Genomic DNA, 48,840 nt, shown 5'->3' with positions numbered 1-48,840 from the left:
GGCCTCGCTTCGCGCCATCCATGGCGCTCAACGCCCCCACCCAACCCCACCGCCCAGCCCTGTGACAGGTCTGCATCCACCACGGGAATAAGAAAAAAGAGCAAAAGCAAAAGCAGGCTTACGGGCTGCCGATGCTTTTGCTTTTGCTTTTGCTTTTTTATTTTTTCATCCGTGGCGGCGCACGGAGATTGTCGGGGGCTGGGCGGGTGGGGGCGGCGGGGGCGTGTCGCGCCAAGGATGGCGCGACGCGAGGCACGCAGGATGCAGATTTTGCCGTCCCCCGCCGCCTCCACCCGCCCAGCCAGACCACGGAAACCCAGAAATCCCGCGCCGCCACGAGGGGCTCAGCCGTTCGCCGTAACCCCACCGACAGCCCCCCCACCTCGTGTGCACGAACACCAACGCTTTTGCTTTTGCTTTTCTATTTTTCATCCGTGGCGGCGCACGGAGCGTGTCGGGGGCTGGGCGGGTGGGGGCGGCGGGGGCGTGTCGCGCCATGGATGGCGCGACGCGAGGCACGCACGGATGCAGCTTTTGCCGTCCCCCGCCGCCTCCACCCGCCCAGCCAAACCACGCACACCCGAAAATCCCGCACCGCCACGAGGGGCCCAGCCGTTCGCCGCCATCAGCCCCGGTGCCGCAACAGCAGCTGGGTCATCAGCGCGCGCAGTGCCGGCGGCCGCACCGGCTTGGACAGGAACCCCCAGCCGCGCTCAACGGCCTTCGCCCTCAGCCCCTCGTCGTGCTCGGCCGTGACCAGCACCACCGGCGGGCGCGCCTGCCAGCGGTCACACAGCGTCTCGTACAGCGCCGGCCCATGGAACTCGCCCATGCGCACATCCAGCAGCACCAGCTCGGGTGCCGCGCCTGGCTGTGCCGACTCAAGCGCGGCCTGCGGCCCGTCCGCCTGCTCCACCACGCAGCCCCATTTCTCCAGCAGCGCCCGCGTCGCCGCGCTCACGTGTACATCGTCATCAACGGCCCACACCCGGCGGCCACGAAGGGGGCTGTCGACCGTGGTCTCCACCACCACCGGCGGCGGCGCCAGCGGTACCACGTCGCTGGCGGTGCCCAGCGGCACGCATACCTCGAACATGCTGCCGCTGCCCAGGATCGAACGCACCGCGATCGGATGGCCCAGCAATCGTCCAATGCGCTCCACGATCGCCAGTCCCAGCCCGGCGCCACGTTCCTGCCCGTCGTGCAGGCGGCGGAATTCCTCGAAAATTTCCCGGTGCAGGCTCTCGGGGATGCCCGGGCCCTGGTCATGGACCTGGATGCGCAGCCAGGCGCCGTCCCGCCGGCAGCCCAGCAGCACCCGCCCGCGCGGGGTGTAACGCAAGGCGTTGGACAGGAAATTCTGCAGGATGCGGCGCAGCAGGGCCTCGTCACTGACCACCACTGCCCGCGTGCGTACCCAGTGCAGCTGCAGGCCACCGGCCTCGGCGGCGATGCCGAACTCGCGGGCCAGCGTTTCCAGCAGCGGCTCCAGCGCGAAGGCGCGCACGCGCGTCTGCAGCGAGCCGGACTCCAGCCGCGAGATGTCCAGGAGGCTGTTGAGGATGGCGTCCTGTGCGGCCAGCGCGGTGTCGATGTGGTCAGCGGTCTGCTGCTGCGCGGGGTCGGGCAGGCGGCTGCGCAGCACTGACATGAACATGCGCGCGGCGTTGAGCGGCTGCAGCAGGTCATGCACGGCCGAGGCGACGAAGCGGGTCTTGTAGCGATTGGCCTGCTCGGCCTCGCGGCGTGCCTGTTCCAGGTCGTGCGTACGCTCGGCGATCCGGTGCTCCAGCGCATCGGCGAGCGAGCGCAGTTCGCGTGCCGCGTTCTTGTAACTGGTGATGTCGGCGTAACTGGTGACGAAGCCACCGTCGGGCAGCGGGTTGCCGCGGATTTCCAGCACGGTGCCGTCGTCCTTCTCGCTTTCGCGCATGTGGGGACGGCCACTGCGCAGGTGGTTCAAGCGGCGCTCGATGGCCTCGTCGATCGGGCCGGGTCCGAGCAGGCCGCGGCGTGCGTTGAAGCGGAACATTTCCTCGATCGGCCGGCCCACCTGGATCAGCCCCGGGGGAAACTTGAACAGTTCGACGTACCGCGAATTCCACGCCACCAGGCGCTGCTCGCGGTCGATGATCACCACACCCTGCGGCAGGTGCTCCAGGCTGCGGCTGAGGCCGTGGTCGGCGGCCTGGGCGGCTTGCATCAGGCCATCCTGCGCGGTGCGCAGCTCCAGGGCATGCTGCTTGAGCAGGGTTTCCAGTTCGCGGCGGCTGCGCTGGCGGTGCGCGGCGAGCCGGCGCCGCTGCTGGACGAACAGCGCAAGGAAACCGAGCGCCAGCCATGCCGCCCCGGCGCCGATGGCGGCACTGCGCGCGATCGCCGCCGGTGCGCTGGCATCGTGCAGCAGATGCAGCTGCCACTGCTCCTGGGGCAGTTCGATGGACTGCCACAGCATCGGCCGTGGCAGCGCGGGGTCGGCCACCCATACGATCCGCCCTCCGTCGCCGAGCGTGCGCTCGGTGCGGGTGCGCAGGGGTTGCAGATCGCGGTCGGCGTACTGCCGCGTCTCGCGCATCTGGCGGCGCTCGGTGGTGCCGAGGGGGCGCAGCAGGCGGTAGCGCCAGGCATCCTGGTTGGCCAGGAACACGACATCGTGGTGGTCGCTGGCGAGCACGATATCGCTGCTGGACAGCCATTCCTGTTCCAGCGCGGACAGTTCGATCTTGATCACCACCACGCCCACGCGACGCCCGTCCGCACCGAGGATGGCCTGGGAAAGAAAGTAACCGGGAACGCCGGTGGTCATGCCGATGCCGTAGAACCGTCCGCGCCCGGTGGCCATCGCCTGCTGGTAGTACGGTCGGTAGCTGTAGTCCTCGCCGACGTTGCTGGACGGCAGGTTCCAGTTGCTGGCCGCCACGGCCACTCCGTCCGCCCCGACCAGGGTCAGCGTGGAGCTGCGGGTGACCTGGTTGGCCCGTTCCAGCTTGAGGTTCAGCTGCTGCCGCGCCATGGCGTCGAGTGGCCGCTGCAGGGCGATGAGCAGGTCAGGATCCAGTGCCATCACCTGCGGCAGGATCCCGAAGCGGTCGATGCGCTGCTGCAGGCCGGTGGCGTACAGCTGGAGCTGGCGTTGTACCTGCACGCTTTCGCCTGCCATGGCCCGGCGTCCCGCCACATGGCTGGCAACGGCCGCACACAGCAGGGTGCCGCCGACCATGACCAGCAGGGTCGACACGAACCTGCGGTAGCGGCGCAGCCAAGGCATGCGAAGAGTTTACCCGTCCTGCAGGCACGTCCCCGAAAGGCATCGGGCCCTTCGGGGACGGGGTGTCAGGCGATCAGAAATGCACCTGCGCGCGGACTTCGAAGATCTCCGGGGTGCTGTGCACGCCGCGGCGGCTGGCGTCGGCCTTCACGTAGTTGGCCTGGAACTTGAAGTGGCTGGTCAGGTACCAGTTCGCACCGAAGGTCCAGTTGTGCTCGCGGCCCCCGAGTACGGCGCCGTCGTCGAGGTCCAGGCGGCTGTAGCGCGCCAGCAGCTCCACCGCGCCGTAGTCGCGCGCCGGCTTGATGTTGGCCACGCCGCCTGCCGCGTACGGTCGCGATTCGCCGGTCAGCACCCAGCTGCCCATGAGGTACTGGCCGTTGCCGGTGTAATCGGGCTGGCCATCGCGGGTGATGGTGGCCTGCAGCGCTTCACCCTGAAGCGAGAACGGGCCGCGGATCCAGATGCCTTCCAGGCCGGCACGGTTGACCTTGTCCGCCGTGACCAGCGCACCGGAGTCCACCAGGCGCAGGTCGGTCAGGCCGGCCTCCGGCCGCGCACGGAAGCGCGCGGTGGCCTCGTGGTGCACATCGCGGCCGTCACGCCAGCCACGCGGATTTTCCTGCGAAAGGGCCAGGCCCAGGTGCAGCACGTTGCCTTCGGCCTTCACCGGGGTCCACACCGCACGCAGTGCCTGCATGGTGCCGGGGTTGTCACCCTGCAGGTCCTTGCCGCCGTAGGCGCCAGCCTGCAGCAGGTAGGCCGGGCGCTCCAGCGCCCACTCGATACCGGTGCGGCGGCCCGCGTAGAACGCCTGCACCGGCATGGCGAATTCCATGAAGCTGCCGGCCCGCGAGCTCGTCACCGCGTCCAGGCCGACCGGCGTCTTGATGTAGCCCACGCGGAAGCGGCCGATGTCCTGGCCGAACAGGGCCTTGCTCTCCACGCGGAAGAACACGTCGAGCCAGGTATCGGACTGGAAGTCGTAGTACACCATCGCGTCATACACGCCTTTCTTCTTCAGCGTGGCGCCGAACTCCTTGCGGCGCACCGCGTCGGCGTTCTCGATATCGCCGGAAAAATTGTTCCAGTCGTAGGCGATGTTGCCGGTGGCGGCCAGTTCGGTGCCATCACTGAAGGCCACCTTGGTCGGCCAGTTGTCGAAATCGGCGGCGGAGGCCAGCAGCGGGGTCGTGGCCAAGGACAGGGCCAGCAGGGCAGGGGTCATTCGCATGAGGTGGACATCTCTCTCGTATTGGGAGGCGTTATCGGCCGTTGCCGCTGGCACTTGAAAGCGGGCGTGCCATGCGGGGCGGGGCCGGACGGCCGGCGAACCACCGGCCCTGCCCGCCGTGGGGGCGTGCGTGCGGGGCAAGTGTAGGCACTCCCGGCGGGCTGAACCGGCGGGATAGTACCAATAGGTTATCTGCTCGGGGCCACCGGCGGCGTACAAATGCGCCGTCCCATGTGGCTGCGCGGTCATCCCGCTGCAGCCGCGCCATCCGCCCCTTCCGGAGTCCATCATGCACGTTCCCGCCCCAGCGCAGGTCCCTGCCAAACCGCTGCCGTTCTACCGGCAGCTGTATTTCCAGGTCGTCGTCGCCATCATCCTCGGGGCCGTGCTCGGCCATTACGAGCCGCTGGTCGGTGAGAAGATGAAGCCGCTGGGCGATGCCTTCATCAATCTGGTGAAGATGATCATCGCGCCGGTGATCTTCCTGACCATCGTCACCGGCATCGCAGGCATGACCCACCTGCGCACGGTCGGGCGCGTGTTCGCCAAGGCCATGGCCTACTTCATGTTCTTCTCCACCCTGGCCCTGGTGGTCGGCATGGTGGTGGCGCACGTGGTGCAGCCGGGCGCGGGGATGAACATCAACCCGGCCGACCTGGACCAGAGCGCGGTCAACAGCTACGTGCAGAAATCGCATGAGCTGACCCTGGTCGGCTTCATGATGGACATTATTCCCAAGACGCTGGTCAGCGCGTTCGTGGACGGCAACATCCTGCAGGTGCTGTTCGTGGCGGTGCTGTTCGGCATCGCCCTGGCCCTCGTCGGGGAGAAGGGCAAGCCGGTGCTGACCTTCCTCGAAGCGCTGGTCGCGCCGGTGTTCAAGCTGGTGCACATCCTGATGCGGGCCGCGCCGATCGGTGCCTTCGGCGCCATCGCCTTCACCATCGGCAAATATGGCGTGGGTTCGCTGATCAACCTGGCCTGGCTGGTGGGCTCGTTCTACATCACCGCGTTCCTGTTCGTGGCCGTGATTCTCGGCATCGTCGCGCGGCTGTGCGGTTTCTCGGTGTTCAAGCTGGCGCGCTACCTCAAGGCCGAGCTGCTGCTCGTGCTCGGCACCTCCTCCTCCGAATCGGCGCTGCCGTCGCTGATGGAGAAAATGGAACGCGCCGGCTGCAGCAAGTCGGTGGTCGGCCTGGTCGTGCCCACCGGTTATTCGTTCAACCTCGACGGCACCAACATCTACATGACCCTGGCCGCGCTGTTCATCGCACAGGCCACCAACACGGAGCTGACGCTCGGGCACCAGATCGCGCTGCTGCTGGTGGCGATGCTGAGCTCCAAGGGCGCGGCGGGCGTGACCGGTGCCGGCTTCATCACGCTGGCGGCCACGCTGGCGGTGGTGCCGGAGGTGCCGGTGGCCGGCATGGCGCTGATCCTCGGCGTGGATCGTTTCATGAGTGAATGCCGTTCGCTGACCAACTTCATCGGCAACGCGGTGGCCACCGTGGTGGTCTCGCGCTGGGAAGGCGCGCTGGACCGTGACAAGCTGGCGCTGGCCTTGAACGGCCGCGAAGGCGAGCTGCCGCCGCCGGTGGACGCCGTGCTGCCGGGCCAGGCCTCCGCCAAGGCCTGACCTGCATCGTGTGCTTCGGTGGGGCTCATCGGCGACGGTGGGCCCTACCTGTTTGAGCGCCGCCGCGCGTGCCGTGGCGGCCTGCGGTCCGGCCCGCCACTGCTGCGCCGCAGCACCCGCGCGACAGCCCGGCGACAGGTCCGCACCATCCATCGGGGGTATCATCCCCTGTCCCTTGCCCATTCATGTGCCCAGTCGAATGTCCAACGAAGATTTCAAGCAGGCCGCTCTCGATTACCACCGCATGTCGCCGCCGGGAAAGATCAAGGTCACGGCGACCAAGCCGATGCTGACCCAGCGTGACCTGTCGTTGGCGTATTCCCCGGGCGTGGCCTACGCCTGCCAGGAGATCCAGGCCGATCCGCAGCTGGCCAGCGCCTACACCGCGCGCGGCAACCTGGTGGCGGTCATTTCCAACGGCACCGCCGTGCTCGGGCTGGGCAACATCGGTCCGCTGGCCGGCAAGCCGGTGATGGAAGGCAAGGGCGTGCTGTTCCAGAAGTTCGCCGGCATCGATGTGTTCGACATCGAAGTTGACGAGATGGATCCGGACAAGCTGGTGGACATCATCGCCTCGCTCGAGCCGACCTTCGGTGGCATCAATCTGGAAGACATCAAGGCACCGGAGTGCTTCATCGTGGAGCGCAAGCTGCGCGAGCGCATGAAGATTCCGGTGTTCCATGACGATCAGCACGGCACGGCGATCATCGTCGGTGCGGCCGTGCTCAACGCCATGGCGATCACCGGCAAGAAGATCGAGGACGTGAAGCTGGCGACCACGGGCATGGGCGCGGCCGGCATTTCCTGCGTGAACATGCTGGTCCAGCTGGGCGTGAAGCCGGAAAACATCCTGGCCTTCGACCGCGAGGGCGTGATCCATACCGGTCGCACCGATCTTGATCCGGAAAAGCAGCGCTATGCGCGCGACACCGACAAGCGCACGCTGGCGGAGATCGTCGACGGCGCCGATATCTTCCTCGGGCTGTCCGCCCCGGGCATCCTCACCCCCGAGATGGTCAGGACGATGGCACCGGATCCGGTGATCTTCGCGTTGGCCAACCCCACGCCGGAAATCATGCCCGAGGACGTGCGCGCGGTGCGTGCCGACGCCATCATCGGCACCGGCCGGTCGGATTATCCGAACCAGATCAACAACGTGCTCTGCTTCCCGTACCTGTTCCGTGGTGCGCTGGACGTGGGCGCAACGGCCATCAACGAGGAGATGAAGATCGCCTGCGTGCGCGCGATCGCCGCGCTGGCACGCCGTGCGGCCACCGACATGGGCTCGGCCTACGGTGGCGAGGCGCCCAGCTTCGGCCGTGATTATCTGATCCCGCGTCCGTTCGACCGTCGCCTGCTGGTGGAACTGTCGGCCGCCGTGGCCCAGGCCGCGATGGATTCCGGCGTGGCCGAGCGTCCGATCACCGACATGTCGGCTTACCGCCAGAAGCTTTCCGAGTTCGTTTACCGCACCAGCCTGATGATGAAGCCGGTCTACGACCGGGCACGCGGTGACAAGCAGCGCGTGGTGTATGCCGAAGGCGAAGAGGAAGTCGTGCTGCAGGCCGTGCAGAACGTGGTGGACGAGGACCTGGCGCACCCGATCCTGATCGGCCGTCCCGATGTCATCGAAGCGCGCATCGAGCGGCTGGGACTGCGGCTGAAGATCGGTGAGAACATCGAAGTCACCAACATCAACGACGATCCGCGCTTCAACGAGTACTGGCAGTACTACCACGCGCTGACCGGTCGCCGTGGCGTGACGGTCGCGGCGGCCAAGAACCTGATGCGCTCGCGCCCAACGCTGATCGCTTCGGTGATGGTGGCGCGCGGGGAGGCCGATGCGCTGCTCACCGGCATCGTCGGCCGCTTCCACAAGAAGCTCGGCTACGTGCGCAGCGTGCTGCCGCTGGAATCGAAGGTGACCTCGACCTCGGCCATGACCGGCGTCATCAACCAGCAGGGCGTGTTCTTCTTCGTGGACACCCACGTGCAGGAAGACCCGACCGCCGAGCAGTTGACGGAAGCCACGCTGCAGGCGGCCTACCGCATGAAGCTGTTCGGCATCGAACCGAACGTGGCCCTGCTTTCTCACTCGAACTTCGGCAGCCATGATTCGAAGGACGCGGTGAAGATGCGCCAGGTCCGCGAGATGCTGCTCAAGCGCAACCCGCGCCTGAACGTGGACGGTGAAATGCAGGGTGATACGGCGTGGGACGAGGCGCTGCGCCAGAAGCTGCTGCCCGGTTCGACCCTGCAGGGCCGCGCCAACCTGTTCGTACTGCCGAACCTGGAAGCGGCCAACATCGCCTACAACCTGGTGCGCGTATTCACCGACGGTGTGGCGATCGGTCCGATCCTGATGGGTGTGAACAAGCCCGCGCACATCCTCACCACCAGCGCCACCTCGCGCCGGATCCTCAACATGACCGCGATCGCTGCGGTGGATGCGCAGATCCGCAAGCAGCTCGAGGCTGAAAAGAAGGCGTAAGCCGTCTTCGCAGCTGCGGGCTGCCCCGCAGCCCGTCCTGATCCCCGCTTCCGGCGCGCCCTTTGGACCACCAAGGGGATTCCCGCGCCGAGGCGGCACGGCCCGCCGTCGCCCAACCGGGGGCAACCACAGCGCGGCTGCCTGCTAGAATGACCTCCCTCGCATTCCGCCCCCTGGTCATCGCCATGAGCCACACCGCCACCGCGCCCGCCAATACCGAAAAGCGTTACACCGTGCACCGCGGCGACCTGCCGCTGAGCTGCCCGACGCCGGAGATGGCGCTGTGGAACTCGCACCCGCGCGTGTACCTGCCCATCGAAGACGAACCCAACGGCGAGGCGCAGTGCGCCTACTGCGGCGCCGTCTTCGTGCTCGCCGACTGAACCGGGCCAACGCCTCCATGCGTCGCCTGACCGTGGTGCAGTTGCTGCCGGCGCTGCACTCCGGCGGGGTGGAGCGGTCCACGCTGGAAATCGCGGCTGCCCTGGTGGCGGCCGGCCACCGTGCACTGGTCGTGTCGGCCGGCGGCCGCCTCGTGCAACCGCTGCTGGACAGCGGCGGCGAACACCTCACGCTGGATATCGGCAGGAAATCGCTGCTGACGCTGCGCCACGTGCCCACCCTGCGCCGGTTGTTCGCCGAAGTCGGCGCCGATATCGTGCATGCACGTTCGCGGCTGCCCGCCTGGCTTGGCCTGCACGCACTGCGTGCAGTGCCGGCCGCCCGCCGCCCGCACTGGGTGACCACCGTACACGGACTCAATTCGCCAGGCCGCTACAGCCGGGTGATGACCACTGGCGAGCGTGTCATCTGCGTGTCCAACACCGTGCGTGGCTTCGTGCGCGCGCACTACCCGGATGTGGAAGATGCCCGCCTGCAGGTGATTGCGCGCGGCGTGGACGTCACCCAGTTCCCGCGCGTGGCGCGCAACGATCTGCGGCCCCGGCTGGCCCTGGCCAGGCAGCATGCGTGGCTGTCCGACCCGCAGGGGCCGGTACTGCTGCTGCCCGGCCGCGGGACGCGTCTGAAGGGGCACACGCACGCGCTGCAACTGGCGGCGCGGCTGCACGCGGAGGGCGTCCCCGCGCACCTGTGGATGCTGGGTACTGACGAGCCGGGCCGTGAGCGCTACCTGGACGAACTGAGGGCCGAGGCGGCCGCGTTGCAGCTTCCGGCGAGCCATCTGCATATCAGTCCGCCCACGGCGCGCATCGCCGAGGCCTACGCCGCCAGTGATCTGGTGCTGCAGCTTTCCGACAAGCCGGAAGCTTTCGGGCGCACGGTGGTGGAGGCGCTGGCCGTCGGACGCCCCGTGCTGGGGTGGGACCACGGCGGGGTGGGCGAACTGCTGGGCCAGCTGCAGCCGTCCGGCGCCGTGCCCCTGCATGACCAGGCGCAGCTCTGTGAACGCGCGCTGGCCTTGCTGGCCTCGCCGCCGTCGCTGCCGGGGAGGATCCCGTTTACGCTGCAGGCCATGCAGCGCGACACGCTTCGTCTCTATGCCGACCTCGCAGGCTGACCTGACATCGCCCGTGCCCGATGACCGCGCCGGCCGCTGGGCCCCGTGGTGGGTGCTGGCGTTCGTTGCGCTGTGGCCATTGCCCGGCATCGCCGAAGGCGTGCTCGGGCTCGGTGCGATCTATGCGGCAGTGCGCATGGTGATGCGTCGCGTGCAGGGGCAGCCGCGCCTGCTGAGCCCGGCCGCCTGGGCCCTGACCTCCATCCTTTTCCTCGGCTACTGGCTGCCACAAGCCTTCTCCGCGCTGGATGCGGTGGACCCGTCCGCGGCCTGGAGCAAGACGGCGGCGGGCCTGCGCTATCTGCCCTTCATGTGGCTGGTGGCCATTGCCGTGGCCACCCCGGCGCGCCGCGCGTTGACGCTCGGCGGGCTCGGCATCATCACCCTGGCATGGACAGTCGATGCACTGGTGCAGGCCGTGGCGGGCACCAGCCCCTGGTTCTGGTCGCTGGACCAGCTCAAGCAGCTGGTGAGCCAACAGCCGCTGTGCAGCGCCGCTGAGGCCGCGTTGGCCGATCGCCTGAGTGGTGCGCTGGGGCCGTGCAACCTCAAGTTCGGCCAGGTGCTGGCCAGTCTTTCGGCCTTCCTGCTGCTGCCGGCGGGGGCACGCTTCGGGCGCCCGGGCTGGCTGCTGGCCTCGCTGGCCGTCGGAGGGGTGTTGCTGCTGGCGGGATCGCGTGCTTCCTGGATCACCTTCGCGCTGGTGGTGGTGTACAGCGGCTGGCGCGTGCTCGGCCCGCGGCGGCTGCTGCTCATGCTGCTGGCGGGTGCGCTGGGGACTGCCGCACTCACCGCTGCGGTACCGCAGCTGCGGGAACGCGTGGCCCGCACCGCGCTGGCCTGGCAGGGCACCGACGATGGCATGGACCAGGCGCTCTCCGGCCGGGGCCGGATCTGGGCGGCGGCCGGCTGCATGATCCAGGCGCACCCGATCAATGGCGTGGGCGCGCGCGGCTTCCGCGATGCCTATCCGGCCTGCGATCCGGAGCACGGCACGCAGGGCGTGTGGGGCGCGGGGCCGGCGCTGCACGCGCATCAGATCGTGCTGGAAATCCTCGCTGAGACCGGCGTGCTGGGCTTGCTGCTCTGGCTGGCAGCGTTCGCGCAGGCCTGGCGTGCCTGGCGGTTCGCCCCACAGAACGCACGCGATCGCGCACGTCCGGCCATGCTGGCGCTGGCGGTCACGGTGTTCCCGCTGAACACCCACCTGGCCTTCCATTCCACGTTCTGGGGCGGGTTGACCGTCCTGCTGGCCGCGCTGTTCGCCGGCAGCCTGCTGGCCCGCGAAGACGCTCCCTAGCGCACGCTGTCCCCGGCGGCCCCAGCCTCCGGATCAGTCGCGGTAGTAATCGCTGCGGCCGCCCGGCTGGCGCTTGAAGCGGCGGTGGATCCACAGGTACTGGTCGGGGGCCTCACGCACCATCTGCTCGATCGCCTGGTTCACCCGCGCGGTATCGGCCTCGACGTCCTGGCTCGGGAAGTCGGCCAACGGCTCGCCGATCTTCAGGTAATAGCTGCCGCCCACCCGGCGGTGGAAATACGGAACCACCGCGCATCCGGTCATGCGCGCGAGCTGGTGCGTGGCGGTGATGGTGGCAGCGGTGTGGCCGAAGAAGGGCACGAACACGGTGTCCTTGCCCCGCATGTCCTGGTCCGGCGCGTACCACAGGAATCCGCCCTTCTTCAGGTGGCGCACCGACGCGCGGATGTCCTCGTTGGCGAACATCGCCTTGGCATAGCGCAGGCGACCGGACTTCACCGCCCACTCGAACACTGGGTTGCGATGCCTGCGGTACATGCCCGAGAGCTCGACGTGGTCACACAGCAGGCGCCCGCACATCTCCAGCGTCATGAAGTGCCCGGACACCAGCAGCACGCCGCGACCCTCCGCCTGCATGCGCTGCAGATGCTCCAGGCCTTCGATGTGCACGTGCGGGCGGATCGCATCGATGCTGCCCCACCAGGCGCGCGCGAACTCGAAGATGCCGATGCCGAGCGCATCGAAGCTGTCGCGCAGCAGGCGCTGCCGCCATGCATCGTCCTTCTCGGGGAAGCACAGCGCCAGGTTTACTTCGGCCGCACGTCTGCGGCTGCCAGCGAAGCGCCAGGCGAGGGAGCCGACGCCACGCCCCAGGACACGCTGCAGCGCCCAGGGCAGCCGCGCGATGGCAAAGGCCACCAGCATGGCAGCGAACGTGGGCCAGTGGCGGGGATTTCGCAGTGAGGGCCGGGGGGCGGTCGTGGCATCGGACATGCCGGCATTCTAGCAACCCGCCCGGCAACCCGCCGGGCGGGACCCGCGTATGCGCCGCCTGCGTGTCTTTACCGGGTACGGCATCGTATCCTTGCGGGCATGCGTAAAGACCCTCTTGAATGGATCCTGCGCGGCCTGTATTCGGTCGCGCTGTACCTCCTGCTGCCGATCACTGTGTACCACCTGGTCTGGCGCGGCTTCAGGGTCCGCGAGTATTTCCGCCGCTGGGACGAACGCTACGCGTCCTATCCCGAGCGCAGTTGCCAGCCGCGGGTGTGGCTGCATGCGGTCTCGGTGGGTGAGGTCAATGCCGCCGCCCCGCTGGTCAATGCGCTGCGGGCACAGCGCCCGGATATCCGCTGGGTCATCACCACCATCACCCCCACCGGTTCGGAGCGCGTGCGTTCGCTGTGGGGCGATGCGGTGGACCACGTGTACCTGCCCTACGACGTGCCGGGCAGCGTCGGCCGTTTCCTCAACCATTTCCAGCCCAGTCTCGCGCTCATCCTGGAAACCGAGCTGTGGCCGAACATGCTGTTCGGCTGCCGCAACCGCGCGATTCCCGTGTACATCCTCAACGCACGCCTGTCGGCGCGCTCGCTGCGTGGCTACCGCGTGCTGGCGCCATTGATCCGGCGCGCGCTGCGCACGGTGACCTGCGTGGCAGCGCAGTCGGAGGACGATGCGGCCCGCTTCGTGCAGCTCGGTGCGGATGCCACGCAGGTGCAGGCCCTGGGCAACCTGAAGTTCGATATCGGCGCGCCCGACGTGCAGGCCTTCGTGCAGCGCTTCCGCGACGGCGTGCCCGCCGGCCGCCCGGTGTGGATTGCCGCGAGCACGCACGAAGGGGAGGAGCAGGCCGTCGTCGAGCTGCATCGGCGCCTGCGCCAGGCGCAGCCGGGCCTGCTGATGCTGTGGGCGCCCCGTCATCCGGAACGTTTCGGCCGGGTCGAGCACCTGGCCCGCGAGCAGGGATGGAAGGTGGCCACGCGCCGCATGCAGCAGTGGCCCGGCACGGATACCGATGTGTTCGTGATCGATACGTTGGGCGAGCTGATGTCCTTCTACGCCTGCGCCCAGGTGGCTTTCGTCGGCGGCAGCCTGCAGCCGATCGGCGGGCACAACCTGCTGGAGCCGGCCGCGATGGGCACGGCGGCGGTGACCGGGCCGTACCTGCACAACTTCGCCGAGATCTCCCGGCGCATGCTGGAGGCCGGCGCGCTGCTGGTCGGCGAGGACAGCGCCGCTGTGGGACAGCACCTGCAGCACCTGCTGGCCGACGAACAGGCGCGCGAGGACATGGCCAGTACCGGCTGCGCGCTGGTGCGCAACGGCCGGGGCGCGCTGCAGCGGACCATCGAACTGGTCGGCCCGCACCTGCCGCCGCCGCTGGCGCCGGCCAGCAGCGGCCGCTGAGCCTCGCTGCAGGGACACCAGGACACCGCTCACTCGGTGGCGCTGGCGCTCCAGAACGCCTGGCGGACCTGTGGCTGGCCCTGCAGCTGCACGACCAATCCATCCAGCGCTGCCGCGTCCACGCACGTGGCCGCCAGCGTGGCTTCGATTTCCACATCGTGTTCGCCGAACGCCCGCACATCCAGGTGCATGGCTGGATGACTGCACGCTTCCAGCGCCTCTTCCAGCAGCGTCAGTACCGCGCCCTGTCGCCGTGCGCCAACGATCACGCAGACCGTGTGGGTCATCTCCACCTGCTGCATGTCCAGCGGGCGGCGGTTGATGGCATTGGCCACCGGCCGCAGCAGCGTATTGGCGCAGAGCACGAACATCGTGCCCAGCACCGCCTCGGTGAGCAGCCCCAGCCCGGAGGCCACGCCGATCGCGGCCGAGCCCCACAGGGTGGCCGCGGTGTTGAGCCCGCGCACGTTGCCTTCCTCGCGCATGATCACGCCAGCGCCGAGGAAGCCAACGCCGGAGACGACATAGGCCACCACGTGCAGGGGGCTGGGCGTGCCCCCGTGGTCGCCGTGGTAGCGCAGGGCGATGTCCACGAACAATGCCGCGCCTACCGCCACCAGCACATTCGTGCGCAGGCCGGCGGTACGTTGCCGGTACTGTCGTTCCAGGCCGACCACCGCGCCCAGCACGAAGGCCAGGCCCAGTCCGGCCAGGGTGTCCAGTGCCGCCATGACATCCAGCTGTTCGATCATCCGCATCGGATCGTCTCCTTCCAGAATCGGTGCCGGTGAACCAGGCTCACGCCACCACACCGCGCAGTTCGTCGGCCAGCAGCAGCCAGGCAAAGCCGAAGTAGATGAACACACCAAGCAGGTCCATGATCGAGGTGATCAGCGGCGAGGACAGGGTGGCCGGATCGGCGCCGATGCGACGTGCGGCGAACGGCAGCAGGGCCCCGATGATGCCGCCGAGCACCGTGCACACCAGCATGCTCAGGCCGACGACCAGGAGGATGTCACCGCCGATTCCCTTGCTGAAATAGGCCAGCACGGCTTCAAGCAGCGCGATGGCGATACCCAGCCCGAACGCGACGGGGACCTCGCGGCGGATCACGAACAGGATGTGCCGCCACGTGCCGGTGAGTTCGCCCAGCGCCATGCTGCGGATCACCAGCGTCGCCGACTGGCTGCCGGTGTTGCCGCCCATGTCGACGATCGGTGCGATGAACGCGGCGAGCACGATCACCTGGCTCAGGATCTCCTCCTGGGCGGCGACGAACGTGCTGGTCAGGATGCCGAAGCCGGTGAGCACGGCGAGCCAGAAGACGCGCACGTTGAACATGCGCCGCAGCGGCGTGCGAACGATGTCCAGATCGGTCCCACCGCCCACGGCCGTGCCGCCGAAGCGGGCCAGCTGGTTGGCATCCTGTTCCTTGTCGATGTCCATGGCGTCGTCGACGGTGACGATGCCGATCATGCGGTCGTTGCCGTCGATCACCGGCACCGCAAGCAGGTCGTAGCGGCGGATGAGTTCGGCGGCCTGCTGCCGGGGCCAGGACGCGCGCACGAACACCGGATCGGCGCGCAGCAGCGCCGACAACGGTGCATCGGGTGCGGCGACGACGAGGTCACGCAGCGACAACGTGCCACGCAGCCGACGGCAGTCATCGAGCACGTAGAGCACATACAGGGCTTCACTGGACGGGGCGATACTGCGCAGGTGGCGTAGCGCGGCGTCGGCGTGGATCGCGGCGTCGACGGCGATGAAGTCCGAGGTGGTGACCGAGCCCACGGTGCCTTCGGGAAAGGCCGTGAGCTTCAACACGTCATCGCGCTCGTGGTGGCGCAGCGCCGCCAGCAGCGCGTGACGCAACGGGGGATCCATGCGGTTGAACAGGTCGGCACGGTCGTCGGCCGGCATGTGGCGCAGCAGTTCCAGCTGCGCCTCACGCGACGAAGCCTGCAGCACCGCGTCCTGGCGCGCAGGGGTGAAGTGCACGAACAGCGCCGCCCGGATGGGCCGGTGGATCTGGAGAAGGACGCTTGCGACATCCTCGACGGCGAAGTGGCTCATGGCTTCGGCCAGATCGTGGGGATGCACCGTCGTGGCCAGCGAGGGGAAACGGCTGGTAGCGGGCGAGCTGATGGCCGACTGGACGGCGGCGCGCAGGGCTTCGAGGTTCATGGATGGATCCTTGGTTGATGCATTGCAGAGGGAGCGCGTGCGATCAGCGCGCGAGCGGCAGGTTCAGACCCAGCGTCAGCCAGCGGTCTGCGTCGTCGTGGTGGTTGCGGCCGAACAGCAGGTCGATCGACGCGTCGTTGCGCAGGTAGCGGCGCAGGCCGGCCTGGGAGCGCCGGGCACGCGTGCTGTCACGTGCCTGCTCCAGCAGCAGGGACCAGCGCGATGAGGCCTGCAGTTCCGCGCCGGCTCCCAGTTCCAGCCCACGCGCTCTGGCTGTGTGGTGCCAGCCCAGCATGCCGTGCAGCTGCAGGCGGCCTGCCGCAGGCAGGCGCACCGTCATCGGCACCTGCAGTGAAAGCGCGCGCGCACCGGCCTGCTGCAGGTCATCGGACCAACCGGCGGACAGGGCGACCTGCACCGGTGCGTGGTCCGCGCCCAGCACCGTGCGCTTGAGCCCCAGCGACCACGGTAGGCTGGCGGCGTGTCGCAGGGACGAGGCACCGAACGACCATTCGGTGCCGTGCCGGGTACACGCGCCCACGGCCGTGAGCTCAGCGCCATGCGCGGGTGGGCGGTACCAGGTTTCGAGCTGGCAGTGCTGTTCGGGCGTGGTGCCCGCGTCATCGACAAGCAGGCTGGCTGCCGCCTGGGCATGCATCGGCATCAGGCCGGCAACAAGGGGAAACGCAATGGGATAACAGGCGCGCATGGGCAATCTCCGGGTGAGCGGATGCGCCAGCGACTCCCGCAGGAACCGAAGCAGAGTGCGTTGCAGTCGTGGAGGTTGCCCGGGCCGTCAGGCGGCCGGGCGAAGCCCCATCCCGGCGAGGGACGGGACCTGCTGGAGGTCGGAGTCGTGCCGGGTCAGATGCAGCGGATTCGACTGTGACTGTCCAAGCAGGAGCCTCCGGGGCAATGAAGAGGCGCGCAGAGTGACGTGCCTGCAAGCGAACCGCAACAGCCGGCTGCGACACGTGCTGATAACGATCACTTTCTGATGCAGGGAGGTCGGGCGTTCCGTAGCGCAGGACGTGGATTGCAACTTTCCGTATTCCTGATCCGCGCGTGCGGTCGCAGCGTGGTTGCTCGTCCCACCACGCGAAAGGAGAAACCGTGACCCAGACGTACCCACTTTCCCGAAGCTTTTCCCGCTCCGTCATTCTTGGGGCTGTCGTCCTCGGCGCTGTGCTCGGCGCCCCGGCAGCTCATGCGGAAGGCAGCGGCAGTCCGCGTTACACCGGTCCCCTGGTCACGCCCCCGCCGCCCTTGCCGCAGGGGACGCTGCTGGTGGAACCTTACCTGATCAACAGCCACGCCAGCCGTAGCTGGGACAATGATGGCAACCGCCATCGCACCCGCGCACCGGACCAGTGGCGCGTGGTCGTGCCGATCAACTACGGCGTGCATGAGCGGGTCACCCTGGGGGCCACGCTGAACGCGTACTACAACCGCGATGCCCACAACAACCGCGCCTTCGATGTGGGCGATACCGGACTGGTGGCGCTGTTCGGACTGCACCAGGGCACTGGGCCGTCGCAGGCCACGTTGACGCTCGCGCTCCGGCAGGGCATCACCACGGGCCATCATGACCGCCTGGAAGAACGGCGCATCTCGGTGGCGAGCGGCAATGGCGCAAGCACCACGGTGATCGGCCTCCACGGCCAGGCGTACTTCATGGACGGTCACCTGCGCACGCGTGCCAGCACCGCATGGCGCATCCCTGGCGCGACCACCGGGGTGCGTGGGCAGAGTGGTTTCGGAACCGCCCCGGGCTTTGACGGACGGGTGCGGCTCGGCACGGCGCTGGAGTCGTCGATGTCGGCCGAGTACAGCCTGTCACCGCGGTGGGTGCTGGTCGGCGAACTGCTGCATGAACGTGAGAGTGGCCTGAGCGTGCACGGCACGCAGGGGCCCACGGGCAAGCGCACCGAGGTGCACCGCCGTGATCCGGCAAGCTGGCGTTTCTCGGTGCTGCCCGCCGTGGAGTACCACTTCAGTGATCAGGTGGGGGTGTTGTTCGGTGCGCAGATAGCGGTTGCCGGACGCAACACCAGCCAGGTGGTTGCGCCGCAGGTCGCGGTGAACATGGTGTTCTGACCCGGCAGGCACGGCGGGAGCGAGGCCACAGGCCCCGCTCCCGCTGGCATCAGTTGCCGACCGTCGTGCTCGGGTTGCCGGCGTTGGCGGTCAGCAGCCGGTTGATTTCCTGCAGTTCGGCGATGTCCAGCGCGCCCACGGCCTGGCTCAGCAGCAGGCGGTTCTGCAGGAAGGTGTAACGCGCATTGGCGTAATCGAGCTGCGCGGAGAACAGGATGCGCTGGTTCTGGATCACGTCCAGCACCGTGCGCGTACCTACTTCCAGGCCGACCTGCGAGGCATCGTAGGCGCTCTGGGCGGACACCACCGCCAGGCGGCGCGCCTCCACTTCGCTGATGCCCGCCACCAGTGTCTGGTACCCGTTGCGGGTGTTGCGGTCCAGCGCGCGCTTCTGCTGCTCGTAACTGTCCTGGGCGATGTCACGCTGGGCCAGCGCCTGGCGCACGCCGGACTGGGTGGCGCCACCGGCGAAGATCGGCACGTTGAGGGTCAGGCCGATGCTGTTGGTACGCGCATCCGGGCTGAGCGAACCGGCGCCGACGCTGTCACCCCAGGTCGCGCTCTTGCCTGCGCTGGCCCCGAGCGAAAGGGTCGGGTAGTGCGCGCCGCGGGCGGCCTGCACGCTGGCTTCGGAGGCGGCCACCTGCAGTTCCTGTGCCTTCAGCGCCGGGTTCCGGGCCACCGCTTCCTGCACCAGCTGGTCCACGTTGCCGCGGTTGGCCGGCACTTCCGGACGGAAGTCTTCCGGCAGGCCACGCAGGTTGGTGACCGGCTGGCCGGTCAGTTCGGTGAGCGCCTGGTAGGCATCGGCCAGGGTGTTCTGCGAAACGATGGTGTTGGCACGCGCCTGGTCGTACTGCGCGCGCGCTTCATGGACGTCGGTGATCGGCGCCAGGCCGACCTCCAGGCGCTTGTCGGCGAAGTCGAACTGCTTCTTCGCCGCCTCTTCGTTGGTCTTGGCCGCGTTGAGCGATTCGATCGCCACCAGCACGTTGAAGTAGGCTGCGGAGGTACGCACGATCAGGTTGTCGTTGGCCGAATCCAGCGTGAAATCAGCCGCCTTGCTCAGCTCCTGCTGCGCACGCAGGTTGCTGAACTGGCTCCAGTTGAACAGCGTCTGGCTGCCATCGAGGGTGTACTGGCGACGGCGCGAATCGACCGTGCCGGAGTTGCGCGATGCATCGGCCTCGGTGCGCGAGCGGCTCAGCGATGCGACACCGTTGATCTGCGGCAGCAGTGCGGCGCGTGCCTGCACGGCACCTTCCCTGTCGAACAGCCGGGTGGACTCGGCAGCTGAAAGCTGCGGGTCACCGTTGCGGGCCATTTCATAGACCTGCAGCAGATCGGCGGCCTGGGCGGACAACGGCAGCAGGGCGGTGGCCAGCGCAAAGGCGAGGGTTCGGCGGATCATTGCGGCTTCCTTGGACTCAGAGGTGGAACTGGGGGGCCGGTGCGGCACCGCGCAGGTAATCGATATCGGTTTCGAACAGCGACTCACGGCTGCCGTCGGCCTGGATCAGGAGGGCTTCCATCGCCGGCGAGCGTCCCTGGATCACGAACAGGCGACCGCCTGGACGCAGCCACGAGGCGAACTGTGACGGCACCACGTCAACCGCGCCAGTGACACAGATCACATCGAACCGGCGTTCGGTCTGCCAGCCCAGCGCATCGGCGGTTTCCACGCGCACGTTGGTGCCCAGGCCGGTCGACGCCAGGCGGGCACGTGCGGCCTCGGCGAGTGCTGGATCGATCTCCAGGCTCAGCACGTCGCGGGCCAGAGCGGCCAGGCAGGCCGACAGGTACCCGCTGCCCGTGCCGATCTCCAGCACTTCATCACCCGGCTGCAGGTCCAGTGCCTGCAGGGTGCGGCCTTCCACCACCGGCTTCATCATCTTCTGGCCGCCGCTGAGCGGCAGTTCGATGTCCGTATAGGCGAGCACGCGGTGGGCTTCGCTGACGAACGCTTCGCGCGGCAGTCGGGCCAGGACGTCGAGCACCTTGATGTCCAGCACGTCCCAGGGACGGATCTGCTGTTCCACCATCAGTTCACGGGCGTGTGCGTAGTCAATCGTCATGAGGTTCCAATCCAGCGCAGTAGGCCGGCCATTTTACCGGTCCAGAAGCCCGGCGGCGCGCCCAGAGCATGTAATCCGGGGCGCAGCGGGCGCAGTGCCGGAAGTCATCGCGACCTCCGGCTTGTTCAGGTTTCAGGTGCCGCCACCGCCGGCTGGCCGGGCGGCGTAGGCACGCAGGAAGAAGTCCACGCTGGCGGCCACGTGGGTGCGCACGTCGCAGCCCAGGGCCGCAGGGCGCAGCCCGCACATCATATGCGTGAGCAGCTCGCCTTTCACCAGGGTCAGGAACTGCACCGCTGCGGTATCGAAGTCGGTGATGTCCAGCTCGCCGCATTCGGCACGCGAGCGCAGGAAATCGGCCAGGGCCGCATTGGTGCGCTGCGGACCGGCCTGCCAGAACATCTCGCGCAGCCGATCATCGGTCTCCGGAGCCATCATCACGCGCTGGATCGAGACGGCCTCATCAGAGGTGATCAGATCGAAAAACGCCTGGCCGATGCCGTGCAGCTGCTCGCGCAGCGGTCCGTCCACGTTGGGGACGAACAGGGTGGCAGGCAGCATTTCCTCGCAGCGCGACTTCACCGCCTCGGTGAACAGCGTTTCCTTGTCACCGAAGTGGCTGTACACGGTCAGCTTGGACACGCCAGCCTGCGCGGCGATGCTGTCCATGCTCACGCCCGTATAGCCCTGCTCGACGAACAGGGCCTTGGCCGCTTCGAGGATGGCGGCACGCTTGCCGAGATCCTTGGGGCGTCCAGGGCCGGCCACTTTGCCGGCAGACCGCAGCGCGGTTTTAGCGGGAGATGGGGACATAGACGACAATACTAGACCAACCGGTTCGATATTTATACTATACCGGCCAGTTTACTAAACGGGCGTCCGGATCCGGCGCCTTTCGCCACCTCACTGCCGTGTTATCAGGATGTTGAACGATGAAGATCGTGCGCTGGATGGGAATTGCACTCGGGCTGGCCACGCTGGCCGCGTGTTCGGGCGAACAGGCGGCGCCGCCCGCCGCCGTACCCGTGCTGGTTGTGCATCCCGGCGACGTCCCGGGGCAGGCACCGGCGGTGTTCCCCGGCGAGATCCGCGCGCGGCAGGAAAGCCCGCTTTCGTTCCGCGTGGGGGGCAACCTGCTGCGGCGTGAGGTCGATGCCGGGCAGCGCGTGCGCAAGGGGCAGGTGCTGGCCGAACTGGATGCGGCGGATTTCGCGCTGCAGGCGCGCGCTTCGCAGGAACAGTTGGCGGCCTCGGAAGCCGAACTGGTGCGCACCCGCGATGACCTCAAGCGCTTCCAGGCGCTGGCCGCCCAGCAGCTGGTGAGCCGCTCGGCGCTCGACCAGCAGGCAGCGGCGTTCAAGGCGGCGCAGGGCCAGGTCAATGCGGCACGCGCCAACAGCGATGTGCTGCGCAACCAGTCCGGCTATGCGCAGCTGCGCGCGCCGGTCGATGGCGTGATCGCCAGCCGCGAGGCCGAGGCCGGGCAGGTGGTGGCCGCGGGCCAGACCATCTTCAACCTGGCCGCCGACGGCGCCCGCGAGGTGGCGATCGCGCTGCCGGAAAGCACGCTCGCCGACTACGCGGTCGGCCAGCGCGTGGAAGTGGAACTCTGGACCCGCCCCGGCACGCGCCTGCCGGGCACGCTGCGCGAGATTGCCGCGGCAGCCGATCCGCAGACACGCACCTATCCCGCGCGGGTCAGCCTGGACGAGGCGGTGCTGGACGATGTCACGCTCGGGCAGAGCGCGCGGGTGTACAGCCGCGCCGGGCGCGCGGGCACCCTGCAGCTGCCGCTGGCCGCCCTGCAGCGGGATGCGCAGGGCCGCGCCAGTGTCTGGGTGGTGGACCCGGCCACGCACGCGGTCAAGGCCGTCGCGGTGACCACCGGTGCCTACGGCAGCGACAGCGTGCCGGTGCTGGCGGGCGTGCGCGAAGCTGACTGGGTGGTAGCGGCCGGTGGACACCTGCTGCGCGAAGGGCAGGCCGTCACCGCCGTCGACCGCGGGAATCGACCGGTGTTCACCGCACCGGCGGCATCGAAGACGCCGGCTGCGCCGGCCCGGAAGGACTGAGCCATGCGCCGTTTCAACCTTTCCGAGTGGGCGCTGGCCAATCGTCCGCTCGTGCTGTTTGCCATGCTCGCGTTCGCGCTGATCGGTGCCTGGTCCTACAAGCACCTGGGCCAGTCGGAAGATCCGCCGTTCACGTTCAAGGCGATGGTCGTGCGCACGCTGTGGCCGGGGGCAACGGCCGAGCAGGTCTCGCGCCAGGTCACCGAACCGCTGGAAAAGGCGTTGATGAACACCGGCGAGTTCGAGTTCATCCGCTCGTATTCGCGCCCGGGCGAGTCGCAGATCATCTTCATGGCGCGCGATGACCTGCGCGCCGGCCAGATTCCCGCGCTGTGGTACCAGATCCGCAAGCGTACGGGCGATGTCCGCGCCACGTTGCCGCGCGAGATCGTCGGTCCCTTCTTCAACGATGAGTTCGGCGATACCTTCGGCAACCTTTATGCACTGACCGGCAAGGGTTTCGACTACGCCGTGATGCGCGATTACGCCGATCGCATCCAGCTGCAACTGCAGCGCGTGCCCGATGTGGGCAAGGTCGATCTCATCGGGCTGCAGGACGAGAAGATCTGGGTGGAGTTCGACAACAGCCGGCGCGCCACGCTGGGCGATCTGGGCCCACAGGTGATCAAGGCCCTGCAGGACCAGAACGCGGTCAGTGCCAACACCTTCATGGAAACGGCGACCGACCGCGTGCAGCTGCGGGTGACCGGACAGCTGACCGACCTGGAACAGATCCGCGCGCTGCCGATCCGCGTGGGTGACCGCAGCATGCGCCTGGGCGACGTGGCCACGGTCAGCCGCGGCTTCGCCGATCCGGCCTCACCGAAGATGCGCTTCATGGGCGAGGAAGCGATCGGCCTGGCGGTGGCGATGAAGGACGGCGGTGACATCCTCGCACTGGGCGCGCACCTGGACAGCGAGTTCGCGCGCCTGCAGAAGACGCTGCCGGCCGGCATGACCCTGCGCAAGGTGTCCGACCAGCCTGAAGCCGTGCGCGAATCGGTGGGCGAGTTCGTGCAGGTGCTGACCGAAGCGGTGGTGATCGTGCTGCTGGTGAGCTTCTTCTCGCTGGGTCTGCGCACCGGGCTGGTGGTGGGGGTGACGATTCCGCTGGTGCTGGCGATGACCTTCCTGGTCATGCATTACTTCGGCATCGGCCTGCACAAGATTTCGCTGGGCGCGCTGGTCCTGGCACTGGGACTGCTGGTGGACGATGCGATCATCGCCGTGGAGATGATGGCCACCAAGATGGAGCAGGGGTTCGATCGCCTGCGCGCGGCCAGTTTCGCGTGGACCTCCACGGCCTTCCCCATGCTCACCGGAACCCTGATCACGGCCGCCGGCTTCCTGCCGATCGCCACCGCCGCCTCCAGCACGGGCGAATACACCCGCTCATTGTTCCAGGTCGTCACCATCGCGCTGGTGGTGTCATGGATCGCGGCGGTGCTGTTCATTCCCTATCTCGGCGACAAGATGCTGCCGGACCTGCATGAGCGCAGGCCGCCCGGGCCGGACAGCCTGCTCGGGCGCTGGCATGCACGCCGCCAGGCCTGGGCGGACCGTTATCCCGCACTGGCCAGTGTGATCGCACCGCCCGGCCACGGGCACGATCATGATCCCTACCAGCGCCCGTTCTATGTGCGGTTCCGGCGTTTCCTCGATCGCTGCCTGCAGCACCGCGGATGGGTGATCGCGGCGACCGCGCTGCTGTTCGTCGGTTCACTGGTGCTGTTCCGGTTCGTGCCGCAGCAGTTCTTCCCCGATTCCACCCGGCCCGAGCTCATGGTGGACATCGAACTGGCCGAAGGCGCTTCGCTCAGGGCCACCGCGCAGCAGGTGCACAAGCTGGAGGCGCTGCTCGAAGGCCATGCGGGCATCCGCAACTACGTGGCCTATGTCGGCACGGGCTCGCCCCGCTTCTACCTGCCGCTGGACCAGCAGTTGCCGGCGACCAACTTCGCCCAGTTCGTGGTCCTGGCCAACGACACGCAGGCGCGGGAAAGCGTGCGCACGTGGCTGCAGCGTGAGGTGGTGCCGGCGTTCCCGGACGTGCAGATGCGCGTGACCCGTCTGGAGAACGGGCCGCCGGTCGGGTACCCGGTGCAGTTCCGCATTTCCGGCGAGGATGTGCCACAGGTGCAGGCGCTGGCGCGCCAGGTGGAAGCAAAGGTACGCGCCAACACGCACACCACCAACGTCAACCTGGATTGGAGCGAGCCCACCAAGGCCGTGCGCCTGGTGATCGACCAGGACCGTGCGCGGGCGTTGGGGGTGAGCAGTACCGACATCAGCCAGTTCCTGACCGGTTCGCTGGCTGGACAGACCGTCGATGTCTACCGTGAAGGCAACCGGCTGATCGAGATCGTGGTGCGCGGGCCGGCACAGGAGCGCGACAATCTGGAGCTGCTGTCCAGCCTGACCATGGTCACCGCGGCCGGTGACACGGTCAGCCTGTCCCAGGTGGCGACGCTGGAGTACGGCTTTGAGGACGGCATCATCTGGCATCGCGACCGCCTGCCCACCGTGACCGTGCGTGCCGACATCAGTGACGGCATGCAGCCTCTGGATGTGGTCAAACAGATCGAGCCGACCCTTGCCGGGGTTCGTGCGCAGCTGCCGAGCGGTTACCTGCTGGAGACCGGTGGCACGGTGGAGGATTCGGCCCGCGGGCAGGATTCCATCGCTGCCGGCATGCCGCTGTTCCTGGTGGTGGTGGCCACCCTGCTGATGCTCCAGCTGCGCAGCTTCTCGCGTGCGGCGATGGTGCTGGTGACCGCGCCGCTGGGCATCATCGGGGCAGTGCTGTTCCTGCTGCTGTTCCGCGCGCCGTTCGGCTTCGTCGCGCTGCTCGGGACCATCGCGCTGGCCGGCATGATCATGCGCAATTCGGTGATCCTGATCGATCAGATCCAGCAGGATATCGACGCCGGGCATGACCGCTGGGATGCGATCCTGGATGCGACGGTGCGCCGGTTCCGGCCGATCGTGCTGACGGCGCTGGCGGCGGTGCTGGCGATGATCCCGCTCTCGCGCAGCGCGTTCTATGGCTCGATGGCGATTTCGATCATGGGTGGCCTGATCGTGGGCACGGTGCTGACGCTGGTGTTCCTGCCGGCCCTGTATGCGGCGTGGTTCCGGGTCAAGCGGGAGGGGCCGGCCAACGGCTGAGCCCCTCGCACGGAGGGGATTGGTGAGCTGCCGTGACCCGTCCGGATCCGGACGGGTTCAGGGTCCCTGCACTGACGCGAAAAGAAAGAGCGCAGGCCCCGTGTGGATCAGGCGTCGAGGTAGGCCAGCACAGCGTCGGTGGCCTGTCGCGTGCTTGCCGCTGCGCCCTTGGGGGCGAGGTCTGCGGTGAAGATGCCAGCGTCCAGCGCGGCGTGCACGGCCGCTTCCACCGCCGTGGCTTCTTCTTCCAGGCCGAGCGAATGCCGCAGCAGCATCGCCACGCTGAAGATCGTGGCATACGGATTGGCGATGCCCTGGCCGGCGATGTCCGGTGCCGAGCCATGGATCGGTTCGTAGATGCCAACCGTACCCGGTGCGCCCAGGGAGGCCGAAGGCAGCAGGCCCAGCGAGCCGGCCAGCATCGATGCCTCATCGGTCAGGATGTCGCCGAACATGTTCTCGGTCACGATCACGTCGTACTCGCGCGGCTTGGCCAGCAGGTGCATCGCCATCGAATCGACGAGCTGGTGTTCCAGCGCGATCTCGGGAAACTCCTCGCGCCCGATGCGTGTGGCCACCTCGCGCCACAGGCGGGAGGTTTCCAGTACGTTGGCCTTGTCCACCGAGGTGACCTTGCCCCGGCGCGTGCGCGCCAGCTCGAAGGCGCTGCGCAGCACGCGTTCGATTTCCCCCACGCTGTAGCTGCACAGATCGCTGGCGGCGTCGTCGGTGCGCGTTTTCGCGCCGAAGTAGATGCCGCCGGTGAGCTCGCGCACCACCACGAAGTCAACGCCCCGCAGCAGTTCGGCCTTGATGGGCGAGGCCTCCAGCGCCGCCGCGTGCGTGCGCACCGGGCGCAGGTTCGCATAGAGGCCCAGGGCGCGGCGGATCGCCAGCAGGCCCTGCTCGGGGCGCACCTTCGCGTTCGGATCGGACCACTTCGGCCCGCCCACCGCCCCCAGCAGCACCGCATCGGCGGCCTGGCAGGCCGACAGCGTGGAGGCGGGCAGCGGCTCGCCGTGGCGGTCGATGGCGATGCCACCGATGTCGTGCTCGCTGAAAGCGAAGGAATGGCTGAAGCGGGAGGCCACGGCCTCCAGGACGGCGACGGCGGCGGCGGCGACTTCCGGGCCGATGCCATCACCGGGCAGGACAACGATTTCAGCGTGCATGTTCACTCTCATGGCGTTCGATTTCAGGGACGCGGGCCAGCAGGTACCCCAGCTGGTCCACGCCTTCGAGCAGGCAGGTCTGCGAGAACCCGTCCAGCGGGAACACGTAGGCGCGGCCGTCGGGCGTGCGCAGTTCGCGTGCGGCGACGTCGATGGTCAGTTCATCGTCCGGCCGCGCCATCAGGGCCTGCACGTCAGCCTCGTCCAGTACGATGGGCAGCAGGCCGTTCTTCAGCGCGTTGCCACGGAAGATGTCGGCGATCTCGCTGGAGATGATCGCGCGCAGGCCCAGGTCGGCCAGGGCCCACGGCGCATGTTCGCGCGAGGAGCCACAGCCGAAGTTGCGCCCGGCCAGCAGGATGCGGCGCCCGTCATTGTGCGCCTGGTTGAAGGGGAAGCCGGCCACGGGCGAGCCGTCGGCCTGCCAGCGCCAGTCATTGAAGGCATGCCGGCCCAACCCGGCACGCTCGGTCGTGGACAGGAAGCGGGCAGGGATGATCTGGTCGGTGTCGATGTTGCTCTGGCGCAGCACCACGCTGGCCGAGGTCAGGGTGCGCAGGCCGCTCATCAGGCCACCGCCTGTGCGAACAGGTCGCGGGTATCAGCCACACGACCATTGACCGCCGCCCACGCGGCCGTCATCGGCGAGGCCAGCAGCGTCCGCGAGCCGGGACCCTGGCGGCCCTCGAAGTTGCGGTTGCTGGTGCTCACCGCCAGCTGTCCCGGCGCGACCAGATCACCGTTCATGGCGATGCACATCGAACAGCCCGGCTCGCGCCATTCGGCGCCGGCCGCGCGCACGATGGCATCGATCCCTTCCGCCTCGGCCTGGCGCTTGACGATCTCCGAGCCGGGTACCACCAGCATGCGTACGCCCGCATCCACCTTGCGACCGCGCAGCACCTGCGCCACCTCGCGCATGTCGCTGAGGCGGCCGTTGGTGCAGGAGCCGACGAAGACCACGTCCACCGGCGTGCCACGCAGGGTGTCGCCGGCGTGGAACTGCATGTAATCCAGTCCCTTCTGCGCAGCGCCATCGTGCGCGGTGGGAATGGGCGCGTCGACGGCGATCGCGGTCCCCGGATGCGTGCCCCAGGTCAGGGTCGGGCGGATCGTGGTGGCATCGATGTGGACTTCCGCATCGAAACGCGCGCCCGGGTCGCTGCGCAGCTGCGTCCAGCGGGCCACGGCCGCCTCCAGCGCAGCGCCCTTCGGCCCGCGCGGGGTGGCGGCCACCCAGTCGAAGGTGACCTGGTCGGGGGCGATCATGCCGGCCCGGGCACCCGCCTCGATCGACATGTTGCACAGGGTCATGCGCTGCTCCATGTCCATCGCTTCGATGGTGCTGCCACGGAACTCCAGCACGTGCCCGGTGCCGCCGTTCACCCCGATCACGCCGATGATGTGCAGTACCACGTCCTTGGCACCCACGCCGGGCGGCAGTTCGCCCTCCACCGTGATCGCCATGGTCCTGGCCTTGCGTTGCAGCAGGCACTGCGTGGCCAGCACGTGGCCCACCTCGCTGGTGCCGATGCCGAATGCCAGCGCGCCGAAGGCGCCGTGCGTGGAGGTATGGCTGTCACCACACACGATGGTCATGCCGGGCAGGGTGAAGCCCTGTTCCGGCGCGATGACATGCACGATGCCGCGGTCGCGGGAGTCCATGTCGAACAGCTCGATGCCGTGCTCGGCGCAGTTGCGGGCGAGCAGGGCGACCTGCGCCTCGGACGCGGCACTGGCGTACGGCAGCGAGCCGTCGGCGCTCCTCGGCAATGTCGGGGTGGAATGGTCCATCGTGCCCTTGGTCCGGTCCGGGCGGCGTGGCGGCAGGCCGCGTTCGCGGAGCTCGGTGAAGGCCTGCGGCGAGGTGACTTCATGGATCAGGTGCAGGTCGATGTACAGCACGGCGGGCGCGCTGTCCGTTTCAGGAACGACCGTGTGGGCGTCCCACAACTTGTCATACAGGGTGCTGGGTACGGAGGTCATGCAGAGGCCTGGCGGAAAGGTGCGTGGATGAAGGTTGAAGAGAAACCGTGGCAGGTCAAGGGTCAGCGGCGGCGGGCGAGCAGGCGCAGCCGCACGTCGTGGCCACAGTCCGGCCCGCCGGTGGCGGCAGGTTCGAGCAGCGCACGGGTGGCTGCACGGACGCGCTCTGCGGCCGTGGCGTCGAGGTCGGCCAGCAGCGGGGCACCGGCACCCGCGAGCCAGCCCGCAACGCCAGCGGGCAACAGTGCCGGGCACTGCACGGTCTCGATGTACTGCACGTGGAAGCCATGCTGGCGCAGCCGATCGGTATAGGCCGCCGCGCTCGGGAAGTACCACCCAAACGGACTTTCGCCCTGCCCATGTGACACCCGTGCCGACTGCACCGCACCGATCAGCGTGGCCATGTGACCCTCCGCACCAAACTCGGCGACGAAGCGGCCGCCCGGCTTCAGCGCGCGCCGCACCCCGGCCAGCACGCGGTCCGGTTCCTGCATCCAATGCAGCGCAGCGTTGCTGAAGACCGCATCGAACATGCCATCGAAGGCCAGCGCGTGGCCGTCCATGAGCTGTGCATCCAGACCGCGGGCACGGGCAGCCACCACCATCGCCGGCGACACATCGATACCGGTGACCTGCGCCCCGCCCAGGGCCAGCTCCGTGCCCAGAACGCCGTCGCCACAGCCCAGGTCCAGGATCCGCTCCCCGCAGCGGGCGTCCAGCAGGCGGACCACTGCACTGCCCACCGCAGGCCGGAAACCGGCGTCGATCGCATAGTCCTGTGCATCCCAGGCATGGCCGACATCGGTATCGCGCATTGTGAAAGCACTCATGGCGGTCTCCTCAGGCATGTGCCGCGGAGGCGGCATCGGGCGTCGGCGCCGGGGCCTCACGCTGGCGCAGCAGGCGATTGGCCACGTCCAGCCAGGCCAGTGCAGAGGCTTCGATGATGTCGCGGCTGGTGCCGGTGCCTTCGTACATCGTCTCGCCATTGCGCACGCTGAGGTTGGCCTCACCGCGCGCATCGGCACCGATACCCACGCTGTGCACCTGGTAGCTGTCCAGCTGCAGGCTGACCCCGGTGGCTGACGACAGCGCGCCGAACAGCGCATCCACCGGGCCATCGCCCTGGGCGGTTTCGGCAACGCGGTTGCCATCTGGGTCGGACAGCTCCACCAGCGCGTTGGCACGGCTGCCGACATCGCTGATGGTCATCGAGGCCAGACGGTATCCCTGCTGGCTGGCGCCGCCCTGCATCATCGTCTGCAGGTCGGCATCGGTGACCACGCGCTGCTGCTCGCACAGGTTCTTGAACTGCTCGAACACCAGCTTCAGTTCGTCTTCCTCCAGCCAGAAACCCAGGGCGCGCAGGCGCTGCTCCACCGCCGCGCGCCCGCTGTGGCGCCCCAGCACCATCTGCGAATCTTCCCAGCCGACATCGTCCGGGCGCATGATTTCGTAGGTGCCGCGATGGCGCAGCATGCCGTGCTGGTGGATCCCCGATTCGTGCGCGAACGCGTTCGCTCCCACGATCGCCTTGTTGCGCTGCACCGGCATGCCCACCAGGCGCTGCAGCAACTGGGAGGTGGACACGATGCGCGGGGTGTTGATGGCCGTGTCCTGCTCATAGAACGCCTGCCGCACCTTCAACGCCATGGCGATCTCTTCCACCGCACAGTTGCCGGCACGTTCACCGATGCCGTTGACCGTGCACTCCACCTGCCGTGCCCCACCTTCGATGGCGGCCAGCGAGTTCGCCACCGCCAGCCCCAGGTCATTGTGGCAATGGGCGCTGAAGATCACCTGGGCGGCGCCGCGGACATCGGCCACGCCAGCAATCACCTGCTCGAACAGGGCGCGCATCTCCTCCGGCGTCGTGAAGCCGACGGTGTCCGGCAGGTTGATCGTGGTGGCGCCGGCTTCGATCGCGGCGCGCGAAACCTCGATCAGGTAGTCCATCTCGGTGCGCGTGGCATCTTCGGCGGAAAACTCCACATCGTCGATGTACGAGCGGGCCATCGCCACGTGCCTGCGCACCGACTCCAGCACCTGCTCGCGGGTCATGCGCAGCTTGTGCTCGCGGTGCAGCGGGCTGGTCGACAGAAACACGTGAAGGCGCGGATTGGCGGCGCTTTCCAGCGCACGTGCGGAGGTTTCGATATCCGCCGCCAGGCAGCGCGACAGCACCGCCAGCACCGGGCGCCGGACCTGGCGACCGATCAGTGCCATGGCCTCGCGGTCGGACTGCGAGCTCGCCGGGAACCCGGTTTCGATGATATCCACCCCCAGTTCGTCCAGCGCGCGCGCCATCACCAGCTTCTGCTGCGGGCTCATGCTGCAGCCCGGCGACTGTTCACCATCGCGCAGCGTGGTGTCGAAGATGCGGATGCGGGGCGGGTTGATGGATTCGATGGTCGGCGTGGTCATGGGGAAGTCTCCTCGACAGCGGGCAGCGCAGCGTGCAGGTGGGAAGGGGAAGAAGGGGGCGATGCAAGGGGCGCGGGCGCGACGTTCACCGTCGGCGCGCGCAGGGTTTCGGGGCGGCGCCTTCGCGGCTTGCGCGGCGCGCGCGGACGGATCTCGTTGAGCAGCCCGGCCAGGGCCGGGGCATCGATGTTGCCGCCGGAGACCACCGCGAACCTGCGGCGTCCGGCCACGCGCCGGCCCGCTGCCAGGGCCAGCGCGCCGGCGCCTTCGGCGATCAGGTTTTCTTCCAGCGCCAGGCGGACCAGCGTCTCGCGCAGCTCGGCTTCGCGCACGATCACCACATCGTCCAGCAGGGCGGCGCACAGCCGACGGGTGAGCAGGCCGGGGACCCGGACCCGCACACCGTCGGCCAGCGAAGGGACGGGCGCGATCGACCGCACATCGCCGCGCAGGACACGGGCCATCGCGTCGACGCCCTCGACCTGTGCGCCGACGATGCGTACGCCCTGGGATTTCAGCGCCAGCGCGACACCGGACGCCAGGCCACCGCCACCGATCGGCACGATCACCACGTCCGGTGCATGGGGGGCCAGCTCGAGGCCGACCGTGCCCTGTCCGGCGATCACATCGGCGTCGTCGAACGCAGACAGGAACCGGTAGCCGTGGCGCTCGGCCAGCGCCACGGCGAACGCCCATGCGTCATCGTAGCTTTCGCCGTGCTGGCGCACCGTGGCGCCCCAGTGCGAGACCCCGGCGATCTTGTTGGCGGGCGCACCGAAGGGCATCACGGTGATGGCCTGGACGCCCAGCCGGTGGGCGGCCCAGGCCACGCCCTGTGCATGGTTGCCGGCGGAGGCGCAGATCACCGGGCGCAGGTCACCGCGCTCACGACCGGCCAGCAGGGCATTCAGCGCACCGCGCACTTTGTAGGAGCCGGTGCGCTGCAGGTTCTCCAGCTTCAGCCACGTGCCGAAACGCTCTGCATGATGCAGCGGGGTCGGCGGAAGGAACCGGCGCAGGCGCGCCTGCGCGGCCAGCACGTCGGCGACGGTGACCTGGGCTACGTCGCTCTCCGCGCTGCCCTGCTCAGTGGCCGGCATCGGCGCCACCGTGACCCTCAGCCACGCAGCGGGCCAGCGTGCGGTCCGGCCACGGCGGGCAGCGGAGAAGACGCCCCCGGGCCGGTACCGTCGCTACGGTACGAGCCTTCATGCGGCAGCTCCCTGCACTTCAGTGACCCGCACGGAGACACAGTCGTAGATCTTCTCGATCTGACGGCACAGCGTCTCCGGCGGCCGCGTCCCGTCCACCACCAGCTGCAGGTGCCAGCGGCCGGCGTCGCCGGCATCGGCTGCACCGTGGATGGCCCGCGGCGCGAACCCACGGCGTTCGGCCATGCCGATCAGCCGCAGCAGGGCACCCTCGGCCGGCTGCAGCACGACATCAAGCCGGTACTGCATGGCTCACCTCCGCAGCGGCATGGGCCGGGTTGGACTCCAGCATGGTGCTGTTGGCCGTGTTCGGCGGCACCAGCGGCCATACGTTCGCGCGTGCATCGATGGCCACATGCAGCAGCGCGGGGCCGGGTTCGGCCAGCAGCGCAGCCAGCGCATCTTCAACTTCGCCACGCGCCTGGATGCGCACCGCCGCGATGCCGAACACCTTGGCCAGTGCAACGAAATCCGGATTGTCGGACAGGTCGATCTCGCTGTAACGCTCGGCGAAGAACAGCTCCTGCCACTGCCGCACCATGCCCAGCGAACTGTTGTCCAGCAGCACGATCTTCACCGGCAGGCGGCAGCGGGCGATGGTGGCCAGCTCCTGCACGTTCATCATGAAGCTGCCGTCGCCGGAGACCAGCACCACGGTGCGGTCGGGGCAGGCGAACTGCGCGCCCATCGCCGCCGGCAGGCCGAAGCCCATGGTGCCCAGCGCGCCGCTGGTCAGGTGGTTGCGCGGGTGGTTGAAACGGCAGTGCTGGGCCACCCACATCTGGTGCTGGCCGACATCGCAGGCGATCACCGCATCGGCCGGTGCCAGCTCGCTCAGGCGCTTGAGCAGCGCCGGTGCGTAGATGTGCTGGCCGGGCGCATCGTAGCGTGCGATGAACGTTTCGCGGTTGCGCGCGCAGCGCGCACGCCACGGTGCCTGCGCGGCCAGCGGTGCGGGAAATGCGGCCCGCAGGGCGTGGATCGCGTGGGCGATATCACCGGGTACGGCGACATCGGCCGTGCGCAGCTTGGAGATCTCGCAGGCATCGGCGTCGACGTGGACCACCCGTGCGAAGGGAGCGAACTCGGCCAGCTTGCCCGTGGCACGGTCATCGAAACGCGCGCCCAGCACCAGCAGCAGATCGCACTCCTGCACGGCCATGTTGGCTGCGCGGGTGCCGTGCATGCCGAGCATGCCCAGCGACTGCGGATGGCCCGCGGGCAGGGCACCCAGTCCGCGCAGCGTCTGCACGGTGGGGATGCCACTGGCCGCGGCGAAATCACGCAGTGCCTCCACCGCCTCTCCCAGCGCGATGCCGCCGCCGGCATAGATCACCGGCTTGGTGGCCGCGGCGATCGCCGCGATGGCCTCATCGAGCGCCGCGTCGGCCGGCGCGGGGGGCGGCTGTACGGCAGCAGGCACATGCAGCGGCAGGTGGCTGGCGTCGGCAATCTGGACGTCCTTCGGCAGATCGATCAGCACCGGGCCGGGACGTCCCTCGCGGGCCACGCGGAAGGCTTCGGACACCACGCGCGGCAGGTCGTCGACATGGCGTACCAGCCAACTGTGCTTGACGATGGGCAGCGTGAGGCCGAAGACATCCAGCTCCTGGAACGCATCGGTGCCCAGCAGCGGGGTGGCGACCTGGCCGGTGATGCAGACCATCGGCACCGAATCCAGCATGGCATCGGCGATGCCGGTGACCAGGTTGGAGGCCCCCGGGCCAGAGGTGGCGATGCACACGCCGACACGTCCACTGGCACGCGCGAACCCGTTGGCGGCCAGCGCGGCACCCTGTTCGTGGCGGACCAGCACGTGCTTGAGCCGCGAATCCACCAGCGCATCGTAGAACGGCATGATGGTGCCGCCGGGGTAGCCGAACAGCGTCTGCACGCCTTCGGCTTCCAGCGCCTGGGTCAGCCAGCGCGCGCCATTGGGCGTTGTGCTGCGTTGTGCGGGGTTGTTCATGGGAAACCTTGCAGAACAGAGGGGGAGGGGCCGCGCCGGTTACGCGGCCTGGCCTTGCAGCCAGACCATCCTGGCGCGCAGTTCCTTGCCCACCTTCTCGATCGGGTGGTCCAGGTCGGCCTGCTTGTAGCGGTTGTAGTTCGGCAGCCCGGCTTCGTACTCGGCGACCCAGTTCTTGGTGAACGTGCCGTCCTGGATGTCCTTCAGGACCTCCTTCATGCGCGCCTTGGTGCCCGCATCGATCACGCGCGGACCACTGACGTAGTCACCGTACTGCGCGGTCTCGGAGATGAACTCGAGCATCCGCGAGATGCCGCCCTCGTAGAACAGATCGACGATGAGTTTCAGCTCGTGCAGGACCTCGTAATAGGCGATCTCCGGCTGGTAGCCGGCTTCCACCAGCGTCTCGAAGCCGGCCTGCACCAGGGCCGATGCACCGCCGCACAGCACGGCCTGCTCGCCGAACAGGTCGGTTTCGGTTTCTTCCTTGAACGTCGTGCGGATCAGGTTCGCGCGCGCGCCACCCAGGCCGGTGGCGTAAGCCACCGCGTGCGCTGCTGCGTTGCCGCTGACATCCTGGTGCACCGCCCAGATGCACGGCACACCGCGTCCGATTTCGTACTCGCGACGAACCAGTGCGCCCGGGCCCTTGGGCGCCACCAGCACCACGTCCAGGTCTTCGCGCGGGGAGATCATGTCGAAGTGGACGTTCAGGCCGTGGGCGAACAACAGGCACGCACCGTGCTTCATGTTCGGCGCCAGCACCTCCTCGTAGAGCTTCTTCTGCACCATGTCCGGCGTCAGCACCGCCACCAGGTCCGCGTCCTTCACCGCTTCGGCCGGGGGCTGGACGATGAAGCCATCGGCCTTCGCCTTCACTTCGGTCGGGCCGCCGGGCCGCAGGCCGATCACCACTTCGTAGCCGGATTCGCGCAGGTTCAGCGCATGCGCGCGGCCCTGGCTGCCATAGCCGACGACGGCGATCTTGGTCTTGGGCAGGTCATTGGTGCTCATCGGGAGGGTTTCCTTGCAGGAGTGGGGCGGAGGGAGAAACGAAGCCGGGGCGCTGAAACGAAAAAACCCGCGCCGGGTCCGGTGCGGGTTCTGATCGAGTACCTGTGTGTCTGTTGGTTACACGCTGGCTCGTCCCGCTCCGGTGGGCTGGCTAATAAGTACGAGGGCGAGGAGCGAACGCAGCGAAGCGGCGCCGCGGGACGCGGGCCCTGGGTTCGTCGGCATGGGTGTGTGGCGCTGCAACATGGGTCCGAGGAAACCACGCGGGTTTCGTCGATGTCAACCCTGGTGCACCTTCGTGCGATGGTTGCCGGTGAATCAACGGCAATCCCTTGCGGGGTCTGCTTTGTTACCGCTGAAACTGCCTCGCCGGGCGACACCGGCGAAGGCTGTCCGCGACATCCGCGCAGGTCGTCCACCCCCAGCAGCGGCCCTTGCATGACCAATGCGGGATACCCAACGCCGCGCGGACAGGCGAGGATCAGTCAACCTCTTTTCCCTGCAAGGCCATCCTGTGACCCGACGACTCACCCGCGGCGTGCTCGCCGCTGCACTCCTGGCCACACTGCCGATGCTGGCCGGCGCGGCCGACCGCATCACCGGCCACGGCTTTGCGACCCGCTCCGAAGTCATCGCCCCGCACGCCATGGCGGCGACATCGCAGCCGCTGGCCACGCAGATCGCGCTGGATGTGATGAAGCAGGGCGGCAGCGCGGTGGATGCGGCGATTGCCGCCAACGCGGCGCTGGGCCTGATGGAACCGACCGGCAACGGGATCGGCGGCGACCTGTTCGCAATCGTCTGGGACCCGAAGACGCAGAAGCTGCACGGTTACAACGGGTCGGGCCGCTCCCCGAAGTCGCTGACGCTGGCGGAGTTCCAGCGCCGTGGACTGAAGGAGATTCCGGCCACCGGTCCGCTTCCGGTATCCGTGCCGGGGGCCGTGGACGGCTGGTTCGCGCTGCACGAACGCTTCGGGCGCAGGCCGATGGCGGAGAACCTGGCACCGGCCATCCGCTATGCCCGGGAAGGCCATCCCGTGGCCGAGGTCATCGCCTACTACTGGGACCGCTCGGTGCCGCGGCTCTCGCCGCAGCCGGGCTTCACCGAGCAGTTCACCCTTAAGGGCCGTGCACCGCGCAAGGGCGAGCTGTGGAAGAACCCGAACCTGGCCGACACACTGCAGCGGATCGCCGATGGCGGTCGTGACGCGTTCTACAAGGGCGACATCGCGCGCACCATCGACGCCTTCTTCAAGGCGAATGGAGGGTTCCTGAGCTATGAGGACATGGCCGCGCACCAGGGTGAGTGGGTCGAGCCGGTAAGCAGCAACTACCGTGGCTATGACGTGTGGGAACTGCCACCCAACAGCCAGGGCATCGCCGCCCTGCAGATCCTCAACGTGCTGGAGGGCTATGACTTCTCCAAAATCCCCTTCGGCTCTCCTGAGCACGTGCACCTGTTCGTGGAGGCGAAGAAACTCGCGTTCGCCGATCGGGCGCGTTTCTATGCGGACATGGCGTTCCAGCCGGTCGCGCCGGTGGCCCGGCTGATCTCCAAGGAGTATGCCGCGCAGCGCCGCGCGCTGATTTCCATGGACAAGGCGTTGAAGGAGGTACAGCCAGGGACGCCGAAGCAACTGGAGCAGGGCGACACGATCTACATGACGGTGGCCGATGCGGACGGGATGATGGTGTCGTTGATCCAGTCCAATTATCGCGGCATGGGCAGTGGCATGGCCCCGCCCGGGCTGGGATTCATCCTGCAGGACCGTGGCGAAATGTTCGTCCTGCAGAAGAATCATCCCAACGGCTACGCGCCGGGCAAGCGTCCCTTCCAGACCATCATCCCGGCCTTCATCACCAAGGACGGCAAGCCATGGGCGAGCTTCGGCGTGATGGGCGGAGCGATGCAGCCGCAGGGACATGCGCAGATCGTGATGAACCTGGTGGACTTCGGCATGAACCTGCAGGAGGCCGGCGATGCGCCGCGCATCCAGCACGAGGGGTCCACCGAGCCGGTCGGGCAGGCCACGGCGATGACTGATGGCGGTGAGGTCAACCTGGAAACAGGGTATCCGTATGAGACCGTGCGTGCGCTGATGCGCAAGGGCCATCGGGTGGTGTTTGCGGACGGGCCGTATGGCGGGTACCAGGCGATCATGCGGGACCCGGAAACGGGCGTGTATTACGGCGCCTCCGAGAGCCGGAAGGATGGGCAGGCGGCGGGCTACTGAGGCGCGGCGAACGGCGGGGCCCCTCGTGGCTGGCGGTTTCCAAAGGGGACGGGGGGCCGGGCGATGGGGTTGGGTGGGGGACGGCAAGAGCCGCATCCTGCGGGCCTTGTTTCGCGCCCTCCATGGCGCTCAACCCCCCAACCAGTCTCCACCGCCCGACCTACGACAGTTTCCGTGCACGTCAGCCACGGAAAAGAAGAATTGGAAAAGCAAGAACAGCAGCCACAACGGTAAAGCGACGCCGCACTGTGTCCGGGGCCCCGCCAGCGCGCAACCCCGCTGTTGCCCTGGAGGTTGCCCTTGCCGTTGCTCCTGCTCCAGCGGGTGCAGGGCCGCAGGCCCTGCCAATCCCCCTCAATCCCGATCGATCGCCCGCGCCGCTTCCACGCGTGTCTCTTCCTGCGCCGCCATCTCACGCTGGATCCACGACTCGATCATGTGCCGCGCGCGCTGCGCCCGTCGCCGCTCATGCGTCCATTCCTCATCCAGCACGCGGTACAGCGCCACCATTACCAGCACCATGAGCAACGCGAAGGGCAATGCCGCGATCGTGATCATCCCCTGCAAAGCTGCCAGCCCCCCGGCCAACAGCAGCGCCGCAGCGATCAGCGCGATACCGATGCCCCAGGCGAGCTTGCGCTTCAACGGTGGGTCTCCCGCTTCGTCGGTGGACATGCTCGCCAGCACGAGCACCGCCGAATCCGCCGACGTCACGAAGAAGATCATCAGCAGCACCAGCGCCACGCCGGAAAGCAGCAGGGGCAGCGGCAGACTGTCGAACATGGTGAACAGCACCGTCTCATACCCGTTGGCCAACGCCGCCACCAGGTCCACGTGACCAAAGATCTGTGACCACAACGCTGTGCCGCCAAACACCGAGAACCACACGAAACCCAGCACCGTCGGTGCGATCACCACGCCTACGACAAACTCGCGTACGCTGCGCCCGCGCGAGATCCGCGCGATGAACGACCCCACGAACGGTGCCCAGGCAATCCACCACGCCCAGTAGAAGATCGTCCAGTCGGCCACCCACGTGCTGCCGGAGAACGGCGACATCCGCAGGCTCATCGTCACCAGCTGGTTGAGATACGAACCCAGCGTGGTGGTGAAGGTGTCGAAGATGAAGCCGGTCGGTCCCAGCACCAGCACCATCGCCAGCAACAGCGCGGCCAGGCCGAGATTGAAGTTGGACAGCCATTTGATGCCCCGGTCCACGCCGCTCATCGTCGAGGCCATGTACAGCACGAAGGCAACCGCGATGATGACCAGCTGGGTGGGAATACCCGAAGCGATGCCGAAGACCCGCTCCATGCCGGCCGCGATCTGGATGGTGCCAAAGCCCAGCGTCGTCGCTACGCCAATCGCCGTTGCGACCACCGCGGCGATGTTCACCACCTGGCCGATCCAGCCCCGGTGATGGCGCCCGATGATCGGTTGCAGCATGTCGCTGACCAGTCCCCGGCCGTTGCGGTTGAACTGGAACCACGCCATGGCCAGGCCGATCAGCGCATAGATGGCCCACGGATGAAGGCCCCAGTGGAAAAATGCATAACGCATGGACGCACGCGCGGCGTCCATGCTCATCGGTGCCAACCCTTCAGGGGGCTTCACGAAATGCGAAACCGGCTCCGCGGCCCCCCAGAACACCAGGCCGATGCCCATGCCGGCCGCGAACAGCATCGACATCCAGCTGGCGCGGGAAAAGTCGGGCTCCGCGTCTTCACCGCCGATGCGCAGGTTGCCAAGCCGGCCGAAAGCGAGATACAGCAGGAAGGTCAGGGAAAGAAACACCACCAGCAGATACAGCCAGCCCGCGCCACGCACGACCTCGGCAAGCATCGCCTGGACGACGGAATTGAAAGGACCCGGCGCGAGGCCGGCGAGCAGCACCAGTGCGGCGACCAGTGCGATTGAAATACGAAACACCATGAAGGAGCTTCTCCGGTTCAGTGCATGAAGGAGCGAGCCAAAGCTTGCAGTACGCAGGGCGCATGCGCCGGCAGATGAGCCAGCGACAGTATCCTGCCTGAAGGCGCGCAACGCGGCGCGGGCAGGATTCTATACCGCGCGCCGTAATGGGCCCGTCAGCGTGCCTGCGTGCGGCGCATGTGCTGTAATGGCCTCTGAAGCGGGGGTACCGTGCTGTGCAGTGCGGTTGAGAGAGTCCCTTGGAACCTGATCCGGTTGATACCGGCGTAGGAAGCTTTGCAATGCCAGCAGTGCCGTGCGGACGCTCCGTGAGCGTCCGGTGGCGCGCGCGGCAATGCGCCGCCGCTTCGTCCCCGATATGCGACTTTCGCCCAGGACGATGCCCGATGACCTCACTGCCCAATTTGCTTCAGGATGATGCCCGCACGCTGTCCGCGTCCGTGACCCGACCCCTTTCCGGTTCGCGCCGGATCTATGTCGGCGGGTCGCGCCCCGATCTGCAGGTCCCCATGCGCGAGATCGTGCTGGGGCGCACGCCCACGCTGTTCGGTGGCGAAGAGAACGCGCCGTTGGCGGTCTATGACACCTCCGGTCCCTACACCGATCCGCAGGCACGGATCGACCTGTCCGCCGGGTTGCCGCCGCTGCGCGCGGACTGGGTGTGCGAGCGCGGGGATACCGCCCTGCTGCCGGCGCCAAGCTCGGCCTTCGGCCGTTCGCGGTTGGACGATGCGCGCCTGGACGCGGTGCGCTTCCCCGGCCGGCGCGCACCCCGGCGTGCGCGGGAGGGCGCCAATGTCACCCAGATGCACTACGCGCGGCGCGGCGTGATCACACCGGAGATGGAGTTCGTGGCCATCCGCGAGAACCAGCGCCTTCAGGCCGTGCAGGACGCCGGTCTGCTGCGCCAGCACCGTGGGCAATCCTTCGGTGCGTCGATTCCTGCGCGCATCACACCGGCCTTCGTGCGCGAGGAGATCGCACGGGGACGTGCCGTGCTGCCCAGCAACATCAACCACCCGGAAAGCGAACCGATGATCATCGGGCGCAACTTCCTGACCAAGATCAACGCCAACATCGGCAACAGCGCGGTATCTTCAGGCATCGCCGAAGAGGTGGAGAAGATGGTGTGGGCCATCCGCTGGGGCGGGGACACGGTGATGGACCTCTCCACCGGCAGGCACATCCACGAGACGCGTGAATGGATCCTGCGCAATGCACCGGTGCCCATCGGCACGGTGCCGATCTACCAGGCGCTGGAGAAGGTCGACGGCCGCGCCGAGGCGCTCACCTGGGAGATCTTCCGCGACACGCTGATCGAGCAGGCCGAGCAGGGCGTGGATTACTTCACCCTCCACGCCGGTGTCCTGCTGCGCTATGTGCCGCTCACCGCAGGCCGGGTCACCGGCATCGTTTCGCGGGGCGGCAGCATCATGGCCAAGTGGTGCCTGGCTCACCACCGCGAGAACTTCCTCTACACGCATTTCGAAGACATCTGCGAGATCATGAAGGCCTACGACGTGACGTTCTCGCTGGGCGATGGACTGCGCCCGGGCTGCATCGCCGATGCCAATGACGCGGCCCAGTTCGGCGAACTGGAAACGCTCGGCGAACTGACGAAGATCGCCTGGCAACACGACGTGCAGACCATGATCGAGGGCCCGGGCCACGTGCCCATGCATCTCATCAAGGAGAACATGGACAAGCAGCTCGAGGTCTGTGGCGAAGCGCCGTTCTACACGCTGGGCCCGCTGACCACCGACATCGCCCCGGGCTACGACCACATAACCAGCGCGATCGGCGCGGCGATGATCGGCTGGTATGGCACGGCCATGCTCTGCTATGTCACGCCGAAGGAACACCTGGGCCTGCCCAACCGCGAGGACGTGCGCGACGGCATCATGGCCTACCGCATCGCTGCACACGCCGCCGACCTGGCCAAGGGCCACCCTGGAGCGCAGGTGCGCGACAATGCGCTCAGCAAAGCACGCTTCGAGTTCCGCTGGCAGGACCAGTTCAACCTCGGCCTGGATCCCGAGAGGGCCCAGGCCTTCCATGACCAGACGCTGCCCAGGGACGCGCACAAGCTGGCCCATTTCTGTTCGATGTGCGGCCCCCACTTCTGCTCGATGAAGATCTCCCAGGAGGTGCGCGACAGCGCCGCCGCACAGGACGCGGCGGCCGAAGGCATGGCGGCCAAGGCCGCGCAGTTCCTGGCCGAGGGGGCGGAGGTGTATCACCGGCGGTAACACACGCGCGGCGGGGCAGGGCAGGCACGCACACCAGGGATGCCGGCGGCGCAGGCTTGCCGGTATCCTCGCGCCATCCTTCCTCCGGAATGCGCCATGTCGATCCCTCCCGCCGTGCGCTGGCTCGCCATTGCCCGCCGCCACCCCTCCGCGTGGCTGCTGGCCGTGCAGCTGCTGGGCGTGCTGCTGTACCCGGTGATGGACGACACCGCCGCGGGCCGCGCCGGCTTCGGGGTACTGGGCATCACCGTGCTGGGGCTGGCGCTGTGGGTGGTGCAGCGCAGCCCGGTGGGCATGTGGGCGGCGTTGCTGCTGGCGATTCCCTCGGTGGTGTTTTCCCTCAGCGCCGTCGTGTTCGACAAGCCCGCCCTGGGGATGGCCGCGCACGTGCTGGAGAGCCTGTTGTACTTCTACACGGCCGGCGCGTTGATCCTCTACATGCTGCAGGACCACAAGGTCACGCGCGATGAACTGTTCGCCGCCGGGGCCACGTTCACGCTGCTGGCATGGGGATTCGCCTTCGCATTTTCGGTCTGCCAGCAATGGTATCCCGGCAGTTTCCTCGCCCACAGTCCGGGCAATCTGCGCACGTGGATGGAGCTGCTTTATCTGAGCTTCAGTTTGCTCAGCGGGGTGGGCTTGAGCGATGTGGTCCCGGTGCATGCCCAGGCCCGCGCATTGGTAATGCTGGCGCAGTTTTCAGGGGTGATGTACGTCGCGCTCGTAGTGTCGCGCCTGGTCGGGCTGACGATCATCACCGCGCCGCGAAGCTGAATCCCAGATAAAAAATTCGCGCCTCGGGGGCGCGAATGTTACAGCAGTATTATCTGAATACGTGGGCGAGAGAGAGCCTGATGCTCACCGCAGCATGTGCAGTCAACCTGCATAGGCTAGTATTCGCGCGCTTCGAGGTTTTTGCTGTTTGGGCTGATGCTGTTTGCGGAGTCTGGCTTCTTGCCGTGTGTTGCAGGTGCGAGGACAGGGCAGAGATCTACAGCACCACCCTTGTCCTTCCATTGCACGGATACATGAGCACCACCGACGCCACTCCCTTCGATGCCGACATCCTGCGCATTGGCGAATGCACGGTCACGCTGTCCTCCCGCGAGGTGGTGGTGCCGGGCGTGCGCCGTGTACGGCGACTGACACCGAAGGCGATCGGCGTGCTGCGCGTGCTGGTGCGCAGTGACGGGCGCGTGGTGACCCGCGATGAGCTGTTCGCCGAGGTCTGGCCCGATACGCTGCCGACCAACGATGTGCTGACGCAGGCGGTGACCCAGCTTCGCAAGGCGTTCGCCGGCGATGACGAGGAGGGCACGGTCTACATCGAGACGATCGCCAAGACCGGCTACCGGTTGCGTGTGCCGGTGGTGGTGGTGGCCGAGCCGGCTGCGCCTGCACCTGAAGCTGTCCCGACAGTGGACCTTGAAACGCAAGGGGACACCCGCCCAGCCGCGGCCCCATCGCCCGCGCCGAAGTCGGCGCTCAGCAGCACCTGGCGGCGCATCCGTCGCACGGTCCTGGTGGCTGCAGGCCTGTGCCTGCTGTGCTCGGTGGTGGTGATGGGGTGGATGCTGCAGCGGCTTGCGCCGCAGTCACCGCTCGATGCCGCCGTCGGTGGTGGAACGCGGGTGCTCGGCAGCCCGGAGCGGCCGTACCGCCTGGTAACGGCCACCGCAGGATTCGAGACCTTCCCGAGCCTCTCGCCGGACGGTTCGCAGGTGAGCTACGAGGCCAGCAGCGAGGACGGGGTTGGCGGTGAGATCAAGGTGCAGACCTCGTCCAATGCGCCCGCACGGGTCTTGGTGGAGCGGCCCCAGGGCGCCTCGGATCGCTTTCCCACGTGGTCACCGGATGGGCGTGACATCGCCTTTGCGCGGTTCTCCGCCGATGGCCGCTGTGAGGTGCTGATCGCAAGCGCAACCGGCGGCAACGTGCGCCACGCCGCACGCTGTGATGGTACCGAACTGCTGAGCTTCGACTGGACGCCCGACGGGCACAGCCTGGTGTTCGGCAGCATGGTGGGGCCGTTCGGGCATCCGGGCATCCGCGTGCTGGAGCTGGCTACCGGCCGCTGGCGGCCTTTGCAGTACCCCGTACGCCCGGACGATTTCGACTACGCCCCGCGCTTCTCGCCGGACGGCCGCTGGCTGGTGTTTGTCCGCAATCCGCAGCTGGGCGATCTGTGGCGGATGCCCGCCGAGGGCGGCACGCCCGAGCAGCTGACCGATGACGCCGCTGAGATCCGCGGCTGGGCCTGGCTCGGCGACAGCCAGCACATCGTGTTCGGTCGCCGCGTCGACAGCGAAGTGCGCCTCTACCAGCTTGATACCGACCAGCGCACCTTGCGCGACATGGGCCTGGATGATGCGCAGTGGCCGGCGGTCGCACGTTCGGCAGGCGTGCTCGCGTTCGTACAGCGCAAGGCCCAGTTCGGTCTGTTCCGTGCCAGTGTGGACGGCAACCAGCCCCCCGAGCGCCTGCTTGCAGCCGGCGGGCGTGACAGCCAGCCGACCCTGGCACCGGATGGCAACCAGCTGGTGTTCGCCTCGGACCGCTCCGGTGTGTATTCCCTGTGGTGGACCGATCTGCAGCGGCCCGACTCGCTGCGCCCCATCGAAGGCCTGCGCCCGGAGGCACGGCAGCAGCCGGACTGGTCGTTGGACAGCCGGCACCTGCTGGTGCTGGGCCGTAATGACCAGGGCGAACCGCGGGTCTACGAGCTCTCGCCCCAGGACGAGCGGGTCACCGTGCTGCCCGTCCCGGTGGAGCGCCCGCTGCAGGCACTGTATGTCGGAGATCGCGACCGCCTCCTGCTGATCGAGCGCGACGATGACCAGCTCACGCGGCTGAGCCTTTACGACCGCAGTGCGACGCCGTGGCGCAGGCTGGCCAGCCTGGACGGGGTCTCGCAGGCCCGTTACGACCATCGCCGCAACCGCGTGCTGTTCAGCCGGTTCGGGGCTGGCGGACTATGGCAGGTGGATGCGTCGCTGCACCCGGATACCGTAACGGTGGTCAGTGAAGATCGTCCGTCGCGCTGGATGTACCGGGCGTGGGCGGTCAATGGAGTGGATGGGGTGGACTATCTGGAGAAGTCCATCACCTGCAGCACCATGCTGACGCGGATCAGCGCCATCGCCCAGGCCGAATCCCGCTGCCTCGACACCACCCGCCTGAGTGCGGGCAATGGATTCAGTACCACCGCTGACGGAAGGAGCCTGCTGCTGTCCCTCGCGGTCACCGACGGCGCCGATGTCGCGGTGATGCGGTTGCCTGAGGTACAGGAAAGTGCGTTGCCTGCTGTCATCAAGCCTCTGATTACAAAGGCAAATCCCGCTTCGTAATTTATTCGTCCCAGCGTCGCCGCGAATTCGTGGCGATGTCGTGCGTCCATCCTGACCTCTGCCGCCACATCGGGCAAAACAACGATCTGTGTTCAGCAAATCGTGGTGCCCTTCATGCGTCAGTTCTCTCTCGTTGATCGTGGTCAGACCCTCACCCTGGACAAGTCCCCGGACGATGCGCCGGCGTGCATGGGCGTTGCGCGCCTGGGCAGCCTGCAGACCTCGGGCGCCACGTTTACTGTGTGGATGCAGATCCGCGGCAGTGCGTGGGTGGAGGCCAAGGAGGGGCGCTTCCGGCTGCGTCGCGGTGAATGGATCGCCTTCGAGAAGGAATCCCGTCCCTTGGTCCAGGCGGGACGCAGTGGCCTGTGCATCGGTTTCAGTCTCAGCACCGACGCGATGCGCATGCTCACCGAGATGGCCGACTGCAGCCTCTACGCAGGTCGCGGCCAGCTCACCCGCAGCGACGCCCGCATCGCCCTGCGCCTGTGGCGCGACGCGCTCGACAGTGGCCTGCCGGCCCACGGGCTGCGTCCGGCACTGCTGCACCTGGCCTCCCTGCAGCGCACGATGGCCGGTACGGTGCAGCGCTGCCCCGGCCGGTCGCGCAGCCGCAAGCGCCAGGTCTTCGGCCGCATGCAGCGCGCCCGCCTCTATCTGGAAGGCAACAGCCACCGGGTGGTGCGCATCGGCGAGCTGGCCGAACTGACCAACTTCTCCAGCTGGTACCTTTCCAAGACGTTCCAGAGCCTCTATGAAGAGAGTCCGCAGTCGCTTTCGGCCCGGCTGCGTCTGGAACGGGCGGCGGATCTGCTGCGTGACACCGACATGATGATCGGGGAGGTCGCCGCAGCCAGTGGGTTCGACAACTGCTGCAGCTTCGCGCGCGCCTTCCGGGCCCGCTATGGACAGTCGGCGTCGCACTTCCGTGAAGTCGCTGCAAAACTGTCGCCACAATCGGCAAAGTCTCCGGCTGGCTCACGCAAAACCATGTACGCAACACAATCGTAACGTTCAGGGGCGTTTTAACACGCCACTAACGTACCTTGGAGAGATACATGAATTTTCGTACCCCCGCCGTGCGGCTGGGCATGCTGCCGGCCGGTATCGCGCTGGCGCTGAGCCCGAGCTTCGCCTCGGCGCAGGACGCCGCAGCTGGCACCACTGATCTTGACCGCATCTCCGTCACCGGTTCGCGCATCCGCGGCGCTGACGTGGAAACGCAGCAGCCGATCCTGACGCTGAGCCGCGAGAGCCTGGAGAAGCAGGGCTTCGCCTCGGTGGCCGACGTACTGAACAACCTGACCTCGGCCGGCTCCCCGGCCATCTCGCGTTCGGAATCGCTGGCCTCGGGCGAGAACGTCGGTGGCTACTACGTCGACATCCGCAACCTGGGCGCCGAGCGCACCCTGGTGCTGATGAACGGCAAGCGCCTCGGCGCCACCACCTCGGGCCTGCAGGATCTGAGCCAGATCCCGATGGGTGCCGTGGAGCGCATCGAAGTGCTGAAGGACGGCGCTTCGTCGATCTACGGTTCCGACGCGATCGCCGCGGTGGTCAACGTGATCACCCGCAAGAACGTGGACGGCGGTGAAGCCACCGCGTACTTCGGCCAGTACGGCGAAGGCGACGGCAACACCGAGCAGTACTCCATGACGCTGGGTGCGACCGGCGAGCGTGGCAGCCTGACCCTGTCGGCCGAGTACAACAAGGCGGACCCGGTCTACGCAAAGAACCGCTGGTACAGCCGCGACGGCAGCCTGGGCCCGAACTCCACCCCGGCCACCTGGAGCGCGCTGAGCCAGAACGGCAGCTGGTGCAACCCGACCATCTACGACTGCAGCGGCCGCGACGCGGTGTGGCAGACCCTGAATGCCGGCGGCAACCCGCTGAACCCGAACGATTACCACCCGCTGACCCCGTCCGAGTTCGCCAACGCCAACCAGCAGATGACCGCGCTGACCGGCGTGGAGCGCAAGTCGCTGTACATCAACGGCACCTACGACTTCACCGACTCGATCAGCCTCAACACCGATTTCCTGTACAACGAGCGCAACACGTTCCAGCAGATCGCCGGCTATCCGTACCAGTCGCAGGCGTTCGACACGCCGCTGTCGGCTGACAGCGTGTTCAACCCGCTCGGCCAGGACATCGATTTCCGTCGTCGCCTGTGGGAAATGCCGCGTACCACCGAGAGCCAGCTGAAGACCACGCGCTTTGCGCCGACCATCAGCGGCTTCTTCGACTTCGCCGGCAAGACCTTCGATTGGGACGTCGGCGCGCTGTACAACCGCAACGAGTCGGTCGTCACCGGCAACGGTGATGCCAGCCTGATCGCGACGCGTGAGGCACTGGGCCCGTCGTACATCAACGACGCTGGCGTGGCCACCTGTGGCGTGCGCGGCGGCGCTCCGGTGACCAACGGCTGCGTGCCGTGGAACCCGCTGCTGCCGTTCGGTGTCGCCGGTCAGGGTTCGCTGTCGGATCCGGCACTGCAGAAGTTCCTGTTCCCGACCTTCACCACCCGTGGCGAAACCAAGACCACCAGCTTCACGGCCAACCTGGCCGGTTCCATCGTGACCCTGCCGGCCGGTGACCTCGGCTTCGCCGTGGGCGTGGAGCACCGCAAGGAAGAAGGTACGTTCGTTCCGGACGCCTTCGCGCAGTCGGGCCAGTCCACCGGCCTGGGCCAGCAGCCGACCATTGGTGAGTACGATCTGGACGAGGTCTACCTCGAACTGAACGTGCCGATCCTGTCGGACGTGCCGTTCGCCAAGGAGCTGAGCCTGAACGCGGCCAGCCGCTATTCGGACTACAGCAACTTCGGCGACACCGTCAACAGCAAGTTCGGCATCACCTGGCGTCCGATGGACGAGCTGCTGGTGCGTGCGACCTATGCCGAGGGCTTCCGTGCGCCGACCATCAGCGACCTCTACGGTGGCCAGAGCGCCAGCTTCGAGCAGTACATCGATCCGTGCGGCGTGACCGCGCCGGGCAGCGTGGCCGGCAACGGTGCCTGCACCGCGGCGGGCGTCCCGGCCGACTACGTGCAGCTGGGCCAGGGCAACCTGCCGTGCTCGACCCTGCCGTGCGCCACCAACGATCAGTTCCTGAACGGTTCCAACCCGAACCTGGCGCCGGAAACCTCCAAGAGCACGACCGCCGGCCTGGTCTGGAGCCCGCGCTGGGTGCAGGGCCTGGACATCTCGCTCGACTGGTACAAGTACAAGATCAGCGACGCGATCATCGCCGACAGCGTCGACCGCATCCTGCGTGACTGCTACGTGCTGGGCAATGCGTCGCGTTGCGAAGGCATCGTGCGCGCACCGGCCGGCAACATCACCGCGCTGAACTACGGTACCGCCAACCTCGGCCGCATCGAGACCGAAGGTTACGATCTGGGCATCAAGTACCGTCTGCCGGAACTGGCAATCGGCAACTTCGCCGTTGATTGGCAGACCAGCTACCTGTCCAGCTATGACGAACTCGGCCAGAACAGCGCAGGCAACGACATCACCATCGGTCGTGCCGGCGAAGCCGGTCTGTTCCGCGTCCGTTCGAACCTGGGCCTGTCGTGGTCGATGGGTGACTTCGCGGTGAGCTACACCGCGCGTTACTACTCGGGCATGCGCGAAGACTGCATCTCGATCGGCTGCACCAACCCGGACCGCTACGCCAATGGCGAAACCGCTCCGATCCGCAAGACCGGTTCGAACACGTTCCATGACATGCAGGTCAGCTACACCGCGCCGTGGAACGCCACGATCGCTGTGGGTGCCAACAACCTGACCGATCACCGCGGTCCGCTGATGTACTCGGCACCGAACAGCGCGTTCGCCTACTACGGCGGCTTCGATGTCGGTCGCTTCATGTACATGAAGTACAC

At 67.7% G+C, this 48,840-nt stretch carries 34 protein-coding genes and 1 riboswitch (1 of these 35 only partly in view); of the genes, 15 read left to right on the top strand and 19 right to left on the bottom strand.

Features of this window, described 5'->3' with window-relative positions; all coding sequences use genetic code 11:
* Nucleotides 1-625: 625 nt before the first annotated feature.
* Entirely contained in the window at nt 626-3,268 is a 2,643-nt protein-coding gene (locus FHY09_RS06895) for a PAS-domain containing protein (RefSeq protein ID WP_166925479.1), read from the bottom strand.
* A 73-nt stretch (nt 3,269-3,341) separates the two neighbouring features.
* Entirely contained in the window at nt 3,342-4,502 is a 1,161-nt protein-coding gene (locus FHY09_RS06890) for a porin (protein ID WP_166925477.1), read from the bottom strand.
* A 289-nt stretch (nt 4,503-4,791) separates the two neighbouring features.
* Here FHY09_RS06890 and FHY09_RS06885 point away from each other — a divergent pair, with 289 nt between their 5' ends.
* The 5 genes from FHY09_RS06885 to FHY09_RS06865 all read left to right on the top strand — a co-directional run bounded on the left by FHY09_RS06885 (nt 4,792) and on the right by FHY09_RS06865 (nt 11,448).
* Nucleotides 4,792-6,138 carry a dicarboxylate/amino acid:cation symporter gene (locus tag FHY09_RS06885; protein WP_166925475.1) on the top strand — a complete coding sequence of 449 codons (1,347 nt, stop codon included), beginning with the start codon at nt 4,792-4,794 and terminating at the stop codon, nt 6,136-6,138.
* 199 nt (nt 6,139-6,337) lie between these two features.
* Nucleotides 6,338-8,629 carry an NADP-dependent malic enzyme gene (locus FHY09_RS06880; RefSeq protein ID WP_166925474.1) on the top strand — a complete coding sequence of 764 codons (2,292 nt, stop codon included), beginning with the start codon at nt 6,338-6,340 and terminating at the stop codon, nt 8,627-8,629.
* Between the two features lie 185 nt (nt 8,630-8,814).
* Entirely contained in the window at nt 8,815-9,012 is a 198-nt protein-coding gene (locus FHY09_RS06875; protein ID WP_166925547.1) for a zinc-finger domain-containing protein, read from the top strand.
* 17 nt (nt 9,013-9,029) lie between these two features.
* Nucleotides 9,030-10,148, top strand: a complete 1,119-nt coding sequence (locus FHY09_RS06870; protein WP_166925471.1) for a glycosyltransferase — start codon at nt 9,030-9,032, stop codon at nt 10,146-10,148.
* Entirely contained in the window at nt 10,129-11,448 is a 1,320-nt protein-coding gene (locus FHY09_RS06865; protein ID WP_166925469.1) for an O-antigen ligase family protein, read from the top strand. Before FHY09_RS06870 ends, FHY09_RS06865 begins: the two co-directional genes overlap by 20 nt.
* Nucleotides 11,449-11,481: 33 nt before the next feature.
* On the opposite strand, the gene FHY09_RS06860 is transcribed toward FHY09_RS06865, so the two are convergent.
* Nucleotides 11,482-12,402, bottom strand: a complete 921-nt coding sequence (locus tag FHY09_RS06860) for an LpxL/LpxP family Kdo(2)-lipid IV(A) lauroyl/palmitoleoyl acyltransferase (RefSeq protein WP_166925467.1) — start codon at nt 12,400-12,402, stop codon at nt 11,482-11,484.
* Nucleotides 12,403-12,501: 99 nt separating this feature from the next.
* On the opposite strand from FHY09_RS06860, the gene waaA reads away from it, so the two are divergent.
* Nucleotides 12,502-13,818, top strand: a complete 1,317-nt coding sequence (waaA, locus tag FHY09_RS06855; RefSeq protein ID WP_166925465.1) for a lipid IV(A) 3-deoxy-D-manno-octulosonic acid transferase — start codon at nt 12,502-12,504, stop codon at nt 13,816-13,818.
* A 29-nt stretch (nt 13,819-13,847) separates the two neighbouring features.
* Here waaA and FHY09_RS06850 read toward each other — a convergent pair whose 3' ends face one another.
* Genes FHY09_RS06850 through FHY09_RS06840 form a run of 3 tightly spaced genes read right to left on the bottom strand, consistent with a single transcriptional unit; the run spans nt 13,848 to nt 16,711 of the window.
* The gene (locus FHY09_RS06850) at nt 13,848-14,576 is read right to left on the bottom strand and encodes an MgtC/SapB family protein (RefSeq protein WP_166925463.1); all 729 of its coding nucleotides are present in this window, start codon (nt 14,574-14,576) and stop codon (nt 13,848-13,850) included.
* Between the two features lie 40 nt (nt 14,577-14,616).
* Nucleotides 14,617-16,002 carry a magnesium transporter gene (mgtE, locus tag FHY09_RS06845; protein ID WP_166925461.1) on the bottom strand — a complete coding sequence of 462 codons (1,386 nt, stop codon included), beginning with the start codon at nt 16,000-16,002 and terminating at the stop codon, nt 14,617-14,619.
* A 43-nt stretch (nt 16,003-16,045) separates the two neighbouring features.
* Nucleotides 16,046-16,711 (bottom strand): hypothetical protein, encoded by a 666-nt coding sequence (locus tag FHY09_RS06840; protein ID WP_166925459.1) that lies wholly within the window; start codon nt 16,709-16,711, stop codon nt 16,046-16,048.
* A gap of 404 nt (nt 16,712-17,115) precedes the next feature.
* On the opposite strand from FHY09_RS06840, the gene FHY09_RS06835 reads away from it, so the two are divergent.
* The gene (locus FHY09_RS06835; protein ID WP_166925457.1) at nt 17,116-18,099 is read left to right on the top strand and encodes a hypothetical protein; all 984 of its coding nucleotides are present in this window, start codon (nt 17,116-17,118) and stop codon (nt 18,097-18,099) included.
* Nucleotides 18,100-18,148: 49 nt separating this feature from the next.
* Here the strand turns inward: FHY09_RS06835 and FHY09_RS06830 are convergent, their stop codons facing one another.
* The 3 genes from FHY09_RS06830 to FHY09_RS06820 form a co-directional block, all read right to left on the bottom strand.
* Nucleotides 18,149-19,510 carry a TolC family outer membrane protein gene (locus FHY09_RS06830; protein WP_166925455.1) on the bottom strand — a complete coding sequence of 454 codons (1,362 nt, stop codon included), beginning with the start codon at nt 19,508-19,510 and terminating at the stop codon, nt 18,149-18,151.
* Between the two features lie 16 nt (nt 19,511-19,526).
* A complete protein-coding gene (locus FHY09_RS06825) occupies nt 19,527-20,174 on the bottom strand; it encodes a protein-L-isoaspartate O-methyltransferase family protein (RefSeq protein WP_166925453.1) in 648 nt (215 codons plus the stop codon).
* A gap of 132 nt (nt 20,175-20,306) precedes the next feature.
* Nucleotides 20,307-20,987 (bottom strand): TetR/AcrR family transcriptional regulator, encoded by a 681-nt coding sequence (locus tag FHY09_RS06820; protein ID WP_166925451.1) that lies wholly within the window; start codon nt 20,985-20,987, stop codon nt 20,307-20,309.
* Nucleotides 20,988-21,106: 119 nt separating this feature from the next.
* Here FHY09_RS06820 and FHY09_RS06815 point away from each other — a divergent pair, with 119 nt between their 5' ends.
* Together FHY09_RS06815 and FHY09_RS06810 are read left to right on the top strand one after the other, a co-directional pair.
* Nucleotides 21,107-22,246 carry an efflux RND transporter periplasmic adaptor subunit gene (locus tag FHY09_RS06815; protein WP_166925449.1) on the top strand — a complete coding sequence of 380 codons (1,140 nt, stop codon included), beginning with the start codon at nt 21,107-21,109 and terminating at the stop codon, nt 22,244-22,246.
* Between the two features lie 3 nt (nt 22,247-22,249).
* Nucleotides 22,250-25,414, top strand: coding sequence for an efflux RND transporter permease subunit (locus tag FHY09_RS06810; RefSeq protein WP_166925447.1), 3,165 nt, complete (start codon nt 22,250-22,252; stop codon nt 25,412-25,414).
* Between the two features lie 107 nt (nt 25,415-25,521).
* On the opposite strand, the gene leuB is transcribed toward FHY09_RS06810, so the two are convergent.
* The 9 genes from leuB to ilvC form a co-directional block, all read right to left on the bottom strand.
* Nucleotides 25,522-26,586: a 3-isopropylmalate dehydrogenase gene (leuB, locus tag FHY09_RS06805; RefSeq protein WP_166925445.1), complete on the bottom strand. Its 1,065-nt coding sequence runs from the start codon at nt 26,584-26,586 to the stop codon at nt 25,522-25,524.
* A complete protein-coding gene (gene leuD, locus FHY09_RS06800; protein WP_166925442.1) occupies nt 26,576-27,154 on the bottom strand; it encodes a 3-isopropylmalate dehydratase small subunit in 579 nt (192 codons plus the stop codon). Before leuD ends, leuB begins: the two co-directional genes overlap by 11 nt.
* Nucleotides 27,154-28,572: a 3-isopropylmalate dehydratase large subunit gene (leuC, locus tag FHY09_RS06795; protein WP_166925440.1), complete on the bottom strand. Its 1,419-nt coding sequence runs from the start codon at nt 28,570-28,572 to the stop codon at nt 27,154-27,156. Before leuC ends, leuD begins: the two co-directional genes overlap by 1 nt.
* Nucleotides 28,573-28,634: 62 nt before the next feature.
* Complete coding sequence (locus tag FHY09_RS06790; RefSeq protein ID WP_166925437.1) at nt 28,635-29,402, bottom strand: class I SAM-dependent methyltransferase; 768 nt, start codon at nt 29,400-29,402, stop codon at nt 28,635-28,637.
* Between the two features lie 10 nt (nt 29,403-29,412).
* Complete coding sequence (locus tag FHY09_RS06785; RefSeq protein WP_166925435.1) at nt 29,413-30,996, bottom strand: 2-isopropylmalate synthase; 1,584 nt, start codon at nt 30,994-30,996, stop codon at nt 29,413-29,415.
* Nucleotides 30,993-32,096: a threonine dehydratase gene (locus FHY09_RS06780; protein ID WP_166925433.1), complete on the bottom strand. Its 1,104-nt coding sequence runs from the start codon at nt 32,094-32,096 to the stop codon at nt 30,993-30,995. The genes FHY09_RS06785 and FHY09_RS06780 overlap by 4 nt, the downstream gene beginning before the upstream one ends.
* A 108-nt stretch (nt 32,097-32,204) precedes the next feature.
* Nucleotides 32,205-32,456: an ACT domain-containing protein gene (locus FHY09_RS06775; RefSeq protein WP_166925431.1), complete on the bottom strand. Its 252-nt coding sequence runs from the start codon at nt 32,454-32,456 to the stop codon at nt 32,205-32,207.
* A complete protein-coding gene (ilvG, locus tag FHY09_RS06770) occupies nt 32,440-34,176 on the bottom strand; it encodes an acetolactate synthase 2 catalytic subunit (RefSeq protein ID WP_166925429.1) in 1,737 nt (578 codons plus the stop codon). The genes FHY09_RS06775 and ilvG overlap by 17 nt, the downstream gene beginning before the upstream one ends.
* A gap of 39 nt (nt 34,177-34,215) precedes the next feature.
* On the bottom strand, nt 34,216-35,190 hold the full coding sequence (gene ilvC, locus FHY09_RS06765) for a ketol-acid reductoisomerase (RefSeq protein ID WP_166925427.1): 975 nt from the start codon (nt 35,188-35,190) through the stop codon (nt 34,216-34,218).
* Nucleotides 35,191-35,761: 571 nt separating this feature from the next.
* On the opposite strand from ilvC, the gene ggt reads away from it, so the two are divergent.
* Nucleotides 35,762-37,426 carry a gamma-glutamyltransferase gene (gene ggt / locus FHY09_RS06760; RefSeq protein WP_208407651.1) on the top strand — a complete coding sequence of 555 codons (1,665 nt, stop codon included), beginning with the start codon at nt 35,762-35,764 and terminating at the stop codon, nt 37,424-37,426.
* A 354-nt stretch (nt 37,427-37,780) separates the two neighbouring features.
* Here the strand turns inward: ggt and FHY09_RS06755 are convergent, their stop codons facing one another.
* Nucleotides 37,781-39,358: a BCCT family transporter gene (locus tag FHY09_RS06755; protein WP_166925423.1), complete on the bottom strand. Its 1,578-nt coding sequence runs from the start codon at nt 39,356-39,358 to the stop codon at nt 37,781-37,783.
* A gap of 191 nt (nt 39,359-39,549) precedes the next feature.
* Nucleotides 39,550-39,648: riboswitch (TPP riboswitch) on the top strand.
* A 96-nt stretch (nt 39,649-39,744) separates the two neighbouring features.
* On the opposite strand from FHY09_RS06755, the gene thiC reads away from it, so the two are divergent.
* The 5 genes from thiC to FHY09_RS06730 form a co-directional block, all read left to right on the top strand.
* A complete protein-coding gene (thiC, locus tag FHY09_RS06750) occupies nt 39,745-41,607 on the top strand; it encodes a phosphomethylpyrimidine synthase ThiC (RefSeq protein ID WP_166925421.1) in 1,863 nt (620 codons plus the stop codon).
* A gap of 96 nt (nt 41,608-41,703) precedes the next feature.
* The gene (locus FHY09_RS06745) at nt 41,704-42,381 is read left to right on the top strand and encodes an ion channel (RefSeq protein ID WP_166925419.1); all 678 of its coding nucleotides are present in this window, start codon (nt 41,704-41,706) and stop codon (nt 42,379-42,381) included.
* A gap of 254 nt (nt 42,382-42,635) precedes the next feature.
* Nucleotides 42,636-44,954 carry a winged helix-turn-helix domain-containing protein gene (locus FHY09_RS06740; protein WP_166925416.1) on the top strand — a complete coding sequence of 773 codons (2,319 nt, stop codon included), beginning with the start codon at nt 42,636-42,638 and terminating at the stop codon, nt 44,952-44,954.
* 114 nt (nt 44,955-45,068) lie between these two features.
* Complete coding sequence (locus FHY09_RS06735; RefSeq protein ID WP_166925414.1) at nt 45,069-45,965, top strand: helix-turn-helix transcriptional regulator; 897 nt, start codon at nt 45,069-45,071, stop codon at nt 45,963-45,965.
* A 47-nt stretch (nt 45,966-46,012) separates the two neighbouring features.
* A protein-coding gene (locus tag FHY09_RS06730) for a TonB-dependent receptor (protein ID WP_166925412.1) crosses the window boundary here: on the top strand, nt 46,013-48,840 show its 5' portion. It continues 13 nt past the right edge of the window; the window shows 2,828 of its 2,841 coding nt (coding positions 1-2,828); the start codon lies at nt 46,013-46,015; the stop codon falls past the right edge of the window.

This window comes from Xanthomonas sp. 60, from assembly GCF_011761925.1.
Note: the sequence above shows the minus strand (reverse complement) of the source record. Positions and strands in the feature narration are given on the sequence as shown.

Excerpts from the sequence above, each read along its gene's own strand:
- FHY09_RS06895 (WP_166925479.1), bottom strand. The coding sequence starts at position 3,268 with ATGCCTTGGCTGCGCCGCTACCGCAGGTTCGTGTCGACCCTGCTGGTC.
- FHY09_RS06890 (WP_166925477.1), bottom strand. The coding sequence starts at position 4,502 with ATGCGAATGACCCCTGCCCTGCTGGCCCTGTCCTTGGCCACGACCCCG.
- FHY09_RS06885 (WP_166925475.1), top strand. The coding sequence starts at position 4,792 with ATGCACGTTCCCGCCCCAGCGCAGGTCCCTGCCAAACCGCTGCCGTTC.
- FHY09_RS06880 (WP_166925474.1), top strand. The coding sequence starts at position 6,338 with ATGTCCAACGAAGATTTCAAGCAGGCCGCTCTCGATTACCACCGCATG.
- FHY09_RS06875 (WP_166925547.1), top strand. The coding sequence starts at position 8,815 with ATGAGCCACACCGCCACCGCGCCCGCCAATACCGAAAAGCGTTACACC.
- FHY09_RS06870 (WP_166925471.1), top strand. The coding sequence starts at position 9,030 with ATGCGTCGCCTGACCGTGGTGCAGTTGCTGCCGGCGCTGCACTCCGGC.
- FHY09_RS06865 (WP_166925469.1), top strand. The coding sequence starts at position 10,129 with ATGCCGACCTCGCAGGCTGACCTGACATCGCCCGTGCCCGATGACCGC.
- FHY09_RS06860 (WP_166925467.1), bottom strand. The coding sequence starts at position 12,402 with ATGTCCGATGCCACGACCGCCCCCCGGCCCTCACTGCGAAATCCCCGC.
- waaA (WP_166925465.1), top strand. The coding sequence starts at position 12,502 with ATGCGTAAAGACCCTCTTGAATGGATCCTGCGCGGCCTGTATTCGGTC.
- FHY09_RS06850 (WP_166925463.1), bottom strand. The coding sequence starts at position 14,576 with ATGCGGATGATCGAACAGCTGGATGTCATGGCGGCACTGGACACCCTG.
- mgtE (WP_166925461.1), bottom strand. The coding sequence starts at position 16,002 with ATGAACCTCGAAGCCCTGCGCGCCGCCGTCCAGTCGGCCATCAGCTCG.
- FHY09_RS06840 (WP_166925459.1), bottom strand. The coding sequence starts at position 16,711 with ATGCGCGCCTGTTATCCCATTGCGTTTCCCCTTGTTGCCGGCCTGATG.
- FHY09_RS06830 (WP_166925455.1), bottom strand. The coding sequence starts at position 19,510 with ATGATCCGCCGAACCCTCGCCTTTGCGCTGGCCACCGCCCTGCTGCCG.
- FHY09_RS06825 (WP_166925453.1), bottom strand. The coding sequence starts at position 20,174 with ATGACGATTGACTACGCACACGCCCGTGAACTGATGGTGGAACAGCAG.
- FHY09_RS06820 (WP_166925451.1), bottom strand. The coding sequence starts at position 20,987 with ATGTCCCCATCTCCCGCTAAAACCGCGCTGCGGTCTGCCGGCAAAGTG.
- FHY09_RS06815 (WP_166925449.1), top strand. The coding sequence starts at position 21,107 with ATGAAGATCGTGCGCTGGATGGGAATTGCACTCGGGCTGGCCACGCTG.
- FHY09_RS06810 (WP_166925447.1), top strand. The coding sequence starts at position 22,250 with ATGCGCCGTTTCAACCTTTCCGAGTGGGCGCTGGCCAATCGTCCGCTC.
- leuB (WP_166925445.1), bottom strand. The coding sequence starts at position 26,586 with ATGCACGCTGAAATCGTTGTCCTGCCCGGTGATGGCATCGGCCCGGAA.
- leuD (WP_166925442.1), bottom strand. The coding sequence starts at position 27,154 with ATGAGCGGCCTGCGCACCCTGACCTCGGCCAGCGTGGTGCTGCGCCAG.
- leuC (WP_166925440.1), bottom strand. The coding sequence starts at position 28,572 with ATGACCTCCGTACCCAGCACCCTGTATGACAAGTTGTGGGACGCCCAC.
- FHY09_RS06790 (WP_166925437.1), bottom strand. The coding sequence starts at position 29,402 with ATGAGTGCTTTCACAATGCGCGATACCGATGTCGGCCATGCCTGGGAT.
- FHY09_RS06785 (WP_166925435.1), bottom strand. The coding sequence starts at position 30,996 with ATGACCACGCCGACCATCGAATCCATCAACCCGCCCCGCATCCGCATC.
- FHY09_RS06780 (WP_166925433.1), bottom strand. The coding sequence starts at position 32,096 with ATGCCGGCCACTGAGCAGGGCAGCGCGGAGAGCGACGTAGCCCAGGTC.
- FHY09_RS06775 (WP_166925431.1), bottom strand. The coding sequence starts at position 32,456 with ATGCAGTACCGGCTTGATGTCGTGCTGCAGCCGGCCGAGGGTGCCCTG.
- ilvG (WP_166925429.1), bottom strand. The coding sequence starts at position 34,176 with ATGAACAACCCCGCACAACGCAGCACAACGCCCAATGGCGCGCGCTGG.
- ilvC (WP_166925427.1), bottom strand. The coding sequence starts at position 35,190 with ATGAGCACCAATGACCTGCCCAAGACCAAGATCGCCGTCGTCGGCTAT.
- ggt (WP_208407651.1), top strand. The coding sequence starts at position 35,762 with ATGCTGGCCGGCGCGGCCGACCGCATCACCGGCCACGGCTTTGCGACC.
- FHY09_RS06755 (WP_166925423.1), bottom strand. The coding sequence starts at position 39,358 with ATGGTGTTTCGTATTTCAATCGCACTGGTCGCCGCACTGGTGCTGCTC.
- thiC (WP_166925421.1), top strand. The coding sequence starts at position 39,745 with ATGACCTCACTGCCCAATTTGCTTCAGGATGATGCCCGCACGCTGTCC.
- FHY09_RS06745 (WP_166925419.1), top strand. The coding sequence starts at position 41,704 with ATGTCGATCCCTCCCGCCGTGCGCTGGCTCGCCATTGCCCGCCGCCAC.
- FHY09_RS06740 (WP_166925416.1), top strand. The coding sequence starts at position 42,636 with ATGAGCACCACCGACGCCACTCCCTTCGATGCCGACATCCTGCGCATT.
- FHY09_RS06735 (WP_166925414.1), top strand. The coding sequence starts at position 45,069 with ATGCGTCAGTTCTCTCTCGTTGATCGTGGTCAGACCCTCACCCTGGAC.